48 protein-coding genes and 3 rRNA genes (1 of these 51 only partly in view) are annotated in these 57,501 nt (G+C 67.7%); 19 read left to right on the plus strand and 32 right to left on the minus strand.

Features of this window, described 5'->3' with window-relative positions:
• From rrf to ligA, 4 genes are all read right to left on the minus strand, one after another.
• Positions 1 to 117: ribosomal RNA gene (gene rrf, locus B7K20_RS06630) — 5S ribosomal RNA — on the minus strand.
• Positions 118 to 201: 84 nt separating this feature from the next.
• Positions 202 to 3,307 (minus strand): 23S ribosomal RNA (locus B7K20_RS06635).
• Between the two features lie 372 nt (positions 3,308 to 3,679).
• Positions 3,680 to 5,203 (minus strand): 16S ribosomal RNA (locus B7K20_RS06640).
• The 16S, 23S and 5S rRNA genes sit together here, the layout of an rRNA operon.
• A gap of 624 nt (positions 5,204 to 5,827) precedes the next feature.
• Entirely contained in the window at positions 5,828 to 7,948 is a 2,121-nt protein-coding gene (gene ligA / locus B7K20_RS06645; RefSeq protein ID WP_234985744.1) for an NAD-dependent DNA ligase LigA, read from the minus strand.
• 89 nt (positions 7,949 to 8,037) lie between these two features.
• On the opposite strand from ligA, the gene B7K20_RS06650 reads away from it, so the two are divergent.
• The 3 genes from B7K20_RS06650 (at position 8,038) to B7K20_RS06660 (ending at position 12,689) form a co-directional block, all read left to right on the plus strand.
• Entirely contained in the window at positions 8,038 to 8,937 is a 900-nt protein-coding gene (locus B7K20_RS06650; RefSeq protein WP_084101746.1) for a M15 family metallopeptidase, read from the plus strand.
• Positions 8,938 to 9,165: 228 nt separating this feature from the next.
• Complete coding sequence (locus B7K20_RS06655) at positions 9,166 to 9,969, plus strand: FAD binding domain-containing protein (RefSeq protein WP_084101747.1); 804 nt, start codon at positions 9,166 to 9,168, stop codon at positions 9,967 to 9,969.
• Complete coding sequence (locus B7K20_RS06660; protein WP_084101748.1) at positions 9,966 to 12,689, plus strand: molybdopterin cofactor-binding domain-containing protein; 2,724 nt, start codon at positions 9,966 to 9,968, stop codon at positions 12,687 to 12,689. Before B7K20_RS06655 ends, B7K20_RS06660 begins: the two co-directional genes overlap by 4 nt.
• Here the strand turns inward: B7K20_RS06660 and B7K20_RS06665 are convergent.
• Entirely contained in the window at positions 12,686 to 13,654 is a 969-nt protein-coding gene (locus tag B7K20_RS06665) for an XdhC family protein (protein WP_084101749.1), read from the minus strand. The genes B7K20_RS06660 and B7K20_RS06665 overlap by 4 nt on opposite strands.
• 94 nt (positions 13,655 to 13,748) lie before the next feature.
• On the opposite strand from B7K20_RS06665, the gene allB reads away from it, so the two are divergent.
• Together allB and pucL are read left to right on the plus strand one after the other, a co-directional pair.
• The gene (allB, locus tag B7K20_RS06670) at positions 13,749 to 15,086 is read left to right on the plus strand and encodes an allantoinase AllB (protein WP_084101750.1); all 1,338 of its coding nucleotides are present in this window, start codon (positions 13,749 to 13,751) and stop codon (positions 15,084 to 15,086) included.
• A gap of 124 nt (positions 15,087 to 15,210) precedes the next feature.
• On the plus strand, positions 15,211 to 16,119 hold the full coding sequence (pucL, locus tag B7K20_RS06675; RefSeq protein ID WP_084101751.1) for a factor-independent urate hydroxylase: 909 nt from the start codon (positions 15,211 to 15,213) through the stop codon (positions 16,117 to 16,119).
• Between the two features lie 176 nt (positions 16,120 to 16,295).
• Here pucL and nrdF read toward each other — a convergent pair whose 3' ends face one another.
• The 4 genes from nrdF to nrdH are packed head-to-tail and all read right to left on the minus strand — an operon-like array spanning position 16,296 to position 20,086.
• On the minus strand, positions 16,296 to 17,270 hold the full coding sequence (gene nrdF, locus B7K20_RS06680; protein WP_084101752.1) for a class 1b ribonucleoside-diphosphate reductase subunit beta: 975 nt from the start codon (positions 17,268 to 17,270) through the stop codon (positions 16,296 to 16,298).
• Positions 17,271 to 17,310: 40 nt separating this feature from the next.
• Complete coding sequence (nrdE, locus tag B7K20_RS06685) at positions 17,311 to 19,416, minus strand: class 1b ribonucleoside-diphosphate reductase subunit alpha (RefSeq protein ID WP_084101897.1); 2,106 nt, start codon at positions 19,414 to 19,416, stop codon at positions 17,311 to 17,313.
• 20 nt (positions 19,417 to 19,436) lie between these two features.
• The gene (gene nrdI / locus B7K20_RS06690) at positions 19,437 to 19,838 is read right to left on the minus strand and encodes a class Ib ribonucleoside-diphosphate reductase assembly flavoprotein NrdI (protein ID WP_084101753.1); all 402 of its coding nucleotides are present in this window, start codon (positions 19,836 to 19,838) and stop codon (positions 19,437 to 19,439) included.
• Between the two features lie 11 nt (positions 19,839 to 19,849).
• Entirely contained in the window at positions 19,850 to 20,086 is a 237-nt protein-coding gene (nrdH, locus tag B7K20_RS06695) for a glutaredoxin-like protein NrdH (protein WP_084101754.1), read from the minus strand.
• Positions 20,087 to 20,421: 335 nt separating this feature from the next.
• Between nrdH and B7K20_RS06700 the strand changes: the two genes are divergently transcribed.
• The gene (locus B7K20_RS06700; protein WP_234985745.1) at positions 20,422 to 21,828 is read left to right on the plus strand and encodes an amidohydrolase family protein; all 1,407 of its coding nucleotides are present in this window, start codon (positions 20,422 to 20,424) and stop codon (positions 21,826 to 21,828) included.
• Positions 21,829 to 21,834: 6 nt separating this feature from the next.
• Here B7K20_RS06700 and B7K20_RS06705 read toward each other — a convergent pair whose 3' ends face one another.
• Positions 21,835 to 22,461, minus strand: coding sequence for a cation transporter (locus tag B7K20_RS06705; RefSeq protein ID WP_084101756.1), 627 nt, complete (start codon positions 22,459 to 22,461; stop codon positions 21,835 to 21,837).
• Between the two features lie 52 nt (positions 22,462 to 22,513).
• Here B7K20_RS06705 and B7K20_RS06710 point away from each other — a divergent pair, with 52 nt between their 5' ends.
• On the plus strand, positions 22,514 to 22,792 hold the full coding sequence (locus B7K20_RS06710) for a hypothetical protein (RefSeq protein ID WP_084101757.1): 279 nt from the start codon (positions 22,514 to 22,516) through the stop codon (positions 22,790 to 22,792).
• 70 nt (positions 22,793 to 22,862) lie between these two features.
• A complete protein-coding gene (gene pgi / locus B7K20_RS06715) occupies positions 22,863 to 24,542 on the plus strand; it encodes a glucose-6-phosphate isomerase (RefSeq protein WP_234985746.1) in 1,680 nt (559 codons plus the stop codon).
• A 96-nt stretch (positions 24,543 to 24,638) separates the two neighbouring features.
• On the opposite strand, the gene B7K20_RS06720 is transcribed toward pgi, so the two are convergent.
• Together B7K20_RS06720 and B7K20_RS06725 are read right to left on the minus strand one after the other, a co-directional pair.
• A complete protein-coding gene (locus tag B7K20_RS06720; RefSeq protein WP_084101759.1) occupies positions 24,639 to 25,475 on the minus strand; it encodes an aldo/keto reductase in 837 nt (278 codons plus the stop codon).
• Between the two features lie 54 nt (positions 25,476 to 25,529).
• Positions 25,530 to 26,129, minus strand: coding sequence for a TetR family transcriptional regulator (locus B7K20_RS06725; RefSeq protein WP_084101760.1), 600 nt, complete (start codon positions 26,127 to 26,129; stop codon positions 25,530 to 25,532).
• A gap of 90 nt (positions 26,130 to 26,219) precedes the next feature.
• On the opposite strand from B7K20_RS06725, the gene B7K20_RS06730 reads away from it, so the two are divergent.
• Complete coding sequence (locus tag B7K20_RS06730) at positions 26,220 to 27,116, plus strand: ABC transporter ATP-binding protein (protein ID WP_084101761.1); 897 nt, start codon at positions 26,220 to 26,222, stop codon at positions 27,114 to 27,116.
• Positions 27,113 to 28,735: an ABC transporter permease gene (locus tag B7K20_RS06735; protein WP_084101762.1), complete on the plus strand. Its 1,623-nt coding sequence runs from the start codon at positions 27,113 to 27,115 to the stop codon at positions 28,733 to 28,735. The genes B7K20_RS06730 and B7K20_RS06735 overlap by 4 nt, the downstream gene beginning before the upstream one ends.
• Positions 28,736 to 28,781: 46 nt before the next feature.
• Here B7K20_RS06735 and uraH read toward each other — a convergent pair whose 3' ends face one another.
• Entirely contained in the window at positions 28,782 to 29,114 is a 333-nt protein-coding gene (uraH, locus tag B7K20_RS06740; protein WP_084101763.1) for a hydroxyisourate hydrolase, read from the minus strand.
• Positions 29,111 to 29,578 (minus strand): 2-oxo-4-hydroxy-4-carboxy-5-ureidoimidazoline decarboxylase, encoded by a 468-nt coding sequence (gene uraD / locus B7K20_RS06745; RefSeq protein ID WP_084101764.1) that lies wholly within the window; start codon positions 29,576 to 29,578, stop codon positions 29,111 to 29,113. Before uraD ends, uraH begins: the two co-directional genes overlap by 4 nt.
• A 23-nt stretch (positions 29,579 to 29,601) precedes the next feature.
• Between uraD and B7K20_RS06750 the strand changes: the two genes are divergently transcribed.
• Positions 29,602 to 30,159, plus strand: a complete 558-nt coding sequence (locus B7K20_RS06750; protein WP_084101765.1) for an NTP transferase domain-containing protein — start codon at positions 29,602 to 29,604, stop codon at positions 30,157 to 30,159.
• Here the strand turns inward: B7K20_RS06750 and B7K20_RS06755 are convergent.
• From B7K20_RS06755 to B7K20_RS06765, 3 genes are read right to left on the minus strand one after another with little or no spacing between them, the layout of a single operon-like run.
• On the minus strand, positions 30,156 to 31,577 hold the full coding sequence (locus B7K20_RS06755) for a glycosyltransferase (protein WP_084101766.1): 1,422 nt from the start codon (positions 31,575 to 31,577) through the stop codon (positions 30,156 to 30,158). The genes B7K20_RS06750 and B7K20_RS06755 overlap by 4 nt on opposite strands.
• Complete coding sequence (locus B7K20_RS06760; protein ID WP_084101767.1) at positions 31,574 to 32,461, minus strand: HEAT repeat domain-containing protein; 888 nt, start codon at positions 32,459 to 32,461, stop codon at positions 31,574 to 31,576. Before B7K20_RS06760 ends, B7K20_RS06755 begins: the two co-directional genes overlap by 4 nt.
• Positions 32,454 to 32,819 carry a response regulator transcription factor gene (locus B7K20_RS06765; protein WP_084101768.1) on the minus strand — a complete coding sequence of 122 codons (366 nt, stop codon included), beginning with the start codon at positions 32,817 to 32,819 and terminating at the stop codon, positions 32,454 to 32,456. Before B7K20_RS06765 ends, B7K20_RS06760 begins: the two co-directional genes overlap by 8 nt.
• A gap of 75 nt (positions 32,820 to 32,894) precedes the next feature.
• Between B7K20_RS06765 and B7K20_RS06770 the strand changes: the two genes are divergently transcribed.
• Entirely contained in the window at positions 32,895 to 34,928 is a 2,034-nt protein-coding gene (locus tag B7K20_RS06770; protein WP_084101769.1) for an ATP-binding protein, read from the plus strand.
• Between the two features lie 24 nt (positions 34,929 to 34,952).
• Entirely contained in the window at positions 34,953 to 35,396 is a 444-nt protein-coding gene (locus tag B7K20_RS06775; protein ID WP_084101770.1) for a VOC family protein, read from the plus strand.
• Here B7K20_RS06775 and B7K20_RS06780 read toward each other — a convergent pair.
• Both B7K20_RS06780 and B7K20_RS06785 read right to left on the minus strand, forming a co-directional pair.
• Positions 35,387 to 35,767, minus strand: a complete 381-nt coding sequence (locus B7K20_RS06780; RefSeq protein WP_084101771.1) for an MmcQ/YjbR family DNA-binding protein — start codon at positions 35,765 to 35,767, stop codon at positions 35,387 to 35,389. The genes B7K20_RS06775 and B7K20_RS06780 overlap by 10 nt on opposite strands.
• The gene (locus B7K20_RS06785) at positions 35,764 to 36,039 is read right to left on the minus strand and encodes a helix-turn-helix domain-containing protein (RefSeq protein ID WP_084101772.1); all 276 of its coding nucleotides are present in this window, start codon (positions 36,037 to 36,039) and stop codon (positions 35,764 to 35,766) included. The genes B7K20_RS06780 and B7K20_RS06785 overlap by 4 nt, the downstream gene beginning before the upstream one ends.
• Before the next feature lie 64 nt (positions 36,040 to 36,103).
• On the opposite strand from B7K20_RS06785, the gene map reads away from it, so the two are divergent.
• Positions 36,104 to 36,880, plus strand: a complete 777-nt coding sequence (map, locus tag B7K20_RS06790) for a type I methionyl aminopeptidase (protein ID WP_084101773.1) — start codon at positions 36,104 to 36,106, stop codon at positions 36,878 to 36,880.
• A 15-nt stretch (positions 36,881 to 36,895) separates the two neighbouring features.
• On the opposite strand, the gene B7K20_RS06795 is transcribed toward map, so the two are convergent.
• The 4 genes from B7K20_RS06795 to B7K20_RS06810 form a co-directional block, all read right to left on the minus strand.
• Positions 36,896 to 37,912 carry a diacylglycerol kinase family protein gene (locus B7K20_RS06795; RefSeq protein WP_371327871.1) on the minus strand — a complete coding sequence of 339 codons (1,017 nt, stop codon included), beginning with the start codon at positions 37,910 to 37,912 and terminating at the stop codon, positions 36,896 to 36,898.
• A gap of 12 nt (positions 37,913 to 37,924) precedes the next feature.
• Entirely contained in the window at positions 37,925 to 38,788 is an 864-nt protein-coding gene (locus B7K20_RS06800) for a PhzF family phenazine biosynthesis protein (RefSeq protein ID WP_084101775.1), read from the minus strand.
• A gap of 73 nt (positions 38,789 to 38,861) precedes the next feature.
• The gene (locus B7K20_RS06805) at positions 38,862 to 40,535 is read right to left on the minus strand and encodes an allantoate amidohydrolase (RefSeq protein ID WP_084101776.1); all 1,674 of its coding nucleotides are present in this window, start codon (positions 40,533 to 40,535) and stop codon (positions 38,862 to 38,864) included.
• Positions 40,532 to 41,758, minus strand: coding sequence for an alanine--glyoxylate aminotransferase family protein (locus B7K20_RS06810; protein ID WP_371327869.1), 1,227 nt, complete (start codon positions 41,756 to 41,758; stop codon positions 40,532 to 40,534). Before B7K20_RS06810 ends, B7K20_RS06805 begins: the two co-directional genes overlap by 4 nt.
• An 83-nt stretch (positions 41,759 to 41,841) precedes the next feature.
• Here B7K20_RS06810 and B7K20_RS06815 point away from each other — a divergent pair, with 83 nt between their 5' ends.
• On the plus strand, positions 41,842 to 42,498 hold the full coding sequence (locus B7K20_RS06815; RefSeq protein WP_144018578.1) for a pentapeptide repeat-containing protein: 657 nt from the start codon (positions 41,842 to 41,844) through the stop codon (positions 42,496 to 42,498).
• Here B7K20_RS06815 and B7K20_RS06820 read toward each other — a convergent pair.
• Complete coding sequence (locus B7K20_RS06820) at positions 42,495 to 44,069, minus strand: AtzH-like domain-containing protein (RefSeq protein WP_084101778.1); 1,575 nt, start codon at positions 44,067 to 44,069, stop codon at positions 42,495 to 42,497. The two genes, B7K20_RS06815 and B7K20_RS06820, sit on opposite strands and share 4 nt — an antisense overlap.
• Positions 44,066 to 45,160 (minus strand): acetamidase/formamidase family protein, encoded by a 1,095-nt coding sequence (locus B7K20_RS06825; RefSeq protein WP_084101779.1) that lies wholly within the window; start codon positions 45,158 to 45,160, stop codon positions 44,066 to 44,068. The genes B7K20_RS06820 and B7K20_RS06825 overlap by 4 nt, the downstream gene beginning before the upstream one ends.
• Before the next feature lie 106 nt (positions 45,161 to 45,266).
• On the opposite strand from B7K20_RS06825, the gene B7K20_RS06830 reads away from it, so the two are divergent.
• Complete coding sequence (locus tag B7K20_RS06830; RefSeq protein WP_084101780.1) at positions 45,267 to 45,944, plus strand: YoaK family protein; 678 nt, start codon at positions 45,267 to 45,269, stop codon at positions 45,942 to 45,944.
• 14 nt (positions 45,945 to 45,958) lie between these two features.
• On the opposite strand, the gene B7K20_RS06835 is transcribed toward B7K20_RS06830, so the two are convergent.
• On the minus strand, positions 45,959 to 48,880 hold the full coding sequence (locus B7K20_RS06835) for a BTAD domain-containing putative transcriptional regulator (protein WP_084101781.1): 2,922 nt from the start codon (positions 48,878 to 48,880) through the stop codon (positions 45,959 to 45,961).
• 385 nt (positions 48,881 to 49,265) lie between these two features.
• On the opposite strand from B7K20_RS06835, the gene B7K20_RS13050 reads away from it, so the two are divergent.
• A complete protein-coding gene (locus B7K20_RS13050; protein ID WP_159449352.1) occupies positions 49,266 to 49,439 on the plus strand; it encodes a hypothetical protein in 174 nt (57 codons plus the stop codon).
• The gene (locus tag B7K20_RS06840) at positions 49,436 to 50,497 is read left to right on the plus strand and encodes a class I SAM-dependent methyltransferase (protein WP_084101782.1); all 1,062 of its coding nucleotides are present in this window, start codon (positions 49,436 to 49,438) and stop codon (positions 50,495 to 50,497) included. Before B7K20_RS13050 ends, B7K20_RS06840 begins: the two co-directional genes overlap by 4 nt.
• Positions 50,498 to 50,605: 108 nt before the next feature.
• On the opposite strand, the gene B7K20_RS06845 is transcribed toward B7K20_RS06840, so the two are convergent.
• Together B7K20_RS06845 and B7K20_RS06850 are read right to left on the minus strand one after the other, a co-directional pair.
• A complete protein-coding gene (locus tag B7K20_RS06845; protein ID WP_084101783.1) occupies positions 50,606 to 51,733 on the minus strand; it encodes an SDR family NAD(P)-dependent oxidoreductase in 1,128 nt (375 codons plus the stop codon).
• Positions 51,734 to 51,742: 9 nt separating this feature from the next.
• Positions 51,743 to 53,398 (minus strand): FAD-binding protein, encoded by a 1,656-nt coding sequence (locus tag B7K20_RS06850; protein WP_084101784.1) that lies wholly within the window; start codon positions 53,396 to 53,398, stop codon positions 51,743 to 51,745.
• Positions 53,399 to 53,457: 59 nt separating this feature from the next.
• Between B7K20_RS06850 and B7K20_RS06855 the strand changes: the two genes are divergently transcribed.
• Positions 53,458 to 54,033 carry a TetR/AcrR family transcriptional regulator gene (locus B7K20_RS06855; RefSeq protein WP_084101785.1) on the plus strand — a complete coding sequence of 192 codons (576 nt, stop codon included), beginning with the start codon at positions 53,458 to 53,460 and terminating at the stop codon, positions 54,031 to 54,033.
• Here the strand turns inward: B7K20_RS06855 and B7K20_RS06860 are convergent.
• The 4 genes from B7K20_RS06860 to B7K20_RS06875 all read right to left on the minus strand — a co-directional run.
• Complete coding sequence (locus B7K20_RS06860) at positions 54,030 to 55,130, minus strand: LacI family DNA-binding transcriptional regulator (RefSeq protein ID WP_084101786.1); 1,101 nt, start codon at positions 55,128 to 55,130, stop codon at positions 54,030 to 54,032. The genes B7K20_RS06855 and B7K20_RS06860 overlap by 4 nt on opposite strands.
• 4 nt (positions 55,131 to 55,134) lie before the next feature.
• On the minus strand, positions 55,135 to 55,986 hold the full coding sequence (locus B7K20_RS06865; protein WP_084101787.1) for a carbohydrate ABC transporter permease: 852 nt from the start codon (positions 55,984 to 55,986) through the stop codon (positions 55,135 to 55,137).
• Complete coding sequence (locus B7K20_RS06870; RefSeq protein ID WP_084101788.1) at positions 55,986 to 56,939, minus strand: carbohydrate ABC transporter permease; 954 nt, start codon at positions 56,937 to 56,939, stop codon at positions 55,986 to 55,988. The genes B7K20_RS06865 and B7K20_RS06870 overlap by 1 nt, the downstream gene beginning before the upstream one ends.
• Before the next feature lie 94 nt (positions 56,940 to 57,033).
• Positions 57,034 to 57,501, minus strand: partial view of an extracellular solute-binding protein gene (locus B7K20_RS06875; protein ID WP_234985747.1) — the final stretch only. It continues 885 nt past the right edge of the window; 468 of the gene's 1,353 nt are visible here — the last part of the coding sequence; its start codon lies off the right edge, out of view; the stop codon is at positions 57,034 to 57,036.

The raw sequence follows: 57,501 nt of genomic DNA on the forward strand, positions 1-57,501 counted from the left end.
GTCCCGCAGCGTCCTACTCTCCCACACCCTGGCGGGTGCAGTACCATCGGCGCTGGCAGGCTTAGCTTCCGGGTTCGGGATGGGACCGGGCGTTTCCCTGCCGCTATGGCTGCGGTAACTCTATGGAGATTTTGGTGTGGTTCACCCGTTTCTCGGGAACCGCATAGTGGACGCGTAGTATCTCGCAACATTACATGTGTTGTGGTGAAGTTGTTGGCCTATTAGTACCGGTCAGCTTCGAGGGTCGTTAGTCCCCTCTTCCACATCCGGCCTATCAACCCCATGGTCTGTAGGGGGCCTTCACAGATTAAATCTGATGGAAATCTCATCTTGAGACCGGCTTCCCGCTTAGATGCTTTCAGCGGTTATCCGTTCCGAACGTAGCCAACCAGCCGTGCTCCTGGCGGAACAACTGGCACACCAGAGGTTCGTCCATCCCGGTCCTCTCGTACTAGGGACAGATTCTCTCAAATTTCCTGCGCGCGCAGCGGATAGGGACCGAACTGTCTCACGACGTTCTAAACCCAGCTCGCGTACCGCTTTAATGGGCGAACAGCCCAACCCTTGGGACCAACTCCAGCCCCAGGATGCGACGAGCCGACATCGAGGTGCCAAACCATGCCGTCGATATGGACTCTTGGGCAGGATCAGCCTGTTATCCCCGGGGTACCTTTTATCCGTTGAGCGCTGGCGCTTCCACATGCCACCAGCGGGTCACTAGTCCCGACTTTCGTCCCTGCTCGACCTGTCAGTCTCACAGTCAAGCTCCCTTGTACACTTGCACTCGCCACCTGATTGCCAACCAGGCTGAGGGAACCTTTGGGCGCCTCCGTTACTTTTTGGGAGGCAACCGCCCCAGTTAAACTACCCACCAGGCACTGTCCCTGATCCGGATTACGGACCGAGGTTAGATATCCAGAGTGATCAGAGTGGTATTTCAACAATGACTCCACCATGACTGGCGTCACGGCTTCAAAGTCTCCCACCTATCCTACACAAACCACACCGAATACCAATACCAAGCTATAGTAAAGGTCCCGGGGTCTTTCCGTCCTGCTGCGCGTAACGAGCATCTTTACTCGTAGTGCAATTTCGCCGAGTTCGCGGTTGAGACAGCGGAGAAGTCGTTACGCCATTCGTGCAGGTCGGAACTTACCCGACAAGGAATTTCGCTACCTTAGGATGGTTATAGTTACCACCGCCGTTTACTGGGGCTTAAATTCAGAGCTTCGCCTTGCGGCTAACCCTTCCTCTTAACCTTCCAGCACCGGGCAGGCGTCAGTCCGTATACATCGTCTTGCGACTTCGCACGGACCTGTGTTTTTAGTAAACAGTCGCTTCTCCCTGGTCTCTGCGGCCCTCAAACGCTCACAGCCGCTAGTGCTGATCACGCCTCAGGCCCCCCTTCTCCCGAAGTTACGGGGGCATTTTGCCGAGTTCCTTAACCACGATTCTCTCGATCGCCTTAGTATTCTCTACCTGACCACCTGAGTCGGTTTGGGGTACGGGCGGCTAGAACCTCGCGCCGAGGTTTTTCTTGACAGCATAGGATCACCGGATTCCCACTAATGTGGTCACCATCAGGTCTCAAGCATATGAACGGCGGATTTGCCTACCGTTCGCCCTACACCCTTAGACGTGGACTACCATCGCCACGCTCGGCTACCTTCCTGTGTCACCCCTGTTAATACGCTTGACTACTACAGACTCGGGTCGCGCGCTACGCCACCGATAGATCCCGAAGGATCAGGAGGTGGTTTCGGGCGCTTAGCATCGTCTGATTCGTCAGGGACGGTTCTTCGCCGGTACGGGAATATCAACCCGTTGTCCATCGACTACGCCTGTCGGCCTCGCCTTAGGTCCCGACTTACCCAGGGCGGATTAACCTGGCCCTGGAACCCTTGGTCATTCGGCGGACGGGTTTCTCACCCGTCTTTCGCTACTCATGCCTGCATTCTCACTCGTGTAGCGTCCACAGCTGGGTTCCCCCGCTGCTTCACTCGCCACACGACGCTCCCCTACCCATCCACACGCTTGGACCCGAAGGCCAGGCAATGTGTGAATGACACAACTTCGGCGGTGTACTTGAGCCCCGCTACATTGTCGGCGCGGAATCACTTGACCAGTGAGCTATTACGCACTCTTTCAAGGGTGGCTGCTTCTAAGCCAACCTCCTGGTTGTCTGTGCAACTCCACATCCTTTCCCACTTAGCACACGCTTAGGGGCCTTAGTTGGTGTTCTGGGCTGTTTCCCTCTCGACTATGAAGCTTATCCCCCACAGTCTCACTGCTGCGCTCTGACTTACCGGCATTCGGAGTTTGGTTGACGTCAGTAACCTGGTAGGGCCCATCGGCCATCCAGTAGCTCTACCTCCGGCAAGAAACACGCAACGCTGCACCTAAATGCATTTCGGGGAGAACCAGCTATCACGAAGTTTGATTGGCCTTTCACCCCTATCCACAGCTCATCCCCTCGGTTTTCAACCCAAGTGGGTTCGGTCCTCCACGCGGTCTTACCCGCGCTTCAACCTGGCCATGGATAGATCACTTCGCTTCGGGTCTAGACCCGGCGACTCAATCGCCCTATTCGGACTCGCTTTCGCTACGGCTGCCCCTCACGGGTTAACCTCGCCACCGAGCACTAACTCGCAGGCTCATTCTTCAAAAGGCACGCCGTCACCCCTGCTAGGGAGGCTCCGACGGATTGTAAGCACACGGTTTCAGGTACTATTTCACTCCCCTCTCGGGGTACTTTTCACCATTCCCTCACGGTACTGTTCCGCTATCGGTCAGTAGGGAGTATTTAGGCTTATAGAGTGGTCTCTACGGATTCACACGGGATTTCTCGGGCCCCGTGCTACTTGGGATGACTCTTCAGAGTCTGGAAAATTTCGTCTACGGGGGTCGCACCCTCTATGCCGGGCCTTTCAATGCCCTTCGACTATCAACCAGATTTCTTACTCTGCTCACAAGCGGCAGCTTGTGACAAGAGGTCCCACAACCCCACACACGCAACCCCTGCCGGGTATCACACGTGCATGGTTTGGCCTGATCCGCTTTCGCTCGCCACTACTCACGGAATATCTCTTCCTGTCGGTACTGAGATGTTTCACTTCCCGACGTTCCCTCCACACACCCTATATATTCAGGTGCAGGTCACTGGACATGACTCCAGCGGGGTTTCCCCATTCGGACATCCTCGGATCACAGCTTGTTTGCCAGCTCCCCGAGGCTTATCGCAGGCTACAACGTCCTTCATCGGCTCCTACTGCCAAGGCATCCACCATGTGCTCTTAAAAACTTGACCACAGATTACAAAGATGCTCGCGTCCACTATGCAGTTCTCAAGCAACGGACGATCCATACCCTCCACCCACAGCTCCGTATCGATCACAACGATCAACGAAACTTCCTTGGGGCTTCGGGCAGGTCCACCAGAAAGAATCTGGACCTGTCCTTGCGTGTCGGTCCCGATCTTTCAGGACCCAACAGTGTGCCTCGCTACCCACTCCAACCAACACTGTGCTTTCCAGCAACCCGAAGGTCACGTACTCGCTAGTGCCGGCCACAGTAAGCAGCCATGTCGATGTTCCATCCATGAGCCCCACCCCTACAACGAACGTGTAGAGCGTGGGTCCTGACACCATCCAGACAAGCTGGAGATGTAGGTGCTCCTTAGAAAGGAGGTGATCCAGCCGCACCTTCCGGTACGGCTACCTTGTTACGACTTAGTCCCAATCGCCAATCCCACCTTAGACGTCTCCCTCTCAAAGAGTTAGGCCGACGGCTTCGGGTGTTACCGACTTTCGTGACTTGACGGGCGGTGTGTACAAGGCCCGGGAACGTATTCACCGCAGCGTTGCTGATCTGCGATTACTAGCGACTCCAACTTCATGAGGTCGAGTTGCAGACCTCAATCCGAACTGAGACCGGCTTTTTGGGATTCGCTCCACCTTACGGTATCGCAGCCCTTTGTACCGGCCATTGTAGCATGCGTGAAGCCCAAGACATAAGGGGCATGATGATTTGACGTCATCCCCACCTTCCTCCGAGTTGACCCCGGCAGTCTCCTATGAGTCCCCACCATTACGTGCTGGCAACATAGGACGAGGGTTGCGCTCGTTGCGGGACTTAACCCAACATCTCACGACACGAGCTGACGACAACCATGCACCACCTGTATACGGCGAAAAAATCACTCCCTATCTCTAGGGATAGACCGTATATGTCAAGCCTTGGTAAGGTTCTTCGCGTTGCATCGAATTAATCCGCATGCTCCGCCGCTTGTGCGGGCCCCCGTCAATTCCTTTGAGTTTTAGCCTTGCGGCCGTACTCCCCAGGCGGGGCACTTAATGCGTTAGCTGCGACGCGGAAACCATGGAATAGTCCCCACATCTAGTGCCCACCGTTTACGGCGTGGACTACCAGGGTATCTAATCCTGTTCGCTCCCCACGCTTTCGCTCCTCAGCGTCAGTAGTGGCCCAGAGACCTGCCTTCGCCATCGGTGTTCCTCCTGATATCTGCGCATTCCACCGCTACACCAGGAATTCCAGTCTCCCCTACCACACTCTAGCCTGCCCGTACCCACTGCAGACACGAGGTTGAGCCTCGTGCTTTCACAGCAGACGCGACAAGCCGCCTACGAGCTCTTTACGCCCAATAATTCCGGACAACGCTTGCGCCCTACGTATTACCGCGGCTGCTGGCACGTAGTTAGCCGGCGCTTCTTCTGCAGGTACCGTCACTTTCGCTTCTTCCCTGCTGAAAGGGGTTTACAACCCGAAGGCCTTCATCCCCCACGCGGCGTCGCTGCATCAGGCTTTCGCCCATTGTGCAATATTCCCCACTGCTGCCTCCCGTAGGAGTCTGGACCGTGTCTCAGTTCCAGTGTGGCCGGTCGCCCTCTCAGGCCGGCTACCCGTCGTCGCCTTGGTGAGCCATTACCTCACCAACAAGCTGATAGGCCGCGAGTCCATCCCAGACCAAAAAATCTTTCCCAACACTCACCATGCGGTGGTGCCGCTTATCCGGTATTAGACCTCGTTTCCAAGGCTTATCCCAGAGTCTGGGGCAGGTTACTCACGTGTTACTCACCCGTTCGCCACTGATCCACAAGAGCAAGCTCTCGCTTCACCGTTCGACTTGCATGTGTTAAGCACGCCGCCAGCGTTCGTCCTGAGCCAGGATCAAACTCTCCGTAAATGCTTTATCAGAAACCTGCAAACAGGCTCATCAACAAACGAAGTGGTTCCAAAGAACCGGTTTAATCTCTAGCAAGAGAACAAATGTCACTGACATTCATTTCATTACCAAAGGAATCCTACATCCAACCCCAATTTTAGGGCAGATGCCGGAGATTTTGGCATCGACTATGTGGCACACTGTTGAGTTCTCAAAGATCGGAAGCTCACCTCCCGCGGACCTTCCGGCCGGCGTTTGGGGCAACTCGTAAAAACTTACCCGATGTCTCCGGCCTTGTCAACTCGCCGTTTTTCTTGGCGTGTTGGCTTGCCCGGAACGGGCTCTCCATCCTACATCCTCTTGGGCGCGCTAACGACCGTGGTTCAGAGGTTGGAGTTGCTGTCTCGTGGTGCTCAGTGAGGCCCCTCAGGACCTTTCGAGCGCTTCCCTCGTCGGCAGCGAGAAGAACATTACGGGGATGTGAACCCCATCGTCAAATCGGCGTCAGCCCGGGCGTGTCGCGACTGAACTACCTGGTAAATGATCGGTTTGCGCTCCCATTGTCCGTCATCTGCCCGAAACATAGCCAAAATTCGTGTGAAGTTTTTTCTGATCCGCACCGCGAACGGAGTCTGGAAGCGCCACCTACTCGGACAGCGCCTCCACACCCCCGTCGAGGAGGCGCACAAAGGCGGCTTCGTCGAGGATCGGGACGCCCAACTGTTCGGCCTTGTCCGCCTTCGATCCCGCATTGGCTCCGGCGACCACATAGGACGTGTTCTTCGACACCGACCCGGCCGCCTTGCCTCCACGGGAGATGATCGCCTCCTTCACCGAGTCACGCGTGAACCCGTCAAGCGAGCCCGTGGCGACAATGGTCAGACCCTCGAGGGTGCGCGCGACCGTCTCGTCCCGCTCGTCCTCCATGCGGACGCCGGCGGCGGCCCACCGCTCGACGATGTCCACGTGCCAGTCAACGGCGAACCACTGCACGACGGACTGCGCAATGACCGGGCCCACGCCGTCGATCGCGGCAAGCTGCTCCTCACTGGCGCCCCGGATCGCGTCCATGGACACCAGCTCGGTCGCGATCGCGCGGGACGCGGTGGGTCCCACGTGCCGGATCGAGAGCGATACCACCACGCGCCACAGCGGTTGAGAGCGCGCCTCTTGGAGATTCGCGATGAGTTTGCGCCCGTTTTCCGCGACGTCGCCGGCCTTGCGTCCGGACTGTCCCGCCTCTACCTGCTTGCGGGTCAGTTTCTCGTCCACCTCGTAGACGAACATGGGCACCGCTCGCAGCGACTCCTCGGTCAGGTCGAAGAGCCCCGCCTCATTGGTGAGCACCCCGGACTCCACCAGCGCGGCCGCGGCCTTCTCCCCCAGCACTTCGACGTCGAAGGCGCCGCGCGAACCGATGAAGGCAATACGGTCCACGATCTGTGCCGGGCAGCCCTGGGCGTTGGGACACCGCAGGTCCTTGTCGCCCTCCTTCTGCTCGACGAGGGGCGTGCCACAGGAGGGGCAGTTCTCCGGCATCTCCCACTCGCGCTCCGCCCCCGTGCGTGCCGCCTCGACCGGTCCGACGATCTCGGGGATCACGTCGCCGGCCTTACGCAGCACCACGGTGTCCCCGATGAGCACACCCTTGCGTTTGACCTCATGGCGGTTGTGCAGCGTCGCGTAGGTGACGGTCGAGCCGGCCACGGTCACGGGCGTCATCACGCCGTACGGGGTGACCCGCCCCGTGCGCCCCACGTCCACGCGGATGTCCTCAAGGACGGTGTGGACCTCCTCGGGCGGGAACTTGTATGCGATCGCCCATCGGGGTGCCCGGCTGGTCGAGCCCAACTGGCCCTGCATTGCACGGTCATTGACCTTCAGCACCGCTCCATCGATCTCGTGCACCAGAGAGTGACGCTTGTCCTCGAGCTCGCGCAGGTACTCCTCGATCGCGCCCAGCCCGCGCAGGGTGCGCGCATGCTCCGTGACGGGGAAGCCCCAGTCGGCAAGCACCGCGTAGATGCCGTCCTGTTGCGCCAGCCGCGGGTCGGGTTCGCGGTCCCCCCACTCGAGCGCGCCGAGCGCGTAACAGGTGAGATCGAGCGGACGCTCGGCCGTCACGCGTGCGTCCTTCTGCCGGAGCGAACCCGCGGCCGTATTGCGCGGGTTCGCATAGGTGGGCTTGCCGTCCTCCCGCAGGCGATCATTGAGCTGCTCGAACGCCGCCACGGGCAGGAACACCTCGCCACGCACCTCCACGACAGACGGCACGTGCGCGCCGCTGAGCCGGCGCGGGATCGTCGCGATGGTCAGCACGTTGGCGGTCACGTCCTCGCCCGTGGTGCCGTCGCCGCGGGTGACGCCCCGTACTAGCTCGCCATCCTCATAGGTCAGAGATATCGACAGCCCATCGATCTTGGGCTCGCACACAATCTCTTGGTCGCCTGCCTCTTTGCCCACGCGCGCGAGCCACGCCTCCACATCCTCGAGCGAGAAGGCATTGTCGAGGCTCATCATCCGTTCGCGGTGCTGCACCGACGCGAAGCCCGTGTCACCCCGCGCGGCGCCCACGACCTGTGTCGGCGAGTCGGGCTCGACCAGTTCCGGATGTGCCGCCTCAAGGTCGCGCAACTCACGCTCGAGCGCGTCGTACTCGGCGTCCGAGATCGTGGGTGCGTCGTCACCGTAGTAGCGGGCGCGGTGCTCCTCGACCTGTTGGACAAGGTCCTGGTGACGGGCGCGGGGATCGTTCACATCGCTCACGCCACCTATCCCACCACGAACCACCGACATCGGGCGCCCCCTGCATCGGGCGTCTTCCCGGCAGGGACCACGGTCACTACCCTGGCCGCATGTCGACGCGCGCGATCTCCCTCACCCTCACGGCCGCCGCAGCGGGCGGGCTCCTCACGGGATGCTCGCTCCTCGACCGTGACGAGCCGGCCCCGCTGAGCGTCACGACAACGGCGACGACGACGGCGACCGCGACGCCCGCACCCCTGCCCGCCGTCACCGTCACGGCCGAGCCGGTCGAGGACGACTCCTATGCGCGCCCGCTGTGGCTGGGCCAGGTACCGCTCGAGATGGGCGATAACAACCTGGGCGTGCCAGGCGACACCCCCGACGCGCTCGAGGATCGCCAGTTGGAGCCGCGCGAGTGGCTCGCCGATCCCGACGACGACTCGTGGTTTGTGGACATCTCGATGGACGTGCCCGACGACGTCGCCGCGCGCTCGTCGTGGGAGGAGGGGTGCCCGGTCGACATCGGCGACCTGGCCTACCTGGTCATGCCCTATTGGGGCTTCGACGGCGAGGTGCACACCGGCGAGATGATGGTGCACGACGACGTCGCCGAGGACGTCGCGGGCGCATTCGAGCGCGTCTTCGCCGCCCAGTTCCCCATCGAGGAGATGCGCGTCATCTCCCGCGAGGAGCGCGACTCGCCACCCACCGGCGACCTCAACGTCACCTCGGGCTTCACGTGCCGTCAGATCGTGGGCGCGGTCTCGGTGTGGTCACAGCACGCGTACGGCAAGGCCATCGACATCAACCCGTTCCACAACCCCTTCTACCGGGGCGAGGAACTGTTCCCCGAGCTGTCGGAGGCCTATCTCAACCGCGATGACATGCGCACCGGAATGATCGACGAGGCGACGGAGGTGTACGCGGCCTTCACCAGCATCGGCTGGGGATGGGGAGGCACCTGGACCGGTCGCGAAGACTGGATGCATTTCTCGGTCAATGGTCACTAGGCCGTAGACCCCAGGACGCAAGAATGGCGACGCTCCCCCCTCCGGAGCGCCGCCAAGGATGACGGTAGGCGGAGTCGATTTCCGCCGCGGTGCCCTCCGTGTTACCGCTCCGTAAATTCCGCGCAGAATGGTCATGGCGCCCGCGAACCCCGTGGCAGATTGTCGAGGACGGGGCCCGTGCCGAGGCCGCGTGGGAAGCCCGGGCCACCCGGGAAGAGGGAGGCGACGATGGACCTGGCCGGGGTACGCACCATGCGTACGGCGAGCACGCGCGAGGATCTCGCGCTGGCACCGGGAGAGACGTTCATGGCCGGAGCCACCTGGCTGTACTCGGAGCCTCAGCCGGGCCTCACCGGCCTCGTCGACCTCGCCGGCCTGGGGTGGGACGAGCTGGAACTGACCGCGGCGGGCGACCTGCGCATCGGCGCCATGGCCACCATCGGCGACCTGGCCGCCTGGGCTCGCCTCTCGGAGTTGCCCGCGGCGCCCCTCATGCATCAGTGCGCGGAGTCGCTGCTGGCCTCCTTCAAGGTGCAGGCCGCGGCCACGGTGGGCGGCAACATCGCGAAGTCGTATGCCGCAGGCGCGATGATCGCGCTGGCCGCCACCCTGGACGGCGTCGCGGAGGTGTGGCGCGCGGACGGCTCCATCGCGGACGTTGCGGTCGCAGACATCCCCGCCGACAACGGAGCCTCGCACCTGGGCCATGGCGACGTCATTCACGCCGTGACCGTGCCGGCCGCGGCCCTTGCGGCCCGGACGGCCCACCGCCGCATTGCGCTCGCCCAGAACGGACGCTCGGGTGCGCTGCTGACGGGACGGCGCGACGCGGACGGATCGTGCGTGCTCGTGATCACCGCCGCGACCCGTGTCCCGGTGGTCCTCCGCTACCCGCAGGTTCCGACGGCCGATGCCGTGGTCGCCGACGCTCGTTCCGCGCCTGGGTACTACACGGACCCGCTCGGCACGGCTGACTGGCGGCGAGGAGTCTCGGCGACGCTGCTGGCCGAGGTCGCCGAGGAGCTCGCATGACGTATGCGGTGAACGGCGCACAGGTCGACGCCACTCCCGAGCCGGGGCAGTGCCTGCGCACATTCCTGCGCGACGCGGGCCACGTCGAGGTGAAGAAGGGCTGCGACTCGGGCGACTGCGGCGCGTGCTCGGTGCTGGTCGACGGCAAGGCCGTGCACTCCTGCATCACCCCGGCGCAGCGCGCCGCGGGGCGCGAGGTCACAACCGCGGCCGGGCTGGGCAGCGACGGGCTCACGCAGGTGCAGGAGTCGCTCGCCGACCACGCCGGTTTCCAGTGCGGCTTCTGCACGCCGGGCATGGCCGTCACCGCGTCCGCCCTGACGCCCCAGGACCTGGACGACCCGGAAGCGTTTGCGAAGCGCATGCGCGGCAACCTCTGTCGCTGCACGGGGTATCGGCCCATCCGCGAGGCGCTGACGCACGGCATCTGCGGATCGGGCGAAGGCTGCGGGGGATGCGCACGGACTCTCGAGCGCGGCGCCGCGGCCACCACTGAGGAGGCTGCGGGCGTCGGCGCCTCCGTGGTGCACTCTGCCAAGGACCGCGTCGTGGCCGGGCGCGAACCCTTCACCTTCGACGAGATGCCTGCGGACACCGTGCACCTCTCGGTGGTCGGCTCGCCGCACGCACACGCGCGGATCGTGGCGATCGACGCGTCGGCCGCCCTCGCGATGGACGGCGTGCTCGCCGTACTCACTCATGAAGACGCGCCCGACGTGCTGTATTCGACCGGTCGCCACCAGCACCGCACGGACGATCCCGACGACACCCGGATGCTCGATTCGGTGGTGCGCTTCATCGGCCAGCGCGTCGCGGTGGTCATTGCCGAGACCAAGCGCCTCGCGGATCTTGCCGCGAGCGCGGTGGTCGTGGACTACGAGGTCCTGCCGCACGTGCTGGACCCCGAGGCCGCCCGCGCCCCCGGGTCCCCCCTGCTCCACCCCAAGCGCACCCCCGCGGACCGTGTCGCCGATGCTTCGCGAAACGTGGTCGCCTCGGTACACGAGGCGACGGGCGACGTGGAGGCCGCGCTCGCGGAATCGGCGGCCACGACCGACGGGACGTGGTCCACCTCGCGCGTCTCGCACGCGCAGCTCGAGACCCACGGCGCCATCGCCTGGGTGGCCGACGACGGACGCCTCACCGTGCGCACCAGCTCCCAGGTGCCCTTCCTCGTGCGCGACGAACTGGCCCGCGTGCTGGGCTGGGACGCCGATCGCGTGCGCGTGTTCACCGCGCGAGTCGGTGGCGGGTTCGGCGGCAAACAGGAGATGTTCTGCGAGGACATCGTCGCGCTCGCGGCGCTCGCCGTGGGCCGCCCCGTCGCGTACGAGATGACGCGCGAAGAGGAATTCACCCGCACCTCCGTGCGCCACCCCATGCGCGTGCGCGTGCGTGCGGGAGCGGGCTCCGACGGACGCCTCACCGCGCTGCACGTCGACGTGCTGAGCGACACGGGCGCGTACGGCAACCACGCCGTGGGCGTCATGTTCCACGGCTGTCACGAGTCCATCGCCGTCTACCGCGCCCCGGTCAAGCGCCTCGACGCCGAGGCCGTCTACACCAACAACATCCCTTCCGGAGCGTTCCGCGGCTACGGGCTGGGACAGGTGATCTTCGCGATCGAGTCTGCGATGGACGAGCTCGCGCTGGACCTGGGGATCGACCCGTATGAGATGCGGCGCCTGAACGCGGTGCGCCCTGGCGACCCGTTCATCGTCGCGGGCGCTCCCGACGAGGACCTGAAGTTCGGCTCGTTCGGCCTCGACGAGTGCCTCGACATGGCGCGCGACGAGCTCGCGGGCCCGGACGACGTCCCCGCGCCCGAGGGCTGGGCCGTCGGCGAGGGTATGGCGGCCTCGATGATCGCGACACTCCCACCTCGCGGCCACGTCGCCGTCGCGTCCATCTCGGTCGGTGCTGACGGCATGTTCCACGCGCGCTCGGGCACCGCGGAGTTCGGCAACGGCACCACCACGGTCCACACCCAGATCGTGGCCGAGGTGTTCGGCGTGCCGCGCTCGCGCGTGCGCCTCACCCACGCGGACACGGACGCCGTGAAGCACGATACGGGCGCGTTCGGCTCCACGGGCATTGTGGTCGCAGGTAAGGCGCTGCACGCCGCATGCGTGGAGTTGCGCGAGGCCTTGCTGGCCTCGGCGGGACATGTCGCGACCGACTCCCCCGTCGACTGGGGCGCGCTCATCCCCGGCGTGGATGCGTCGCATCGGCGGGGAGACGAGGCCTGGGCGGAATCGTTCCTGGACCAGCGTGAGCGGTCGGTCGCGTTCAACGTGCAGGCCTTCCGCGTGGCGGTGCGGCCCGACACGGGCGAGGTGCGGATCCTCCGCTCGGTCCAAACAGCGGACGCGGGTGTGGTGATGAACCCGCAGCAGTGCCGCGGCCAGATCGAGGGCGGCGTGGCCCAGGGCATCGGCTCGGCCCTGTACGAGGAGGTCATGATCGACGAGCGAGGCGCGGTCGCGAACCCCGCGTTCCGCCAGTACCGCGTGCCGCAGATGGCGGACGTGCCGCTGACCCACGTGCGCTTCGCGACCACCTCAGACGACCTCGGCCCGTACGGAGCGAAGTCCATGTCCGAGTCGCCCTACAACCCCGTGGCCCCCGCCCTCGCGAACGCCATTCGCCGCGCGGTGGGCGTGCGACCCATGTCGATCCCGATGTCGCGCGACCGCGTGTGGAGGATGCTGCAGGCCTAGCCGCGAGCGTGGATGGCCGCCGTGCGATTGGCGAGGTGGCCGCCCTCGCGTCCGCGCGCGTCGGCGACGATCTGCGCGACGATCGAGATCGCGGTCTCCGCCGCCGTCACGCCTCCCAAGTCGAGGCCGATGGGACTACGCAGGCGCGCGAGGTCGCCGGCGCCCACGCCGGCCTCCGCGAGCAGCTCGCGCCTGCGCACGTCCGTGCGGCGCGAGCCCATCGCGCCGACAAAGCCGGCGTCCGACGCGAGCGCGGTGACGAGCGCGGGGATGTCGAAGCGCTCCTCGTGGGTCAGCACGCAGATGACATCACGGGGGCCGATGCTCGTGGCGGCCAAGTAGTCGCCCGGCCAGGCGCGGATCACCTCGTGCGCGTCCGCGTGACGTGCCGAGGTCGCGAATGCCGGGCGCGCGTCCACCACGGTCACCCGGTATCCCAATGGGCGCGCCGCGGTCGCGAGCGCGGCCGAGAAGTCGACGGCACCCACGATGATGAGCCGGGGCGAGTCCTCCCGCTCGATCCGCAACGTGCCTACGGGGGCGGCCACGGCATCGGCCATCCCCACGGAGCCGGTCGCGAGGTCGATGTCGAGCCGGGCAGACCGCCCGGCGGCGGCGCGGCGCAGCTGCTCGCGCACGGCATGGTCGCCGGGCTCCAGGACGGACGCGACCACACTCAGGTGACCGCCACATGACAGGCCGGCCGCGAGCGCATCGTCGTCTGACAGACCCAGCTCGGTCGAGGCGACTCCCACCTCACCGCTCAGCGCGGCGCGGGCCAGCTCGTACGCCTCGGACTCGACACAGCCGCCCGAGATCGCGCCGATGACCTCACCCGTATCCGTCACGGCCATCGACGATCCGACCGTGCGCGGCGCCGAGCCGTGCACCACGGCCACGGTCACGACGCCCACGCGGCGGCCCGCGGCGAGCGAGCCCTCAAGCTGGTGCGCGATCTCCCACATGAGCCGACTGTACGGCTGCGGCGTTTCGCGCGTGTTGCCCGCGCGGCCACGGCCCGGACACGCGCGCGCAATATTGGTTGCCTAGTGTCGGGGCATGAAGGACTTTGATCTGGTGGTGCGCTCGCGCCGCGTGTTGGTGGGCGACGAATGGCAGCCGGCGTCGGTGGCCGTGAGGCACGGGGTGATCCGGGCGATCGGCGATATCGCCGCCGAGTACGACGCCAGCGAGGACGTGACGCTGCCCGACTCCCAGGTGCTGCTGCCCGGCGTGGTCGATACCCACGTACACGTCAACGAGCCCGGACGGACCGAGTGGGAGGGCTTCACGTCCGCCACCCTCGCCGCGGGCGCCGGCGGCACCACCACGCTGCTCGACATGCCGCTGAACTCCATCCCTCCCACCACCACGCTCGAGGCGCTCGTGCTCAAGCGCACCGCCGCGTCGCCCCAGGTGTCGATGGACGTGGGCTTCTGGGGAGGCGCCGTCCCGTCCTCGCTGGGGCACCTGCGCGAGCTGCACGAGGCGGGCGTGTTCGGCTTCAAGTGCTTCCTGTCGCCGTCGGGCGTGGACGAGTTCCCGCACCTTTCCCGCGCGCAGCTCGTCGAGGCCGCGGCAGAGATCGCCGCGTTCGACGGCCTGCTCATCGTGCACGCCGAGGACCCCGACACGCTTCTCGATCACGCGGGCGGCGCCGACTACTCCGACTTTGTGGGCTCGCGCCCCGAGGCCTCCGAGATGGCGGCCATCGACGCCGTCATCGCCGCCTCGCGCGAGACGGGGTGCCGGGTGCATATCCTGCACCTGTCTGCCGCCCGGGCGCTGCCGGCGATCCGCGCCGCGAAGGATGAGGGTGTGCGGATCACCGTCGAGACGTGCCCGCACTACCTGACCTTCGACTCCGCCTCCATCCCCGACGGCGCAACCCAATACAAGTGCTGCCCTCCCGTGCGCGATGCGGCCAACCGCGAGGCTCTGTGGGAGGCGCTGCTCGACGGCACGCTTGATCTGGTGGCCTCCGACCACTCCCCCGCGACCGCCGAACTCAAGGTGGGAGCCGGCGGCGACTGGGCGCGCGCGTGGGGCGGAATCTCGGGCGTGCAGGTCATGCTGTCCGCCGTCGCCTCGGGCGCCGCCGCGCGTGACATTCCTTTGGCCGATGCGGTGGCATGGGTCACGTCCCGGCCCGCGACCTTCGCCGGGCTCGCCGACAAGGGCTCGATCCGTGTGGGCGCGCGCGGCGACCTGGTGGCGTTCGACCCTGCTGAACGCTGGACCGTGGTCGCATCGGACCTGTCGCACCGCAACCCGGTCTCCGCTTTCGACGGCCACGAACTCACCGGCCGTGTGCAGCGCACGTGGCTCGCTGGCGCGCAGATCTTCCCGGTGCGCGCCAACGCCGAAAACACCGGGCGGCTCCTGGAGCGGCACTGACGCTGCCAAGCCGGCCACGGCATCGGCGCTCCGAAAGCCGTAAGAAACGCCTGCGAAATGCCGGATCGCTAGCGTGAACCCATCCGACGCGCGACGTGCGCGTCCCGGCGAGAAAGGGGCCGCCATGGCCATCACCCTCGGACCTCACCAGTACGGCAAGGCGGAAAACCGCGTGGTGCGCATCGTGCGCGACACCGCACGCCACGAGATCACGGACGTGAACGTCTCGACGTGCCTGCGCGGCGACTTCGACGACGCTCATCTCACCGGCGACCAGGGCACCGTGCTGCCGACGGACACGCAGAAGCAGACCGCCTACGCGTACGCCAAGACGGTGGGGCTGAACCCCGTCGAGGACTACGCCCTCGCGCTCGCGCGGCACTTCGTGGACGACGTGGAGCCCGTGCGCGGCGCCCGGATCGAGGTCGAGGAGTTCGCGTGGCAGCGGGTCACCGTCGACGGCGCCGAGCACGACCACACGTGGGTGCGCTCGGGCCAGGAGGTGCGCACGGCGGCGATCACGGTGGACGGTTCTGGTGACGAGCGTGTCGAGCACGTCATCCAGGGGCTCAAGGACCTCACCATCCTCAAGTCCACCGGCTCCGAGTTCCACGGCTTCCTCAAGGACGAGTTCACGGTGCTGCAGCCCACCGACGACCGCATCATGGCCACGTCGCTCGTGGCGCAGTGGCGGTTCGCGCCGGGCACCTCGGCGGACTGGAATGCGGTCTACGCGACGGTCAAGGGCATCCTGACCTCGGTGTTTGCCACCCACCACTCGCTCGCACTGCAGCAGACGCTGTTCGAGATGGGCAAGGCGGCGCTCGAGGCGGTGCCGGAGCTTGTCGAGATCCGCATGTCCGCCCCCAACAAGCACCACTTCGACTACGACCTGGGCCGGTTCGGCATCGAGAACAAGGGCGAGGTGTTCCACGCGGACGACCGTCCCTACGGCCTCATCCAGGCCTCCGTGGTCCGCGACGAGGAGCCGGCCGCTCCCCTCGCGTGGAAGCAGTACTCGGGGCTGGTGTAGGCCCGCGCCCGCCTGTCGCCCCAGCGGCTCGCTCCTTGCGCCCCAGTGGGCACCCAGTGCGCCCTCGCGCACGTGCGTGGGTTCTAGCGGACAGTGAGTGTGGTGGGACGCCCCCAACGCAGTGAGGGCCCCGCACCGGTGATGGTGCGGGGGCCTCGCTACGTGTGACGCGGGGCTTAGAAGTCCCAGTCGTCGTCCGTGGTTTCCTCGTGCTTGCCGATCACGTAGGACGAGCCGGAGCCGGAGAAGAAGTCGTGGTTCTCGTCGGCGTTGGGCGACAGGGCCGACAGGATCGCCGGGCTGACGTCGGTCACCGTGGACGGGAACAGCGCCTCGTAGCCCAGGTTCATCAGGGCCTTGTTGGCGTTGTAGTGCAGGAACTTCTTGACGTCCTCGGCCAGGCCCACGCCGTCGTACAGGTCGTGCGTGTACTGGACCTCGTTCTCGTACAGGTCGTACAGCAGGTTGAAGGTGTACTCCTTCAGCTCCTCGCGACGCTCAGGGGTCTCCTTCTCGAGGCCCTTCTGGTACTTGTAGCCGATGTAGTAGCCGTGCACGGCCTCGTCACGAATGATGAGGCGAATCATGTCCGCCGTGTTCGTGAGCTTGGCGCGGCTCGACCAGTGCATGGGCAGGTAGAAGCCCGAGTAGAACAGGAAGGACTCGAGCAGGGTCGAGGCCACCTTCCTCTTCAGCGGGTCGTCACCGTGGTAGTAGTCCAGGACGATCTGCGCCTTGCGCTGAAGGTTCTGGTTCTCGGTCGACCAGCGGAACGCCTCGTCGATCTCCTTGGTCGAGCACAGCGTCGAGAAGATCGACGAGTAGCTCTTCGCGTGCACCGACTCCATGAACGCGATGTTCGTGTAGACGGCCTCCTCGTGCGGGGTCAGCGCGTCGGGGATGAGCGACACGGCGCCGACGGTGCCCTGGATCGTGTCAAGCAGCGTCAGGCCCGTGAAGACGCGCATGGTGAGCGTCTGTTCCTCGGGCGTGAGCGTGTTCCACGACTGGATGTCGCCGGAGATCGGGACCTTCTCGGGCAGCCAGAAGTTCGAGGTGAGGCGGTTCCACACCTCGACGTCCTTGTCATCCTGGATGCGGTTCCAGTTGATGGCGTCGACGTGGCTGACGAGGGTCAGCTTCTCGGTCATGTCGGTTCCTTTACGTGACGAAAGAGATCTGGGGCGGACGCTAGAGCATGCAGCTGACGCAGCCGTCGACCTCGGTGCCCTCGAGCGCCAGCTGGCGAATGCGGATGTAGTAGATGGTCTTGATGCCCTTGCGCCATGCGTAGATCTGCGCCTTATTGATGTCGCGCGTAGTGGCGGTGTCCGGGAAGAACAGGGTCAGCGACAGGCCCTGGTCGACGTGCTGCGTCGCCGCGGCGTAGGTGTCGATGACCTTCTCGGGGCCGATCTCGTAGGCATCCTTGAAGTACTCAAGGTTGTCGTTGTCCATGAAGGGCGCGGGGTAGTAGACGCGACCCAGCTTGCCTTCCTTGCGGATCTCGATCTTCGACGCGATCGGGTGGATCGACGACGTCGAGTTGTTGATGTACGAGATCGACCCGGTCGGCGGCACGGCCTGCAGGTTCTGGTTGAAGATGCCGTGCTTCTGCACCTCGGCCTTGAGCTCGCGCCAGTCCTCCTGCGTGGGGATGGTGATGCCCGCATCGGCGAACAGCTGCTCCACACGCGAGGTGGCCGGCACCCACTCCTGATCGGTGTACTTGTCGAAGAACTCGCCGCTCGCGTACTTCGAGTCCTCGAAGCCCTCGAACGCCGTGCCCTGCTCCTTGGCGATGCGGTTGGAGGCCGCGATCGCGTGGAACAGCACCGTGTAGAAGTAGATGTTGGTGAAGTCGATACCCTCCTCGGATCCGTAGTGGATCCGCTCGCGGCCCAGGTAGCCGTGGAGGTTCATCTGACCCAGGCCGATGGCGTGGGCGCGGTCGTTGCCGTACTTGATGGACGGCACCGAGTCGATCGACGACTGGGTGGACACGGCGGTGAGGCCGCGCACGGCGATCTCGACGGTCTTGCTCAGGTCGCCGCCGTCCATCGCCAGCGCGATGTTCATCGAACCCAGGTTGCAGGAGATGTCCTTGCCGGTCTCCTCGTAGGTGAGGTCGTCATTGAACACGGACGGGGTGTTGACCTGGAGGATCTCGGAACACAGGTTGGACATGTTGATGCGGCCCTTGACGGGGTTCGCGCGGTTCACGGTGTCCTCGAACACGATGTACGGGTAGCCCGACTCAAACTGGAGCTCCGCGACCGTCTGGAAGAACGAACGCGCGGAGATCTTCGTCTTGCGGATCCGCGAGTCGTCGACCATCTCGTAGTACTTCTCGGTGATCGAGATGTCACCGAACGGCACGCCGTAGACGCGCTCGACGTCGTAGGGGCTGAAGAGGTACATCTCCTCGTTCTTGCGCGCGAGGTCGAAGGTGATGTCCGGCACCACGATGCCGAGGGACAGCGTCTTGATACGGATCTTCTCGTCCGCGTTCTCACGCTTGGTGTCCATGAACTTCATGATGTCGGGGTGGTGCGCCGAGAGGTACACCGCGCCGGCACCCTGACGCGCGCCCAGCTGGTTCGCGTACGTGAAGGAGTCTTCCAGGAGCTTCATCACGGGGATGATGCCCGAGGACTGGTTCTCGATGTGCTTGATGGGGGCACCCGACTCGCGGATGTTCGACAGCGACAGCGCCACACCGCCGCCGCGCTTGGACAGCTGCAGCGCGGAGTTGATGGAGCGGCCGATGGACTCCATGTTGTCCTCGATGCGCAACAGGAAGCATGAGACGAACTCGCCGCGCTGGGCCTTGCCCGCGTTGAGGAACGTGGGGGTGGCGGGCTGGAAACGGCCCGCGATGATCTCGTCCACCAGGCTGGTGGCGAGTTCCTCATCTCCGGCGGCGAGGGCGAGCGACACCATGACGACGCGGTCCTCGTAGCGCTCGAGGTAGCGCTGGCCGTCGAACGTCTTCAGCGTGTACGAGGTGTAGTACTTGAAGGCGCCCAGGAACGTGGGGAAGCGGAACTTCTTGCCGTAGGCGCGGTCGTGGAGTTGCTGAATGAACGCGAAGTCGTACTGCGCCAGCACCTCGGGCTCGTAGTAGTTCTTCTCGACCAGGTAGTCCAGACGCTCCTTGAGCGAGTGGAAGAACACGGTGTTCTGGTTCACGTGCTGCAGGAAGTACTCGCGGGCCGCCTCGCGGTCCTTGTCGAACTGGATGTTGCCCTCGGTGTCGTAGAGGTTCAGCATCGCGTTCAGCGAGTGGTAGTCCATGCCCGTGCGGGGCTTCTCGATCACTGTTGCTTCCACAACTCATCCAATCCATCGCGGACCGCAGTGACATCGTCCTGCGTTCCGAAGAGTTCAAATCTGTACAGGTGCGGCACGTGGCACTTCTGAGCGACGATGTCGCCAGCGATGCAGTAGGCCGCGCCAAAGTTGGTGTTGCCCGCTGAAATCACCCCCCGGATGTACGAGCGGTTGTGCTCGTCGTTCAGGAACTTGATGACTTGCTTGGGCACTGCACCCTTGCCGTTGCCTCCCCCGTAGGTAGGAAGGACGAGCACGTAGGGCTCGTCAACCTTCAGGGGGGCTTCGGTGGGCAACAGTGGGATTCGCTCGGCGGGCACCCCCAGCTTTTCGACGAACCGGTGGGTATTGCCGGACGACGAGCTGAAGTAGACGAGCGAGGCCATCAGGGGCTCGCTTAGGAGGCGGCCCGCTCGGCGAGCGCGGCGATGCGGTCGGGCTGGAAGCCGGACCAGTGCTCGTCGCCAGCGACCACCACAGGGGCCTGGAGGTAGCCGAGCTTCATCACCGTGTCGTAGGCGTCCTGGTCCTCGGTCACGTCAAACATCGTGAACTCGAGCTCGGCGCGCTCGAGCGCCTTCTTCGTCGCCGTGCACTGCACGCAACTGGGCTTCGAGTAGACCGCGATCGTCATGAGGACTTCCTTTCGAAGGGTGTGGGCCGTGCTGGCTGGCCATCACTATATATGGGGGTGGTGCCCCGATCCACCACTACATGGTGTGTTTCTTCCACAATTTTCTGCACAGGCCCTGTGGGCATCCTGTGCACAGCGGTGGACAGGGTTCGCAACACGCCGGGGCCGTGTGCGGACACGCCGGAGCGACACGCCGACACGCCGTTTTCCACCGAGATTTCACCTGTGAAATGTGGCAGAAACCGGCGGCGACTAGCGTGTCGAGGCAGAGCAGTCAGCGGGCGATACCGACCCGCCCCTCGGGCGCCGCCCGAGTCCTTGAGGAAGGCCCCGACGTGTCCCCCACCGTCTACCGCGCTCACATCTTCCACATCGCCGGTCACCCGGACCAGGCCGATGTCACGCGTCACCTGGTCTCGCTTCCCGACGGCGCGCTCGTGGTCGACGCGGACGGCACGGTCGCGTGGTGCGGCGACTTCGCGTCGCTTCCCACCCAATGGGCCGATGCGCCCGTCACCCGGGCGGACTACCTCCTCCCGGGTTTTGTCGACAGCCACGTCCACTTCCCGCAGGCCTATGCGACGGCGGCCCACGGCGGCGGGCAGCTGCTTGAGTGGCTCGACCACTGCATCTTCCCCACCGAGGCTCGCTACGCCGACCCCGACTTCGCTGCCCAGGGGGCGCGCTACTTCACCCGGCGGCGCATCGCCGCCGGCACCACGGCCGCCATGGTGTTCGGGTCCGCGTTCCCCGTCGCCCAAGATGCGTTGTACCGCGAGACGCTCGCGGCCGGCCTGCGCGTGGTTTCCGGACGCGGCGTGCAGACCGTGGGACCCGACACCGCGGCCGCGCTCGTGACGAGCGAGTCCGCCGCGATCGAGATGGTCGCCGATGAGATCGACCGTTGGCACGCCGTCGACACTGGCGACGCGCGGACCGCGAAGATCCAGGTGGGCATCGTGCCCCGCTTCTCGCTGTCGGTGACCCCCACCACGCTCGCGGCGATGGGTGAGCTGTACGACTCGGTGCGCGGGCGCGGCGTCTACTTCCACTCGCACCTGAACGAGAACAATCGCAAGGGCGACGGCGAGATCGCTGCCGTGCTCGGTTCCTACGGCGTTAACTCCTACCTCGATACCTACGACGGGCACTTCCTGCCCGGGTCCAAGCATGGCGGTTCCACGCTCCTGGGTCGCCGCTCCACCTTGGCGCACGCCGTGCACTCGCAGGCGGGCGAGCTGGCCCGCATGGCAGAGACCGGGACGTCGATCGCTCATTGCCCCACCTCCCAACTCTTTCTCGGCTCTGGGACGATGCCGTGGCGGGCGACGATTGCCGCTGGAGTCAACGTATCTCTGGGGTCTGACATCGGCGCCGGAGACGAATGGCTCATCTCCCGCGTGGCCGGCGACTGCTACAAGGTCCACATCTCCGAGGAGGGCGACGCTGGCACTGCCCTGCACCCCGCGGAACTACTGTTCGCGGCGACGCTCGCCGGCGCACGCGCGCTCGACATGGAGCACGCGTTCGGCAACTTCGACGAGGGCAAGGACGCCGACTTCCTGCTCATCGACAAGAAGCTGTGGGAGCCGCTCGACGGCATGCTGTCCATGGGCATCCGTTCCGACGACGAGGACGAGGCGACGCTGGAGGAGCTGTTCACCCTGCTCGTGGGCCTGCGCCAGCCCGCCATCAGCGGCGTGTACGTCCAAGGAAAGCGGGCCGTCGCCCCGCGGTTATGACCTCCGCTACTCGGCGCCGCCACCCGCACCCAGTTCGCGTGCCGCGGCGTCCACGCGCTCCGCCTCGCTCAGTTCCCACACCTCGAACGCGGCATGGACGGCGAGACCCGTGATGATGACGCCCAGCACGACGTCCGGCCATCCCGACCCGGTCCACGCGGTGAGGAGCGCCATCGCGATAATCGCCGCGTTGACCAGTACGTCATTGCGCGCGGACAGGAACGCGGCGCGCCCGAGCGAGCCCCCGTGGTGGTGCACGCGTGCGAGCAACCAGGAGCTCACTCCATTGACGACGATCGCGCCCGAGGCCGTCAGCAATACGGGAAGCACATGGGGCACGTCGGGTTCCCACAGCCTGCGCACCACCTGGAACGCTGCGACGAGCGCAGGGATGAGGATGATGCCCGCCATCACCTTGGCCGCAAGCGCACGGCGCGCCAGCGTCATGCCCAGCGCCACCAGGAGCAGCGCATTGACCGCAGTGTCCTCTAGGAAGTCGACACTGTCCGCGAGCAGGGCGACCGACCCCGCCGCGAGCGCCACCGAGAACTCGACAAAGAAATAGCCAAAGTTCAGCGCGGCGACAATGGCGACGGCACGCCGCAAGCGAGCCAAGGATGGGTCTGCGCGCATCCCCTCAGCCTAGGGACCCGCCCGGACTCTCGACCGTGAGAGGATTCCCGCCATGGCAGTGGTGAGCGACCGGGTCCGCGAGCGCGTGATGGAGGACTTCGGCGTTTCCTCTCACCGCGCCTTGAGCGCACTGGAGAAGATCGCGCTGCCCGCCAGCATTGACCCCGAGCGAGTCCATGCGGCCGTCGTCCTCGTCTCGCGCCGGAGCGTCACTCTGTTTGATGACGCCGTCGAACACGCCCACGACGATTGGCGCGACCTGCTGGATCGCGCGGGGCTGGCCGATGGGAACTGGGCCGAGGCGGTCACCAACCGGTTCGGTCCCGCCTAACCCAGCCGCGGCATCGGCCGATCCCAAGGTCCCAGAGACGCGCGCGCCGGACGCGACTAGCCTGGGAGCCGTGAACGCACCCATCGATGCCACGACCACGTCCGCCTGGGCCGAGCTCACGTCCGCCAAGGACTGCTTCGCCCCCGATCTGCGCGCCTGGTTCGCGGCCGACGCCGGCCGCGTGGAGCGCTTCTCCTTCCCGCTGGCCGACCTCCACGTCGACCTGTCGAAGAACCTCGTCACCGACGAGATCCTGGCCAGCCTCGTGAAGCTCGCCGAGGAGACCGGCGTGGCCGAGCGCTACGCCGCGATGCTCGCCGGCGAGCACATCAACACCACCGAGGACCGTGCCGTCCTGCACACAGCGCTGCGCCGCCCCGCCGGCGCCGAGCCCGCGCTCGTGGTCGACGGCCAGCACGTCGACGAGGACGTCCAGGAGGTGCTCGGTCGCCTGAGCGAGTTCGCCGACCGCGTCCGCTCGGGTGAGTGGACCGGCGTCACCGGCAAGCGCGTCGAGACGGTCGTCAACATCGGCATCGGCGGCTCCGACCTGGGCCCCGTCATGGTCTACGAGGCACTCGAGCCGTACGCCAACGCCGGCATCACCGCGCGCTTTGTGTCCAACATCGACCCCACCGACATGGGCCAGAAGGTCAAGGGCCTCGACCCCGAGACCACCCTGTTCATCGTGGCGTCCAAGACCTTCACCACGCTCGAGACCCTCACCAACGCCCGCATGGCGCGCGACTGGCTGTGGACCACGCTCGCCGAGGCCGGCGTGGACCTCTCCGATGAGGAGAAGAAGGCCGATGCCGTGGCGCACCACTTCGTCGCCGTCTCCACCGCGCTGGACAAGGTCGCCGACTTTGGCATCGACCCCACCAACGCGTTCGGCTTCTGGGACTGGGTGGGTGGCCGCTACTCGGTGGACTCGGCCATCGGCCTGTCGCTCGCGATCGCGCTCGGGCCGGACGTCTTCGGCGAGTTGCTCGAGGGCTTCCATGCGGTGGACCGCCACGTCGCGGAGACGCCGCTGGCCCAGAACGTGCCCGTCCTCATGGGCCTGCTCAACGTCTGGTACGTCAACTTCCTGGGCGCGCAGTCGCACGCCGTGCTGCCGTACGCGCAGCAGCTGCACCGCTTCCCCGCGTACCTGCAGCAGCTCACCATGGAGTCCAACGGCAAGTCCGTGCGCTGGGACGGCACCCCCGTCACTACCGAGACCGGCGAGATCTTCTGGGGCGAGCCCGGCACCAACGGTCAGCACGCCTTCTACCAGCTGATCCACCAGGGCACCAAGCTGATCCCTGCCGACTTCATCTCGGTCGTGAACCCCGCCTACCCGCTCACCGACGGCGACCAGGACGTGCACAGCCTTTTCCTCGCGAACTTCCTCGCGCAGACCAAGGCTCTCGCCTTCGGCAAGACCGCCGAGGAGGTCGAGGCGGAGGGCACCACGGGCCCGCTCGTCGCGGCGCGCACCTTCGCGGGCAACAAGCCGACCACGTCGATCTTCGCTCCCTCGCTCACCCCCGCGGTGCTGGGTCAGCTGATCGCGCTGTACGAGCACATCACGTTTGTGCAGGGCGTGATCTGGGGCATCAACTCCTTCGACCAGTGGGGCGTGGAGCTGGGCAAGAAGCTTGCGCTCGAGATCGCGCCTGCGATTGAGGGCGACGACGCGGCGCTCGAGGCGCAGGACGCTTCGACGCAGGCGCTCATCGCGTACTACCGGGCCAACCGGAAGTAGCCACACTCGACCAACGCTCAGCGCCCCATAGGACGCACCGATCGCTTCAAAGCGACGGTGGTTGTCCCATGGGGCGCTGTGGCGTGGAAGTGAGGCTCAGACCATGTCGAAGGTGTCAGGGTCGGGGCCCTGACGGCCCGCGGCGCCCTGGTCGAGAACGTCGATGCGCTCCATCTGCTCCGGCGTCAGCGAGAAGTCGAAGATCGCGAAGTTCTCCTCCATGCGCTCGCGCTTCATCGACTTGGGGAAGATGATGTCGCCGCGCTCCAGGTGCCAGCGCAGGATGACCTGTGAGGGCGCGCGACCGGTCTCCGCCGCAATCTGGGCGACCGTCGCGTCGTCGAGCACCGCACCCTGGCCCAGCGGTCCCCAGGCCTCGACCGCGACGGCGTGGTCGTGGGACGCCTGGCGCGCGGCCTCGTTACGGAAGTACGGGTGCACCTCGATCTGGTTGACCACGGGCGCCTCGCCCGTGGCGTCGACGATCTGCTGGAGGTGGTCGGGCTGGAAGTTCGAGACACCGGCCGAGGTGAGTCGACCATCCTCCTTGAGCTCTAGCATCGCCTTCCACGTCGACACGAAGTCGCCGTCATACCTCGTCGGCAGCGGCCAGTGGATGAGGAACAGGTCGAGCCTGTCCACCCGCAGCTTCTCGAGGGTCTCCTCGAAGGAGCGGATCACGTCGTCGCGGCGGTGGAAGCCGTTGTGAAGCTTGGAGGTGAGGTAGATCTCGTCGCGCGAGATGCCGGAGGCGGCGACGGCCTCGCCCACCTCGGCCTCGTTCTTGTAGCCCTGCGCGGTGTCGATGTGGCGATATCCCACCTCGAGCGCGGCGCCCACCGTGGCGGCGGTCTCTTCGGGAGGCACCAGGTAGGTGCCGAATCCCAGTTGGGGAATGGTGGTGCCGTCATTGAGTTTCACTGAATCAACCATGGTGAGGGCAACCTACCGGCGTCCGTGTTCATTCCGGGCGGCCGATGCGTCAGTTCAGACCCGGTCGAGGTATCCGTCGAGCACGGGGCCGAGTTCGTCGAGCAGCACCTCGCGCGGGATCGACACCATGTAGGGCACCCGCACCACAAAGCGCGTGAGCGCCACGCCCAGCATGTGGGAGCCCACGAGGGCCAGCCCCGTGTCGTCCGGCGCCCCGGCGAACTCCCTGTCCATCACTCCCCCGCCCATCACCTGGCGGAGGGCCGCGGGCACGGAAGACCCCGCCACGCTCGAGCGCACCAACGCCATCAGGATGGGGCCGGTCTCGTCGTCCTCCCACAGCCCCAGATACGCGTCGGCAAGGCGGCGACCGCGCCCAGGCGATGCGTCGGCGAGCACCGACGCGAGCCTTCCCACCAGCGGCGTGCGGTCCGCCACCGTCGCCGCGACGAGCCCTTCCTTGTCGCCAAACCAGTGACGGATCATGCCGGGGTCCGTACCCGCCGCCGTGGCAATGGCGCGCATGGACGCGCGCTCGAAGCCCCGCTCGGCGAAGAGACCCGCCGCGGCGTCCAGGATCGCCTCGCGCGTGGTCTCGTCGCCCGGGCGACGGCCGCGCCCGGCGCCACGCGCGGGCCGATCGGGAGCATCCATGCCCGCATCGTAGCCATTCCAGTTGCACAATTCCACACTTGTGGAGTTCACTGGGATCACGACGTCATCCCGACGAGAAGAGGCCACCGCATGTCCGAGTCCACACCCGTCATCGACGTTACGGGGCTGACCAAGTCCTTCGGCAAGTTCCGCGCCCTGAACGGCCTGGACCTCACGGTCACCAGGGGCGAGGTCCACGGCTTCCTGGGACCCAATGGCGCGGGTAAGTCCACGACCATCCGGGTGCTGCTGGGCCTCCTCAAGGCCGACGAGGGCCAGGTCAGCCTGCTGGGCGGCGACCCCTGGAAGGACGTCGTCGCCCTCCACCGACGCCTCGCCTACGTCCCCGGCGACGTGTCCCTGTGGCCGGGCATGACGGGAGGCGAGGCGATCGACCTACTCGGGGCCCTCCGCGGCAGTCTCGACGAGGCGCGCCGTCAGGAGCTCGTGGAACGCTTCGAACTCGACACCACCAAGCGCGGTCGCCAATACTCGAAGGGCAATAAGCAGAAGGTGGCCCTCGTCGCCGCACTCGCGTCCGATGCCGAACTGCTAATCCTCGACGAGCCCACCTCGGGCCTCGACCCCCTCATGGAGCAGGTGTTCCAGGACACCATCCAGGAGGCCAAGGACCGCGGCGTCACCGTGCTGCTCAGCAGCCACATCATGTCCGAGGTCGAGACGCTGACCGACCGGATCAGCATCATCCGCGAGGGCAGCATCGTCCGCACGGGCACGCTGGACGACCTGCGCACCGACACCCGCTCGACCATCACCGCGACGCTCGCGCGGACCCCCGATGCCGCCCTCCTCGCGGCCCTCGACGACGTCACCCTCAGCGGCCACGACCTCACCGCGACCGTCGAGCCCTCCCAGGTGGGCGACGCGATGGCGCTCCTGACCCAATACGGCCTGAGCGATCTCGCTGTCCAACCCGCGAGCCTCGAGAAGCTGTTCCTCGAGCTGTACGACCAGGCGACGCGATGACCGCCCAGCCGGCCACGACATCGGCCGGTCCGAAGGCCACCGGCACCCGGCTGCTGCTGCGTACGTCGCTGCACCATGACGGGCGCCGCATGGCGCCGTGGCTCGCGCTCGTCACGCTGCTGTCCGTGTCCTCGGTGCTGGTCTACCCCTGGGTCTTCCCCGACCAGGAGGACCGTGAGGCACTGCAGCAGGCAATCGACGCCAACCCCGCGGTGGGCCTCATCTTCGGGCCCGCGAACGACCTGCTCACCACCGACGGCTTCAACGCGTGGCGCACCCTCGCGCTCGGCGGGTTCCTCGCCGCGATGGGCGCCATCTTCACCGTGGTGCGCGCCACGCGCGGCCAGGAGGACTCGGGGCAGGCAGAGCTGCTCGCCTCGGGCGTCATGGGACGCTCCACAAGGTTGCTGACGGGCGTCGCCATGGCGCTGATCGGCGCGCTCGCCACCGGAATCATCGCGGGCGCGCTCACCATCGTGTGCGGCGGCGGCACCGAGAACTCCCTGCTGCTGGCCTGCACGTGGACGGTGACGGGCTGGATGTTCACCGGGATCGCTGCCGTGGCCGCGCAGATCGGCGCCGACGCGCGCACCTCGACCGCCATCTCCGTCGGGACGCTCGGCACGCTGTTCATCCTGCGCGGCTTCGTCTACTCGGTCGAGGGCCCGGCGTGGGGGATCTGGATCAATCCCCTGGGCTGGATGCAGGAGACCGCGCCCGCCGGCGACAACCAATGGTGGCCGCTGTCGCTCGGCATCGCGCTGACCGCGGTCCTGCTGGCGGGCGCGTTCGCGCTCGAGGGCGGGCGCGACTTTGGCCAGGGCCTCATCAAGCCGGGACCGGGCCCCGAGCGCGGCCGAGCCCGCGGCCCGTGGGGCTTGGCGTGGCGCCTGGCGAAGGGATCGGCGATCACGTGGACCATCGCGTTCGTGTTGCTCGGCTTCGTGTTCGGCTACTTCGCGACGTCGATCACGGACCTCATCCAGGAGGGCAGCCCGCTGGCGGCGGCGCTCGCCTCGGGTGCCGTCAACCCCGACGATCTGGTGGGCGAGTTCCTCGTCTCCGTGCTCTCGCTCGTATCGATCTTCGCAGCGATCCCGAGCGTCCAGGTGATGCTGCGGGTGCGCAGCGAGGAGATGGAGGACCGCGTCGAACCCATCATGGCCACCGCGACCGCCCGGCCTCGCTATTACGCGGCCAACGTGGTGCTCGCCCTGCTCCTACCCATCCTCTATATGGGGCTCGCGGGCGTGGTGATCGCCGCGCTCGCGTCTGGGGCCGAGTTGGGCGTGGACGTCGGCGAGGTATGGCTGCAGGCCTTCATGATGGTGCCGGCGATCTGGACGATCGTCGCTGTTTCTGTGCTGATCGTGGGCGCGCGGCCCAAGGTGGCGGTCGCGGCGTGGGCCGGCGTCGCCGCCACGTTCGTCATCACCCTTCTGGGACCGTCCTTCAAGTTCCCCGACTGGGCGCTCGGCATCAGCCCGCTGTGGCACGCACCCAATGTCATCGTCGCCGACACCGACTGGACCGGCTTGGGTTGGGTGACGCTGTTCACGCTCGGCTTCGCATTGGTGGGCTTTGCCGGGTTCCGCCGGCGGGACCTGGCGGTGGAGTAGGCCGACAAACCGGGGCCGATGCCGTGGCGGGCCTCCGTAAGGCCGCTCAGCTCCCGCGGTAGGTCGAGTAGGCGAACGGGCTGAGCAACAACGGCACGTGATAGTGATCACCGTCACCCACGGTGAAGGTGATCAACACCTCGGGATAGAACGAGTCGACGTTGAGGCGCGAGAAGTACATGCCGGTGTCGAACCGCACCTGGTAGTCGCCGGGCGCGAGGCGGTCGGGACCCAACTCGCCGATGCGGCCGTCTGCGTTGGTCACGCCCGAGGCGACCGGCTCCCACCCGCCCTCCTCTCGTGCCGAGAGGGTGACGGCGACGCCCGCGGCGGGAGTGCCCGTGACGGCGTCGAGGACGTGCGTGGTCAGGTGGCTCATGCATTCTCCCAGGTGGACTTCAGGCGCAGCGCGGCGATCAGCCGCAACTGCTCGGACGTCTCGTTCAGTTCGGTAAGCGGATCGTTGGCGAGGCGGCGCTCGAGCTCGGCGAGGATCTCCTCGCGCGAGCGCCCGGCGGCGCGGATAAGGAACACCCGCCCAAAGCGCTCCTCGTAGGCGGCGTTGCCAGCCGCGAGACGTGCGGCGAGGGCCGCATCGGGGTCCTGGCTGGCCGCCTGTTCGGAGGCGGAAAATGCCGCCTCGGCGCCCTCACCCGCATGGCGCTCGCCGATGCGAGGGTGGGCCGCGAGCGCCTCGTCGACCTCGGCCTCGGTGAGGTGGGCCGCAGACCTCTCGGAGGCCTCGAGCAGTGCTTCGAGGGTGTCGAACTTCTGTCCGACGATCTCGTCAGCCCACCGGCGAATCCGCAGGCACGACAGCAGTTGGTCACGATTCAAGCTCATCCCGCCATCCTAGGATGGCAAGCATGGATGTCACGGGAGTGGTGCTGGCCGCAGGGGCGGGAACACGGGCCGGAGGGCCCAAGGCTTTGCGCACACGCAAGGACGGCAAGCCCTGGATCGCGATCGCGGTCGAGGCCCTCCGTAGTGCTGGCTGCCGCGAGGTCATCGTGGTGCTCGGGGCTGAGGCCGATGCGGCGGCTGCGCTGGTACCGCGCGGCGCCCTCCCGGTGGTGGCGACCGACTGGGCCCAGGGTCAGTCGGCCTCCCTCAAGGTGGGACTCGCCGCGGCGGCGACCTCGAGCTCCGACGGCGTGCTCCTCACACTCGTGGACTTGCCCGGCCAAAGCGCCGCGGCGGCAGCACGGGTGCTCGCGGCCGTCACCGACGACCCCCGCGGCACCCTCGCCCGCGCGCAGTACGACAGCGCGCCTGGCCACCCGGTCTACCTGGGACGCGACCACTGGGGCGAGATCGGTGAGGCCGTCAGGGGCGACACCGGCGCTCGCGAGTACCTTGACACGCATCTCACGATCGCGGTGGACTGCACCGACGTGGGAGGCGGCGAGGACGTCGACGCTTAGGGCGTCTCGGAGAAGCCTCGCCTGGTCATGACGCCCCATGACGCCTTTTCGCCGCGCAAGGATGCGATGAGGCCGCGCACACGCCACCACAGGTGGAGCGGACGGAACCAGAACGGCTCGAGGACTGCCGCGAGGGCGAGCCCCGCCATATCGGCCAGGCGCCGGTAGCGTCCGAACGCCACGACCTCCACGAGGAGCGCCGCGAGCGACACCGCGATCGACAACAGGAACGACACCGCGACAAACACCACGAAGACCCACGGCGCGATCCATCCGAACGCGATGCCGACGATCGCGGCGGCAAAACCGATCAGTTCGATCACCGGGCCCCACAGCTCGTAGAGCCAGAAGTACGGCATGGTGAGCACGCCCAGACGCCCGTAGCGGGGTCGCCCGATCATGTCGCGGAACTTGCCGAGCAGTTCACCCAAACCGTGGGACCAGCGCCGGCGCTGGCGGGAGATCACTGCGAGGGTAGAGGGGGTTTCTGACCAGCACACGGGCTCGGCGACGAACACCACGCGATAGTCCTGGTGGCGTTCTTGGAGAAGCCGATGCGTCGCGACCACCAGGTCGGCGTCCTCGGCGAGCGAGGCTTCGTCGAGCCCGCCCACCTCCGCCATGACGTCGCGGCGGAACACGCCGAAGGCGCCGGAAATAATCATCAGGCCGTTCGCGGCGGACCATCCAGCGCGCCCCACCAGGAAGGCGCGCATGTATTCGAGCACCTGAGTGCGCTCAAGCATCGTGGACGGGGCCTTCACGTCGACCACGCGTCCGCGCTCCACCGTCGAGCCGTTCGACGGCAGCACCACTCCCCCGGCGGCGACCACCATCGGGTCGTCCACGAAGGGTTGCGCGACGCGCAGCAACGCGTCGGGCTCGAGGATCGAGTCGCCATCGATCATGCACACCAGCGGCTTGGAACAGAGCCGGAACGCGGCGTTGACGGCGTCGGAGCGACGCCCCACCGACTCCTTGCGCAGCAGCACCAGGCCGGGGTGACGACTCGAGCGATAGGTCTCGATGGTGCGACCCACCTGCTCGACCGACTCCTCGACGGTGGGGACGTAGCGTTCCTCGAGGTCGAAGGCGTCGATGAGACGCTGGGCTGTGTTGTCCGTGGAACCGTCGTCGACGACGACGATCTCGAGGCTCGGATACCGCGCCTCGAGAAGCGACTGCACCGACTGAAGAATGCCGGCCTCCTCGTTGTGGGCGGGCACGATGACTGACACCCCCGGCGCGAGGGGATTAGAAAAGGTCAGCGCCTGCGTGTTCTCGTCCTCCCATCGCTGCTCGCGGGCCACGTGTACGGTCGCACCGATGATCACCGAAGCGAAGATGACGTGATGTGTCAGGTAATACAGCGTCAACGCGAGGGTGACGGCTGTGAAGATCCATTCGACCGGACTCATGGTTCAAGCCTCACGTGATGGAGTTCGGCGTAGGCGCCGTGGAGTGACCGTTGGGTCAGCACCGGCAGGTCGTGTTTGCGCAGGCGTTTCTCGATAGGCGTCGCGGAGCGCGGGTCTCCCAGGCGCGCGAGGGACCAGGCGGCTGCATCGGCCACCGCAGGATCGTCGTGGGCGACCGCGTGCTCGAGCGGCACGCGCGCATCCGTCAGGTGCAGAAAGCCCGCAACCTCGGCTGCCATCGCCGCAACCTCGGGGCGATCGGACTGCCACGCGAGCCCCAGGGAGCGGGCCGAGCGAGGCGCGGCATGGACGATCGACATCGCAGCGACTGACACCGGCAGTGGAGCCTCGTCGGACTGCGCGGCGCGCACCAGGAATGGCACGGCGGTGTCAATGCCACACTCGCCGAGGGCACGGGCAGCGGCGGAGCGGACCCGCACGTCCCGGTCACCCAGCAGGTCCAGCAACGGGCGCGTCTCGCGGTCCGCGAGGCACGCGACGAACATCCGGGCCCCGCGGGCGCGTGTGAGGGCCACCTGGCTGTGCATCATCTCCACCGCATGCTGGCGAAAGCCCTCCTGGGTGAGCCACGTCGCGAGCGTCGCGCGGTCAGCGCCGCGCAGCTTTGTCGACAGCCTCGCGGCGGTAGCCGCGAGCGCGTGCCGGCGGGCCCGCCGCCAGGGCGCACGGACGTCGTCCCCCTCCAACACGCGGAAGAGCACCTCGCGGGCCCATGTCGAGCGGCGCTGGTCAGCGGCATCGGCCACCCATCGCAGCACCCGGATCACGAGCACGGCGACGACGAGCACCACCACGAGCACCGCAGAGCCGAGCAGGAGCCAGGCCGCGAGAGATTCTGCGCCAGCGGTGGACAGGTCAGGCATGCAGCAGCCGGGTGACGCGCACCATCAGCTCACGCGTGGAGAAGGGCTTCTGGATGTATTCGTCGACGCCGACCGCGTAGGCGCGCTCAAGGTCCACCTCGAGCGCCTTGGCCGTGAGCATCAGCACGGGGATCGACGCGAGCGTGGGGTCGGTACGCATGGCCTCGCACACCTCGATGCCATTCATACGCGGCATCATCCAATCGAGGATGACCAGATCGGGGGTCGAGGCGACCACGGCGGCAAGTCCCGCCCTGCCATCGGACTCCACCTCGACATCGTGGCCGCCCGCGCGGAGTTTGTGCGCCACCAGCAAGGAGATGTCGGGGTCGTCCTCGATCACGACCACTCGTGCCACGCTCACTCCCTTCGTCACGGCGCGCCGGCCTCTCGCAGGGTCGCCTGGGGTCCACCCTAAACTGTCAGGCACGACATGCTCGGAGGTGAATCGGTGCCCGTCGCTTCGCCCCCGCAGTCGTCACGGCTCGTGCTCATGGTGAGCGGCCTCGTGGCGCTGACCCTTGTGTTGGGTATCGCCGCAGTGGCCCTCGCCACTTACGGAGAATCCACCTCGGCGTGGTGGCCGGCAGCCGGCACCGCCGTGATCGCCGTCCTCCTCGCTCCGCGGCGCACGTGGGCGTGGGTGATCGCCGCGCTGCTGGTTGCCACTGCGGCCTCCAACCTGGTGGCGGGGCGCGACCTGGGCCTGTCCCTGGCATTCGCCGTGACCAACGCCCTCGAGGCGTGGGTCGTCGCGTGGTTGCTCACCCGCCGCGGTGCCGCGCCAAGACTCGCCACCGTGCGCGAGGTCACGACGCTCATCGTGGCCGCCATCGCCGGCGCGGCCGTCGCCGGGGTGGGCGCAGGCAGCGCGGTCGCTCTGATCGAGGGCGAGCCGTGGTGGTCGACGGCGTTCTCCGTGTTTCCGAGCCACCTCTCCGCGGTGCTCACCGTGGTGCCCATCGCGCTTGCGCGCCGCAGCGAGGCGCGCTCCACGGGCTCGGCGCTGCGTTGGATCCAGCCGTGGGCGCTCGGCATCGCGGTCGTGCTGGTGTTCGGCACGCCCGCGCAACTGCCCATCACCTTCGTCCTCTTCCCCATGCTCATGTGGGGCGCGTTTGCCCTGTCGATGCGGGCGCTCGCGATCGAGCTGGTCGTCACCGCCGCTGCGGTCACCACGTTCACGATGCTCGGGACCGGGCCGTTCGCGCTCGAGGACTGGGGCGTCCTTGAGCGCCGCATCGTGGTCCAGGGCTTTCTGTGGACTTTCGTCGCGTCGACGCTGTATGTCTCCGCCGCACGCATCGAACAGCTCACCGCCGTCACGCGCGTGCGCCGGCGAGAAGAGTTGCTGCGCTCGGGAATCCTGGGTGCTCCCATCGGCATGCTGCTGTTGCGAGAGGACGACAACGGCCGCCTGTGGATCATCGAGAGCAATGCGCGAGCCAGGCGGTCGCTGGGCCTCACCGCCGCGACCGGTAGCGGCATGGAGGCCCCGATCGATCTCGCGGCCACCGACGAGGGCACTCAGGCTGTGGTCGAGGCAGTGCACGCGTCGACGGGCTCCGACGACGCCGACGACGGTGACCGCGCTGCGAGCGTCGACGTCAGCGTCGCGGGCCGCATGCTGGAGCTCACGGCCACACGCATGGACCCGGAAGACGAGGACACCCTCGTCATCGTCCAGGTCGGCGATGTCACGGAACAGCGCCAGCACCTCCGGGCCGTGCGCCAGGCGCTGGCTGCAGAAAAGGAGGCCGTGGCGACACTGCGCGCCGCGGACCGCGAGCGCGAGGAGTTCGTCGCGTCGGTCAGCCACGAGCTGCGGACGCCCATCACGAGCATCGTCGGCTTCGTCGAGGTCCTGCTCGACGAGGAAGACGTGAACCCGGTGCAGCGCCGTCATCTCGAAATCGTCGAGCGCAACGCGCGGCGACTGGGCGGGCTCGTGGAAGACATCCTCGCCCTCACGGTTGCTACGACGGCCCGCCGCGCCGCCTGCGACGTGTCACGCCTCGCCGCCGACGCCGTGCAGGACGTGAGCACCGGCGCCGAGCAGCGCCGCGTGTCGATCGTGATGCGCGACAGCCCCGCCACCTTCGTCGTCGGAGTGCGCGCGGACCTCGAGCGCATCCTCATCAACCTCCTCAGCAACGCGGCCAAATTCAGCCCACCCGGCTCGACGGTGCACGTCGCCATCGACCGCCAGGGTGACCCGGTGCGGCTAACGATTACGGACGAGGGGCCAGGCATCCCGGCCGACCAACTTGAGCACGTCTTCGGTCGCTTCCAGCGCGGGACGTTCGCCACCGAGAACCAGGTCCCTGGCGTGGGACTAGGACTCGCCATGGTGCGCGAACTCGCCCACCGCAATGACTTCACCGTCCGGCTCGTCTCCGACGGCGAGCACGGCACCACGGCCGTTGTCGAAATGCCCCGCTCGCCCTCGCCGGACTTCACGACGTAGCCCGCCCCGCAGTAGCGTCCTTTCATGGCGATCTCGCTCAACAACGTCGGCATCGCGGTACGCGACCTCGACGCCGCTGTTGCCTTCTTCACCGACCTGGGGCTCACCCTCGAGGGCACCGACACCATCAGCGGCGAGTGGGCAGACACGGCAGTGGGGCTCGACGGCAATCACGCCCGCATCGCGTTGCTCGCGGCACCGGACGGCCACGGCCGCGTGGAACTCTTCGAATACCTCCACCCCAACGCCTTCGAGACCGCCCCCATCGAGCCGAACACCATCGGCATGCACCGCATCGCGTTTCAGGTAGACGACATCGACGCCTCGCTCGAGGTCGCGGCCCGCCACGGCTTCGCGCCCCTCCGTGGGGTCGCGAACTACCAGGACGTCTACCGCCTCACGTACCTGCGAGGGCCCAGCGGCATCCTGGTCATGCTCGCCCAGGACCTCCGCGCGCCTCAGGACTGACCGAACGTCTCCGGGTTGACGGGGCGCTGCACGCGCGGCAACCCCGCGACGACCAGCAGATATGACTCGGTGACGAGGTCGTCGACAAACTCGGGGTCGAGCGCGCCGTCCGGGTACAGCGAGATCCAGTGCTTCTTATTCATGTGATACCCCGGCCGGATATCCGCGTAGGCCTCGCGAAGCGCGTGCGAGTCCTCGGGGCGGGCCTTGAGCGTGACGTGAGGCTCACCCGACTGGGCGGACTGCAGCATGAACACTTTGCCGCGCACCTTGTAGACGTCCCATTCCTCGCCAAACGGATGGGTAAGGCCCGACCCAGGCAGCTCGAGGGCCCGCGTGGCGGCGCGCCGCTGCAGCTCCTCGCCGTTCATGAAGCCGAGCTGCGCTCGCCGGGCCGCTCCGCCTCGCACACGTCTGCCCATAGCTCGTCGAGCGACAGACCCACGACGGTCGCGACCGCGGCGATGGTGGGAAACGACGGAGTCGCCACCCTGCCCGACTCGATCTTGCGCAGCGTCTCAGGAGAGATGCCTGCCGCAAGCGCCGTCTCAAGCAAGGGACGCTCACCGCGCGCGTGCCGCAACGCCACACCCAAGCGCTGTCCGCGCTGGAGCTCGTCGACGGTCAGGGGAAGGCGCACCATGCGGCCAATAGTAATACCGGGATAGTGTTCTGGGATAGTTATTGGCACACCGAAGGAACACCCGATGATCGAGATCCTCAACCCGGCCGAGATCGCCCGCGCCCGCCGCACCGGCACCCTCGTCGCGGACATCCTCGCCTCCGCGCGCGAGCGCACGGTCGCGGGCACCAACCTGCTCGAGATCGACGCGTGGGCGCGGGACATGATGACCGAGGCGGGCGCCCAGTCCTGCTACGTCGACTACGCACCATCGTTCGGCGACGGACCGTTCGGCCACTACATCTGCACCTCGGTCAACGACGCCGTGCTCCATGGCCGCCCGCGCGACCAGATCGTGAACGACGGCGACCTCGTCACGCTCGACCTGGCGGTCTCTCTCGACGGGATCGTCGCGGACTCGGCCGTGAGTTTCGTGGTGGGGCAGACGGCCGATGCCGCGAGCGCCAAGCTCATCGAGGCCACCGAGCGTGCGCTCGCCGCGGGCATCGCGGCGGCGGGGCCGCGCGCACGGATCGGCGACATCGCCCACGCCATCGGCGAGGTGCTCACCGGCGCGGGCTACGGCGTGAACACCGAGTTCGGCGGTCACGGCGTGGGCTCCACCATGCACCAGGACCCCCACATCCCGAACCTCGGCCGGGCAGGCCGCGGCTACCGCCTGCGCGAGGGGCTGCTGCTCGCGATCGAGCCGTGGGTGATGGAGGACACCGACGAACTCGTCACGGACGCGGACGGATGGACGCTGCGCTCCGCGACCGGCTGCCGCACGGCCCACAGCGAGCACACGGTGGCAATCACCAAGGATGGCGCGGAGATCCTGACGCTTCCAAGCGGGCGCTGACCCCCGCACCGAACGCTAGTCGCGCGGCACCCGCACCTGCAGGGCGGCCGGCTGCACCGAGAACGTGATGCGGGCCGTCTCGCCCACCTCGTCCCCATCGAGTTCGAGCATGCGCGGCTGCTCCAGGTCGACCACGACCTCGGTGAGGCGGCGGTGATCCACCGACTCGGAACTCTCGGCCTTGTCACTCGCCCCCACCAACCGCTTCAGCCCGTTGTCCCAGACCATGGAACGCAGGGTGTCGAGCCAGCCAGAGACCCCGTCGGCACTGAGGACGAGCATGTCGAGTTCGCCGTCGTCGGGCGTCGCGTCGGGCAGCAGCGTCACTCCCCCGGTCAGCAGTCCGCAGTTGCCCACGATGAGCGTGTGCGCCTGGTGCCGCTCGGTCTCACCACCGTCGACGGCCAGCCCCATCGCGATGATGTCGCTCGCGGAGACGGCGCGGCCGAGCGACTCGACGTACGCGAGCCAGCCCACCTTGCCCTTCAGGTCCTCGTCGGTCTCGGTGATCATGTGGGCGTCGATACCGATACCTGCCATGACGGTGAACGCGAGGCGGACGTCGCCGTCGCCGCAGTCGGCCTGAGCCCACGCCAGGTCGACAGTGCGGGTGTCGCCGCCGAGCGCGGCCGCAAAGGCATCCGGCAACGAGTTCAGGGGGACCTCAAGGTTGCGAGAGAGCAGGTTGCCCGTGCCCATGGGGACAATGCCCAGGGCGGACTCGGTCTCCGTGTCCGCGAGGCACTCAGCCACCGCGCGGACGGTGCCGTCCCCGCCCGCGGCCACCACGACATCCGCCCCCGCGTCGAGCGCCTCCTGGGCCTGACCGCGGCCAGGGTCCTCCACGGACGTCTCGTACCAACTGACCCGCGGTGCCTCGCCGTCGCCGATGGCCTCAGCGAGCGCCTCGCCAAGATCCTCCTTGCTGGTCTTCGCGGGGTTCCACACGATACCGACGTGCGTTGCGTTCACGGCGAGTCTCCTCAGTTCGCGGCTACGGTTGCCTGTCGCGCGCCACCCCCGCGCGTCCAGATCAACGCCGCGTCATGCCTGGATAGTCCCGGCGACCGCGACGTGGGTGAGGCCGCCTACCCAGGTCTCGCCGGCATCGGCCGTCACCGCCACGCGCCCATCGCGCCCCATGACGGTGCCCTGGCGGGCGACGTAGGGCGCCTCGATGCGCCCGGTCTCGGTGAGCCACTGCGCGAGCGACGCGTTGAGCGAACCGGTGACGGGGTCCTCCCACACGGGAGCGCCGGCGTCGTACACGAACGCGCGCACCTCGAGCGCCACGTCCTGCGGATGGCCGATGCCGTGGCCGGCTCCGTATGGGCCTACGATCCCGTAGAACCCCCGTTCCGGGCGAGGGCTCGCGTCGGGTTCGCAGTCCAGGACCCGCTGGGCGTCGGCGAGCAGCAGACCCAGCCAGCCCGGGCCGTTGTCGACCCAGGCGGCATCGACCACCTCGTCGCGAGGAATGTTGAGCCTTTCGCAGGCGGCCACGAGGTCGGCCTCGGCGACCGCCCCCTCACGGATGCGCGGCGGCGCGGCGAAGGCGAGCGACTCTCCGTCGATCCGCACGGGCACCAGGCCCGCGCCGCATTCCTGGATGACGACGCCTGACTCGCGTGGCGTGTGGCCCGCATCGAGCCACGCTCGCGCCGTGCCGAGAGTGGGATGTCCCGCGAACGGGAGCTCCTCGGTCACCGTGAAGATCCGCACACGGTAGTCGGCGGCCTGGTCCGTGGGGCTCAGCACGAACGTGGTCTCCGAGAGGTGCGTCCAGGTCGCGATGCGCTGCATCTGGGTGTCACTCAGGCTGTCGGCGTCGAGGATGACGGCAACGGGATTGCCGCGGTAGGGGCCGGAACCGAAGACGTCAACCTGGCGGAACGGGTGCGTGCTCATGCCCGTCAGCGTAGGCCGCGGCGGTGGGGCCACCGCCGCCTACGGTGGCCCCTCGCGCAGTACCCGGGTGGGGTCAGCGCGCCTCGAGGACGTCGACCGTGAACACCAAGGTCGAGCCGCCGGGAATGGGGCCCATGGTCTGGAAGCCGTAGCCGGACTCCGGCGGGACCACCAGCAGCAGCTTGGAGCCCACTGGCTGACCGACGATGCCGTCGACCCAGCCGTCGATGAGTGCGCCGTACGCGATGGGGAACGAGATCGACTCCCCGCGGTCCCAGGACGAATCGAACTTCGCGCCGTCCCACAGCCAGCCGCTGTAGTGCACGGTGATGTGCTGGCCCTCCTTGACGGGGGCGCCGGCGCCAGCCTCGTGAACCTCGACGACGAGCTCGTCGGGCATCTCGGCCCCGGCGAAGTCGATGCTGGGCGCGCCGTTCGCGTCGCGGGTGACGGTGGGCAGGGTCATAGTCGCTCCTTGAGGTGGGGTGTCCTCCACAGTAGCGTCCGCGCCTGGCTCGTCGCCCTTCGCAAGCGCGAGGACAGCGGCCTCGAAGGCGTCGAGCGCGACGGCGACGTCGTCCGCCCTCACCGCCTCGTCCTTGTGGTGCGAGATGCCGTCCTTGCAGCGAATGAACAGCATCGCGTAATCACACAGGTCCGCGATGGCCATGGCGTCGTGGCCCGCCTTCGACAACAGCGTCATGGGCTCGGCGTCCCCGGTGGAGCGAATGCCCTCCTCGATCGCGGCGGCCAGTCGTGCCCCCACCACGGTGGCCTTGGCCTGGTGCTTCTCGTCGATGTGGAAGTCGAGCCGGCGAGCGGCCGCGGACTTCAGCGCCTTCTCCTCGATGTCCAGCCACACTCGGTCGCGGAGGGCATCGGTCTCGGCGCGCAGGTCCAGCGTGAATTCGGCGCGGCCGGGGATGACGTTCTGGGCACCGGGATAGGCCTGCATGCGACCCACGGTGCCCACGGCGCCGGCATCCCGGGCGAGGCCTTCGACGGCGACGGCGACCTCCGCGGCGCCCAGCAACGCGTCGCGGCGGCGCCCGTACGGCACGCCGCCCGCGTGGCCCGCCTCGCCCACCATGGTCAGTTCGAACCGCCTGGCTCCCATGATGCCGGTGACCACCCCGAGTGGCTTGTCCGCGTCCTGCAACAGAGGGCCTTGCTCGATGTGTGCCTCGAGGTAGCCGATCACACGGCGCGGATCCATGGCGGCGTCGCCCACGCGATCGGGGTCGAGGCCGAACGCCACGAAGGCGTCCCTGAGCGTGGTGCCATGCGGATCGGTGAGGTCCCACCAGGACTCGTCCCACGTACCCGCGACGGCGCAGGATCCGAGCAGGGTGCGACCGAACCGCGTGCCCTCCTCGTCCGCGAAGCCCAGCACCTCGATGGCGAACGGCAGCCGCTCGCCACGCGCGGCCAGGCGTCCGACGACGGCGATCGCCATGAGCGTGCCGAGGATCCCGTCGTAGCGGCCGGCGCCGGGCACCGTGTCGAGGTGGGAGCCGAGCAGCAACACCGGGGCGTCCTCGGTCAGTCCTGCATACGTGCCCCGCTGGTTGCCGGCGGCGTCCTGCCAGGGGGTGAGGCCGGCATCGGCCATCCACTCCCCCACCGTCCAGTTGGTGCGGGCGTGCTCGGGGGTGAGGTACGCACGGTCGATGCCGTCGTTGGCCGCCGTGTGGGTGGCGAGGACGTCGCAGCGGGCGAGGACCTCCGTGGCGTCGTGGGCGCTCATGCTGCCGCGCCGTACACGTCGTACGCCGCCGCGACACCGGCGCCGGCCTCCATGCGATGCCCGGCCCTGCGCAGCACCGCCTCGAGCGCCGCGAGGGTGGTGAGCACGGCATCGGTCCTCGCGTTGAAGCCCATGGTGCCGATGCGCCAGATGCGGCCGTGAAGCGGGCCGAAGCTGGTGCCGATCTCGATGCCGAAGTCGCCGAGCATAGCGGCGCGGGCCGCGTCGCCGTCGATACCCTCGGGGATCTCGACGCCGACCACGTTGGTCATCTTGTATGCGAGGTGGCCGAACGGCGTGAGACCCAGTGCCTGAGCGCCGGCGAGCATGGCGCGACCGTGCAGGTCGTGGCGGCGCCACGAGGCATGCAGCCCCTCCTCGAGCAGGATCCTCGCGCACTCGCGGGCGCCGTAGAGCATGGTCGTGGCCTCGGTGTGATGGTTCAGGCGTCGATCGGACCAGTAGTCGAAGATCTGCGCCATGTCGAGATAGTTCGAGCGTATGGGCTCCTCGAGGACCGGGTCGTCGGCGTCGCGGATGCCCTCCTCGACGCTCTTACGCCGCTCGATGACCTCCGCGGCCTTCGCGGAGAACGTCACGGGCGCCGAGCCCGACGGCCCGCCGAGGCACTTCTGGAGCCCGGCGGTCACGACGTCGAGGCCCCATTCGTCGGCACGTAGTTCGTTGCCGCCGATCGTCGCGGTGGCATCGACGTACAGCAGCGCGCCGTGCCGCTCGCACAACTCGCCCAACCCCTCGAGGGGCTGCGCCATGGTGGTCGACGTGTCCCCGTGGACCACGGCGAGCACCTTGGGCTGCACCTCGATGAGCGCCGCCTCGATCGCCTCGTCGGTGAAGACCTCGCCCCATTCGGCCTCGATGGTGTGCACCTCGGCCCCCACCCGGCGGGAGATCTCGGCGAGCAGGTGTCCAAAGCGCCCGAAGATCGGCACGAGCACCCGGTCGCCGGGCTCCAACAGCGACACGAGCGCCGCCTCGATGCCCGCGCGCGACGTGCCGTCGACCAGCATGGTCTGGCGGTTCTCCGTGATGAACACCTGCCGGTAGAGGTCCATCACCTCGTTCATCGCGCCCGTCATCGCGGGGTCGTACTGGCCCACGAGCTGCGCACTCATGGCGCGCAGCACGCGAGGGTCGGCGTTGATGGGGCCGGGGCCCATCAGTAGGCGGGGCGGCATGTTCACGGGACCAGGAATGCTCACGGACCCATTCTGGACCGCGGTGGTTACGCAGGCATTTCGTGCCAGCGGCGTGTGTCGCGGGCGCCGAGGTCTAGCGTGGCCGTATGAGCGAACCGGCCGCCCCTCGGACCGTCGAGGTTGCACTGGGAGTGCTGGTGCGCGCGGATGCCTACGACCTCGACGAGGGACCCCGGTGGGAGGACATGGACCTGTCGGGGCTGTCGTGGGCGGGGCGCGACCTCACCGCCATGGCCTTCAGCGGCTGCGACCTCACCGCGGTCGACCTCGACGGCGTGCAGGCGAGACGCCTCGACGTCACCGACTGCGTGGTCGACAGGTGGTCGCCCTCGGTACTCGACGCCCCCGACTCACGCTGGGCCCGCACCGCGATCGCCCATTCGCGCATCGGCGCCGCCACGGCGCACGGGAGCGTGTGGGACCAGGTCACCGTCACGGGATGCAAGGTCGGCTTCTTTAACCTGCGTTCGGCCCGCCTTACCGACGTGCGCTTTGTGGACTGCGTGTTCGACGATCTCGACCTCATGGACGCCGCCCTCGAGCGCGTCGCGTTCGAGGGCTGCACGGCCCGGTCACTGACGGTCCGCGGCGCCCGTCACACGGACACGGACCTGCGCGGCCTCGACTTCCACGGCATCGACGAGACCGCGGGCCTTGGCGGAGCGACCATCTCGGAACAACAGTTGAGCGACCTCGCTCCCGTGATGGCCGCGGCGGCGGGAATCCGAGTCGAGCCGGCCTAGCCCTTGGGCGCCGCGAGCCACTCCAGCGCCGTCTCGATCAGCGCGAGGTCGGAGCCGCGCGGGCCCACCAGGCACAGCCCGACGGGACCTTCGTCGATGTCGAGCACAGGGACCGACAGCGCCGGGCGCCCGGTGATCCCCGCGACCGCGGTGAGCCCAAGCGTCGCCTCCCGTACCGCTTGAAGCCGCTCCGCACTCGCGTCGCGCATGGGCGCGGTCGAGGATGCCGAGGGCAAGAGCAGGATGTCGTCGCCCAGCGCCAGATCGATCGCGGCGCGTGCCTCCTCCTTGGCCTCGATCGCCGCGGCCTCCTCGTCCGCCGTGACCGACGCGGCCCACGCGAATCGCGCCGTCACGTCGGGGGCGAGAGCGAGGGGATGAGCGGCGATCCACTCCTGCCAGTGACGCGACGCTTCCGCGGACTGCGTGTAGCGGAAGATGCGGAACAGGTCGGCGGGGTCGGGAAGGTTCACGGGCTCGAGGCTCGTGAAGACGCCCGCGTCCGAGAACGCGTCGATGACGGTCCCCAGGTAGAGGGCGACGTCATCGTCGGCCGCGAGGAACATCGGTCCCGACACGACGGCGACGTCGCGCGCGACGTCGCGCTGACTCTCGGAAGGGAGCGAAGCGCGGGCCGCCGCCAACAGCGTCTCTCCGTCCCGGGTCAACCACCCCGCCGTGTCGTACTGCGGCGCGAGCGGCAGTGCGCCGTTGAGGGACACCAGGCCGTGGGTAGGCCTCAGCCCCCACAGCCCCTGGTACGACGCCGGCACCCGGATGGAGCCCGCGGTGTCGGTGCCGAGGCCGATGCTCGCCTGCCCCTGTGCGACGGCGCTCGCGGGCCCCGAGGACGAGCCGCCGGGGATGCCCCCGGGGACCGCGGGGTTCGGTGGCGTGCCGTACGCCTCGTTCATCCCCGCGATCGAGTACGCGAACTGGTCGGTCTGGGCGATGCCCACGACAGAGGCACCGGCGCGCGTGAGAGCGGCCACGGCATCGGCCGACTCCTCTTCAACCTCGGACTCGGCGAGGAAGGCGGGAACGCCCGCACCCAGGTGCTGGCCCACCACGGCGAAGACATCCTTCACGGCGACAGTGTGGCCAGCGAGCGGACCGGTGGGCGCGCCGGGCGCGAGCGGGTTGCCGACGACGCGCCAGACGCGGGTGTCGATCGCGGGCGCGGGCGCGCTGACGTGGGCGGCCTCGATGACCCAGCCGCCGGGAGTGGCGTCCGACTCGGTGCGCCGCCACAGCTGCGTCACCATGCCACGCCCGCCCTTGGCGGGCGCGTTGACCGACGTGAGGTAGGCGTGGGTGTCGCTCAGCACCCGGATGTGCGTGTCCGTCACCTCGCGCGCGGGGGCGCCGCCGCGCGCGCCGCGGAAGCGGTCGATCTGCTCGCGGCCCACCAGCAAGCCGCCGGCGTCGCCGCGCAGGGCGTCCGCGCCGTCGACGAAGTAGTGGCCGAGCGCATCGATGTCGTTCTCCGCGAGCGCGACCTCGTAGCCAATAAACGCCTCCATCAGGCCGGCAGGAACCTCGACCCCGTCGGGCACGTGGACGCGGGTCATGGGCGCGCCACCTGGAAGTCGGACTTGCGGATCATGGCGTGCACTCCTTGAACGAGGTCGACCACCTGCGAGATGCGGAAGTCGGTGGCGGCGGACAGGTAGGCATACGCGAGGTGAGGCTCCATCGCGTGGCGGGCACCCAGGATGGCGACGGCCTGACGCACGCAGGCACGCATCGCCTCGTCGAGGTCGGCGTCCATACCGGTGGGGATCAGAAACTCGGCGGTCTCGCCGAGCGGTCCCGCGAGCTCGCCGAACGCGCGCAGCGCCTGGCGCTCGCCGATGAGTTCGAGGGAAACGGTGGCGCGCAGCGAGGCCTCGAGCGCGGTCAACGCGACCTCGCCGTCGCCCTGCGCGAAGTGCGGGTCGCCCGCGTAGAACAGGGCACCGGCCACCTGCACGGGCAGATACACCGTGGAGCCCACCGTCAGTTCCTTGACGTCAATGTTGCCGCCGTGAGGGCCGGGCGGAACCGAGTGGGCGCGCTCGTGGGTCGCGGTCGCGACCCCCATGATTCCCAGGAAGGGCGCGAGCGGGAAGCCTGCCACGGCGGGCCCGCCATCGCGGTCAGGGAGCCAGCCTCGCCAGGTGCCCGCGGCATCGGCCGCAATGGGCGTGAAGACGGAAACGTTGTCGGGACCGGAGGGCATCTCCCCTGGTAATGCGCCGCGTCCGTGGCGGTTGGAGATGACGCCGTACGGCACGCGGGGCGTGAGGTCCACGACCGTGACGGCCAGGAGGTCGCCGGGGCGGGATCCGGAGACGGCGATGGGACCGGTGACCACGTGCGGCCCGTCGCGCTCGGGGTCGCGCGCGGCCGATGCCGTGATCTCCTTGGCCTCGTCCAGCACCTCGTGCGCGGGGACGCCGTGAGAGGCGAAGAAGGCCGCGGGGTCCGAGCCTTGGTCCGGCAGCAGGCCCTCGTGCGACAGCGTGTCGACGACGACCGTCGCGCCGGGCTCGACCGTCATCACGGGAGCGTCCGCGCGGCACGGAAGCCTGCCCCACAGGGTGGTGGCGGGTGTGACGGGCAGGTAGTTTCCCGTGTCGACGCCCTCGCCACGGCGCAGCACTCCCGTGTAGTCGCCCACGTGTCTCCTCCCCGGTACCCCGGCCGGGGTGCCCTACTCTTGGTCGAGACTACCGGCGGTCATCGACCAGCCTGGTCGAGCGCCACGGCCCTGCGAGAGGATCCCCATGAGCGAGCGTCTGCGCGCCAACCCCGCCGCCACCCACCTGGGTCTGATGCTGGCGCTCACGTTTTCGACGGGCGTCATCGATGCCGTGGGCTACCTGGGACTCGACCGCGTGTTCACGGGCAACATGACCGGCAACGTGGTCATCCTCGGCATGGCACTCACCGGCGTCGACGACCTACCCGTCGTGGGCCCGGTCATCGCTCTCGTCGCCTTCATGTGTGGCGCGGCCGTAGGCGGTCGCACCCTGCGGACCTTCGATGCGGGCTGGTCACACAAAACCACGGTGCTGTTCACCGTGGTCGCGTCGGTGCTGACCGCGGCGGCGATCGTGGTGATCGTCGACGAGGACCCCGTGCACTGGCTCGCACTGACCGTGACGGGCGCGCTCGGTGCCGCGATGGGACTGCAGGCGGCCGTCGCCCGGCACATCGCCGTGAAGGACGTCACCACCGTCGTGGTGACCTCGACGATCACGGGCTTGGCCGCGGATTCCGCCGCGGGCGGCGAGGGGCTGAACTTCTGGAAGCGCCGCATGGGCGCGATCCTGCTCATTGGCGCCGGAGCTTGTGTGGGGGCCCTGCTGCTGCAGTGGCACCTCGGTGCGGGCATGCTGCTGAGCGCGGCGATCACCACTGTCGTGGTGATTGTGGGACACCGGTCGCGGCCGGTGGTGTAGGCGCGCGGGCACTTTCAGCGCCACTGCGCGGCTGCTCGGGCGCCCTCACCGGTGCCGTCGGATCGTGCCGCCACCGACGTGACGAGTGCGACGATCCCGTCGAACGTGAGCGAGACGCCCGCGGCCTCGGCCGCCGCCCAAGCCTCGCGGCCCATGTGCTCAGCGGCACAGGCCGCGATGCGCGCGGTGTCGCACGGCACCCTCCAGCGGTGCGTGGGAGGGGTCGCGCGTGCGGCGGCCAGCAGCATGGAGGTCGACTCGGGGTCGCGTGCGTCGTCGAGAACCGCCACTACCTCCGCCGCCGATCCGAGCGCACCCGACCACCCGATCGCCCCGCACGCGGCCGCGCCCTCCCACGCGTACCGACACGCCGCGTCCAAGTCCTGTGCGAGCAGAGCCACCCGCGACGTCACCACGAGCGCTAGGGCCAGCCGCGCCCCGCGCCCGATGGTCCGCCAGCGCTCCACGGCGGCCACGCAGCTGACAAGCGCCTCATGAGGCTCGCCGGTGAGGGCGCGCACCAATGCGAGGGTCATCTCGGCCCGGGCGCCGGTCTCCTCGAGCCCATGAGTCTCGGCCAACGCGGCGGCCGTGCGCTGGCTGTGTGCGATGGCATCGGCCACCTCGGCCAGCGGGCGTGCGCCGTCGACGTGCCACGCGAGCAGCACCTCTCCCCGCCCCACCTCGAGGTGCGCTTCGAGGGACGGAAGCGACGCGCTATGGGCGAGCCCGTTCACCGCGCGCGATGCCGCCTCCTCGAAGTTCCCCACATCGGCGAGAGTGGTCATACTCCAGTAATCGCACCACAGCATTCCCTCGAGGTCATCAACACTCACGCACAACTCACGCGCCCGCTCGAGGAGGGCGAACCCCTCGTCGGCACGGCCGTCGAGCCCCGCGATCGCGCCTGCCATCCTGAAGGCCGCCCCTCGCACATGCGGAGGAACATCCGTGCTGTCCATGTCCGTCGCGATACGCGACCACGTCACCTGCAATTGGAAGCGTCCGGTGTTGATGAGGGCCCAGCTCGCCCCCGCGGAGAGCCGCATCACGGTCACTGCATCAGCGTTCAAGCGCGCTCGCTCGAATGCTGCTCGAGCGTCGAGCATGACCGAGTCGAGAAGCCGGTACCACCGTGGGGTGTCACCCACCAGTTCGTGTCCGATCTCTTCAACGAACTCGGCAATCCACCGGGTGTGGCGGTGTTCAAGCTCGGAACGTTCACTCCCCCACTGCTCACGGCCGAACTCTCTGACCGTCTCCAAGAGGCGGTAGCGGTCGTCCGACACCCGTTCCACCACGCTCTTGTCCACCAGGTCGGCCACGGTCGCCGGCACCGTTGCCACTGGCACCCGGCTATCGCCGCACACGGCGGACGCGTCCACCATGCGGAAGGGTCCGGCGAAGACAGCGAGCCGCTCGAGCACCACACGCTCATCGGCGCTCAGCAGCGCGTGGCTCCATTCCGTGGCGGCGCGCAGCGTGCGGTGGCGGGGATCGTCGGTGTAGTCGCCCGATGTGAGCAAATCAAACCGAGCGGCCAAACCCGCGTCGATGTCGGCGACTCCCATCGCGCCCGTGCGCGCAGCCGCCAGCTCAAGCGCGAGCGGAATCCCGTCGAGCCTGCGGCAGATGCGCGCGACCGACGGCGCGACGTGAGAGTCGAGGCGAAAGCTGGGGCTGACGAGCGCGGCCCGCTCGGCGAAGAGCGTCCCAGACGCGCTGGCCCGCACCGCGTCCACCGTGGAGGCCTCCGGAATCGTCAGCGCCGGGATGCGCCAGCGCCGCTCGCCGGCCACGCGCAGGGGTACGCGGCTGGTGGCAAGAACGGTGAGATCGGGGCACGCCGCGAGCAAGTGGTGACACAGAGCTGCGACCGGTCCGACGAGGTGCTCGCAGTTGTCGAGCACGAGCAGCACCCGGTCGCCTCGGAGGCGGGCGGTGAGGGCCGCGAGGGGGTCGCGATCAAACGGATCGGCGCCGCCCGTGGCCCGCAGGCACAGCGACACCAGTCCGTCGTCGTCGTGGAAGCCCTGGAGCGCGACCCAGCGCACGGGGCGGTTGTCGCGGCGCGCCTGGGCGAGGGCCAGCGCGAGACGCGTCTTTCCGGCGCCGCCGGCGCCGGTCACCACGACCAAGCGCTCGGCGTCGACCAGTGCGCCGAGTTCCTGGAGCTCCGCCTCGCGGCCGATGAGGCGGGTGCGCGCGACCGGCACCTCGTCGTGTTGAGGGGAGCGCTCGGTCTGCGTCGGCGTAGCGGTGACCGCCGAAGACGACGGGGGCGGTTCTTCACGGAGAATTCTCGCGAAGAGCTCGCCGAGCTCGGTACCGGGATCGACGCCCAGCTCGTCCGCGAGCGCCTCGCGGACCTGGGCGTGGAGCCTGAGCGCCTCTGCTCGGCGACCGAGGCTCCACAGGGCCTCGATCGCGGCCAGGGCGACGCGCTCGTCCGTCGGGTCGCGGTGGACCCTCTCGCATAGTTGCACGACCACCTCGCCCCACCCGCCACCACGCCCGATTCCCATCCACAGGCGCAGTTCGAGATCGTCGCGCAGCCGGGTGAGACGCTCGGCCTCGCGCATCGCGAAGTCACGATCGATGCCGGGATACGGCTCACCACGCCACAGGGCGAGAGCGGCACGGGCGGAGGCGATCTGCTCGGCACTGTCGATCACGCCAACGGCGTGGGCAGCGGCCTCGAAGGCGGCGACGTCCACGGCGTCGGCTCCCAGCGCGAGGCGGTAGCCCGCCCCGTGGGTGGCGAGCAGACCCCACCGGCCGTCCTCACCCATCGCGTCACCGAGGACGTGGCGCAATTGGGAGACGTACGTCTGGATGACCTTGGCGGCAGAAGCCGGTTCACGTTCCGGCCACAGTGCTTCGTGGATTGCGTGCAGCGGGACGACGGTGTCCCGACGGCTCGCGAGTAGCGCCATCAGCGTGCGTCGCCCCGCTCCGTGAACGGGTTCCGTCTGCCCGCCACGCAGCACGGCGATGTCTTGAAAGACCTCGACCCTCGGGCCGTCGGTGCGCGTTGACCGATCGTCTACCACCCGTCGACTCCCCCCGGTGAGACTCGACTCACGCCGTCAAGGAGGCCACGATGTCCCGCTTCGCCGTCCGCCCGTCCCCGCCGTTCGCCGCTGCTGCTGCTGTCACTGTACCGAGGCTGCGCCGGGGGCGTCGGGACAGGGCCTCCCGCGGTGCGGGCACGGCCCGCTTCTTGGCGGCGCGGTACCCACAGCTCACAGCGCCGCCACCGCTCGGGATCGCTACACCACCGGCCCGCCCTGGCGACGGACACGATCGAAGGAGAACGTCATGACCACCCTCGTTACCGTTCGGCTTGCCATCGTTGGTGTCCTCACCGCGATCGCCCTGATGGCAGCCACGAGCCCCGTCATGGGCCTACCTGACGCGGGCGACATCCTGCCAGCCGTTCACGATGACATGTCACCCCTCGGTGGCCATGTGGTCGAGTCTCACGTCCGATGACCGCGACCGAGGCGGTGTCCACGCCCACACCCACCGCACCGCTCGCCACAACCGCCGTCATGCTCACGGAGATGGCGGCCGGCTATGTGGGAACCCGGACACTCCAGATCGGCCTCGAATCCGGACTGATCGAGGCACTCGCCGCGCACCCAGACTCGGCAGCGTGGACGCTCGCGAGCGAGGCCGGAACTGACCCGTTCTACACGCGCGTATGGCTCACCGCAGCGATTGCTCACGGCCTGGTCGAGCGCAGCGGCGACGAAGGCGCTCGCCTCGCCGACAACGTTTCCACCCTCCTTCTCGCCGCCGGACACCCCGCACATATGGGAGCGCTTTTTCGAGTCCTGGAGGAGCCCGAGATCTTCGCTCGATTTCATGACCGCTTGGCCACGGGCACTCGGACGTGGTGGGACGAATGCGGCCCGCGCTTTATCGACAAGGTGGCGGGTACGGGACTCCCCTTCTATGTGCGCCTTGTTCGCGACGGGCTCGCTGCCGCGGGCGAGGCGCATGAGCTTCTCGACAGCGGCGGCGTGGTGCTCGATACCGCATGCGGCGCCGGCGCAGGGCTCGTCGAACTCGCGCAGGCCTTTCCCCGAGCCCGCGTCGTCGGAGTGGACGGGGACGCGCACTCGATCGCGCTCGCGCGTGACAGGATCGTGGACGCCGGATTGGACGGACGGGTGAGCGTCACACAGACGGCGCTCGAGGATCTCGCACTCGATGCCCGTTTTGACGTCGTCATCAACAACATCGCCATGCATGAGTGCCGCGACATCGACGAGGTCACGCGGCGTGTGCGGACGCACCTGAAGCCTGGCGGCTGGTTTGTGATCTCCGATTTCCCGTTCCCGGACAACGACGAGGCTCTTCGGTCGCTGCCCGGCCGGGTCATGAGCGGGATCCAGTTCTTCGAGGCACAGATCGACGATCAACTGCAGCCCGTTGGCGCCTATCTCGAGTTGCTGTCGCGCCACGGTTTCGATCGTGTCGGGACCGTGGCCCTCACACCCATGCACGCCATCACCTTTGGGCGCCGCCCCTTGCCACCGGGCTGAGCCACGTCACGCCTAAGGGGCCTTCGCGGTCGACCGAAATCGACCGCGAAGGCCCCTTAAGCGCCGTTTCTCCGCCGTGTATCGACCGCGCGGAGAAGGGGGGGGTCGCTAGACCGCGGACCAGCCTCCGTCGGAGGGCAGGATCACACCGTTGACATTGTGGCCGTCGTCCGACAGCAGGAACGTGATCGAGGCCGCGAGCGACTCGGGGCCCACGGGCGTGGGCAGCACCGCCATCGCCGTCTGGATCCGCTTGGCCGCCATCGGAGAGTCGAACGATGCCTGGATACCCGTGATGACGGGTCCGGGCGCGACGGCGTTCACGCGAATGCCCTGCGGGCCGTAGATGAACGCACTCGACTTCGTGATGCCCACCACCGCGTGCTTGGACGCCGTGTAGGCCAGACCTGCCGCGGAACCGCGGATGCCGGCCTCCGAGGTGATGTTGACGATGGAGCCCGCGTGACGCTCGAGCATGAACGGGATCACCGCGCGCGAGAGCTTGAACAGGCCGGTGGCGTTGACCGCCATCACCTTGTCCCACATCTCGTCGCTGACCTCGTGCAGCGGGGTCATGTTGTCCATGATTCCCGCGATATTGGCTAGTCCATCGATGACGTCACCTGCGGCCTTGACGATCGCGTCGACGTCCTCTTGCTTGGTGATGTTGCCCACCACCTTCACGATGTCGAGACCGGCGTGCTCGCCCATGAAGTCGTCGAGGCCCGCCTCGTTGAGGTCCACCGCGATCACGCGGCCACCCTCGCGGGCCACGCGGCTTGCGGTCGCACGGCCGATGCCGGAGCCGGCTCCCGTGACGATGATCGTCTTGCCGGTGAAGCGCCCCTCGGTCACCTTTTCTTCGAAGTCGGGCAGCTCGATGGCCTCGTCCTCATCCGCGGGGGAGGCGGGGACGGTCTGCGCCGGCTCAGCACCCTCGGCGGCGGGGTCGTAGGCCTCGGCCATGGCGACCAGCTCGGCGATCTTCTCCTCGGAGAACTGTCCCTTGCTCATGGGGATGAGGCGCTTCATCGCGAAGCCCTGCACGGGCTTCAGCTGCGAGGCGTCCTGGCCCGCCTCGGCGAGCATCTTGCGCAGGATGGGGCCACCCTGGGGGTGCGCCAGCCAGTCCTTGATCTTCGTGTCGCCGCTGAGGCCCGTGGACCCCACGCCCGAGGTGCCTGCCGCCTCCGGGGCGACCGAAGCATCGGCCGCCTTGTCCTTCTTGCCGAACATGTCTCTCCCCTACTTGGTGATGCTGGTGAGTCGCCCCGCCGCGTGCTTCGCGCCGAGGTAGCCGAAGACCGTCGCCGGTCCGATGGTGGAGCCTGCACCCGGGTAGGTGCGGCCCATGACCGATGCGGTGGTGTTGCCCGCCGCGTAGAGCCCCTCGATGGGGGCGCCGTCGGTGTCGAGCACCCGGGCGTGCTCGTCGGTGAGCAGGCCGCCCTTGGTGCCCAGGTCGCCCGGCACGATCGTGAAGGCCCTGAACGGCCCCTTCTCGATGGGGCCCAGGTTGGGATTCTTGAGGCTCGGATCGCCGTAATAGTTGTCGTAGGCGGTGCGCCCGCGGTCGAAGTCCTCGTCCACGCCGGTGGCGCAGAAGCCGTTGAAGCGGGTCACCGTCGCCTGGAGCACATCCCAGTCCATGCCCAGCTTGGCCGCGAGCTCCTCGAGGGTGTCGGCCTCGACCACCGAGCCGGCCTTCTTGAGCTTGCCCAGGCCCTGGAGCGCAGCGTTGTTGAGGAAGCGCCTGGCGTGGCGGCGCTCGGTGATCATCCACGAGTGGATCGCCGGCACCGTCTTGTGGCGCTCGAGGATGGCGTGTCCCACGTCGATGTAGCTCGCCGACTCGTTGCAGAAGCGCTGGCCGGACTGGTCGACGATGATCGAGTACGGGTCGGAGCGCTCGTTCACGCTGAATTGCGCCTCGCCGTTGGGCATGAGGATCGAGGCTCCCCACCAGGCATCATCCATGAGCGCCACGTCCGCGCCCGCGTCGATACCTACCTGGATGCCGGTTCCGAGGTCGCCTTCGGGAGCAGACGAGTACCCGTCGATGCCGTGGTGCTCGCGGCGCCACTCGGCGTTGCGCGCAAAGCCACCTGTGCCGAGCATCACCCCCGCGCGGGTCGCGATGCGCTTGATGCCGCCGGGGGTGGCGACCTCGGCGCCGATGACGGCTCCGGCGTCGTCCTTCACCACCGCGGTGATGGGGGTGCGCAGCCGCACCTCCACGCCCAGCTCCTTCGCGGTCGCCATCAAGTGCCCTGTGTAGGCGCCGCCAAGGCCGTAGTACTTCTTGCCCGTCGCGACGCCCTTCAGGGTGCGGCCCACGAACTGGGCGCCGCGGGCGAACCCGTCCCGGCTGGACCACGCGCGGGTGAGCAGCCACACGTCGTCGGTTTTCAGGGGCGCGGGCATCATCGCGCGCGACGACTCGAACCAACTGCCCAGGCGCTTGGCGTCAAACGGCTCGGTCTCGATGGCGCGCCCGCCGTCCATGCCGCCGGGCTTGTCGGGGTAGTAGTCCGGGTAGTCGGCGCTCAGCGCCCATCGGATACCCAGGCGCTTCCAGTCGTTGAAGACTTTCGGCACGGTCGCGATGTAGGCGTCGCGGCGCTCGTCCGAGCTCGCGGGACCCACGTCGCCGATGGTGACGTCCATGTACTCGCGCACCTTTGCGGGCGAGTCCTGCTTGCCGAGTTTTGCCATTTCGGGGTGGTTGGGCATCCACAATCCGCCGCCGGAGATGGCGGTGGTCCCACCCCACTTGTCGGTGCTTTCTACGACGAGGACGGTCAGCCCCTCGTCCGCCGCGGCGATCGCCGCGCTGAGCGCGGCGGCGCCGCTACCCGCGACCAGCAGGTCGACCTCTTCGTCCCACGTCTGCCGTGCCATCTGTGCCTCTCTCTCGCACGCACTACCGGACAACTTTGTCCGGTCTCTAGTCTAGGCACATGACCAAGGTCCCACGCACCAATCGCGGAGGTGTCGCCGCGGGGCGCGAGAACCGCGCCGCGCTGATCGCCGCCGCGCGCGTGGAATTCGAGGCCAACGGCATCGACGCTCCCCTGTCGGCCATCGCGCGCCGCGCTGGCGTGGGCCAGGGAAGCCTCTATCGCCACTTCCCCGACAGGGTGTCGCTCGCCGTCGCCGTGTTCGAGGAGAACATCGAGGAGATCGAGGCCCTCGCCGCGGACGGCACGCCGTCGCTGCGCGCGGTCACCGACCTCGTCACTCACCAGGTCGAGGGCGCGACGGCGCTCATTCAACTCATCGCGACGGAGCGGGCCGACGCCCGGGTCGAGCACATTGCCGAGCGCCTTCGCGCGGTGGTTGCCGCCGCGTGGGAAGAGCACGCCGCGGATGCCCCCGCAGGCATCACCGACGACGACATCATGCTGGCCATCAGCATGGTGGCGACGACCGTGAGCCTAGCGCCGACGGCGGAGCGTCACCGCCTCGCGCGGCGCGCGTGGCGCCTGCTGGGACCGGGCATTGGGCGAGGCTCGGCGCCTGCCGACGACTCCTAGGCCGACTCGCGCTCGACCAGCCGCGTCGACAACACGGTAGTGCGCTGGCGGCCCGTCTGCCCCGCAAGCACGTCGAGCAGGATGTCCGCCATCTCGCGGCCCATCTCCACCGACGGCTGACGGACGGTGGTCAGGGGCACCTCGCACGACTGTGCCGCCGGGCTGTCGTCGTAGCCGACCACCTTGAGGTCATCGGGGATGCGGCGCCCACGGTCGATGAAGACCGGCATGGCGCCGCTGGCCATGAGGTCGGAGGCGACGAAGACGCCGTCGACCTCGGGGTACTCATCGAGCAGCGCACGGGCGGCCCGTGCGCCGCCGACGACGGAGTAGTCACCGTCGATCACGGGACCGGGCGTGAGTCCGGCGGACTCGAGCGTCGAGCGCCAGCCCTCCACCCGGTCGAGGGCGCTTTGCATCGAGAGAGGTCCGGAGATGGTCGCGATGTTCTGGCACCCGCGATCCACCAGGCGCTGTGTGGCGGTGACGGCCCCGTCGACGTTGTCGACGTCCACCACCCAGCAATCCACGCCCGCGAGCCCAGAACGGCCGCCGAAGACCACCGGCAGCATTTGGCCCACTTGCGTCAGCGACGTGTCCGAGGTGTGGTGGGAGACGACCACCACCCCATCGACGGCACCACCTGCCAGGTAACGCAGCATCTTTCCCTGCGGGGCGTGGTCGGCGATCATGAGCGTCAGCACGTAATCCGACTGCTCAAGCCGGTCGTTGATGCCCGCGATGATCGAGGCGAAGTAGACGTCGCCAAAGAAGCGGGTGGTGTCCTCAGGAACCACGAGAGCGATGGCGTGACTCTGCTGGCTGACCAGCGATCTCGCGGCCCTATTGGGCACATAGCCGAGCGTGGTGATTGCCTTACGCACGGCATCGGCCGACTCGGGATGCACCTTGGGTGAGCCGTTGACCACCCGCGACACGGTCGCGCGCGAGACGCCCGCGAGTGCCGCGACGGCCTCGAGGGTGGGCGCATGCTGACGCGTGAAGGCGCGCTCGCGACTCCCGGTGGAGGCGGGGGCGGCATTGCTGCCGTCCCCGCGCTCCCCGGTGAGCTGCGAGACCTTCGAATCCGTCGCCATCGGGTCAGCCCTTGACGGCTCCCGCCATGATGCCGGAAACGAGCTGGCGACCCGTGAAGATGAACAGGATCAGCAGCGGCACCGTCGCGAGCAGCACACCCGCGAGCACCAGCGAGTAGTCGACAAAGTAGCTGGCCTGCAGGATCGACAGCGCGACCGGCAGCGTGGGGTTGGACTGGTCGAGCACGATGAACGGCCAGAAGAAGTTGTTCCACGACTGCACGAACGTGAACAGGAACAGCATGGCCGCGGCCGGGCGCACGGCCGGGACGGCCACGTGCCAGAACGTGAGGATCATGTTGCAGCCGTCCACACGGGCCGCCTCGATGAGTTCCGTCGGCAACGACTGCTGCATGTACTGGGTCATCCAGAACACACCGAACGCCGTCACGAGCGCGGGGATGATGACCGCCCACAGGGATCCGGTCCAGCCGTAGCGCGACATGATGATGTACAGGGGCACCACGCCCAGCTGGACGGGGACCGCCATGGTCGCGACGACCGCGACGAACAAGCCGTTGCTGCCCTTGAAGCGCAGCTTCGCGAACGCGTATCCGGCGAGCGTGGACAGCAGCACGGTGGTGATCGACACGGTGGTCGAGACGATGAGCGAGTTGCCCAGTGCCTTCCAGAAGTTGACCGCGTCCGCGTTCATGACGGTCGCGGCGTTCGAGAAGAAGTTGCCGCCAGGCAGCCACGACATGTTGGGGTCGCGGATGGTGGTGGCGTCGCCCGATCCGATCAGGAAGGACCAGTAGAACGGGAACAGCGATGCGATCATCACTGCCGCGAGGGAGCCGTAGACGAAGAACCCCGGGCGGCTGAGGTTCACCATGGCCTTGCGCTTGGTCGCCATCACTTGCTCCCGGACTGGTCAGACGAGATGAGTTTGCGTGTGAGCCAGAAATTGAGCAGGCCGAACGCGAGGATGATCAGGAACAGCAGCCATGCGATGGCTGCGGCGCGGCCGAAGTTCAACTGACCCCATCCCGTGTTGTACATGTACATGGTGATCGTGAGCCACTGCTTGTCCGCGCCACCGGTGCCGGTGGTGTCGAACATGCGCGGCTCGTCGAAGATCTGAAGGCCACCGATGGTCGACGTGATGATCACGAAGATCGCGGTGGGGCGGATCTGCGGCAGCGTCACCGAGAAGAAGCGGCGGGCCTTGCCCGCGCCGTCGATCGCGGCGGCCTCGTACAGCTCGCGCGGGATGGCCTGCATGGCGGCGAGCAGGATCAGTGCGTTGTAGCCGATCCAGCGGAAGTTCACCATCGAGGCGATGGCCACGTGACTCGACAGCACGTCGACGTGCCAGCCGATGGGGCCGATGCCGATGTAGCCCAGCCAGTGGTTGATGAGCCCGTAGGTGTCGGCGAACAGCTGGGAGAAGATCAGCGCGACGGCGACCGGCATCATGACGTAGGGCACGAGGACGCCCATACGCCAGAAGGTGCGCGCGCGGAGGTTGTGGTCCAGCATCGCCGCGATGAAGGTCGCGATGATGACCTGCGGAACAGACGACAACAGGAAGATCGAGAAGGTGTTGCGCAGCGCGATCCAGAACTGGCGGTCATTGAGGACGAACTGGAAGTTGTCCCACCCGAGGTACTCACCCGTGTTGCGGATGGTGTCCCAGTCCATGAAGGAGATCACGGCGGTATAGATGATCGGGAACAGCCCGGTAAGGCCGAACACGATGAAGAACGGTGCGATGTAAAGGTACGGAGACGCCTTGACGTCCCAGTGCCCGAGCCTGTCTCGCCACGTGTACTTCACGCGGCGGGGCTCAACTTCTGTGGTGGCCATGAGGATCCTTCAGACGGTCGCGGCGAATGCTGAGGTGAGCGGGCCCGGGGCGCCTCCGTGAGGAGACGCCCCGGTCCGTAAGGTATCGGCTAGATCAGCCGAGTGCCTCGATGTCGCTCACGGCCTGGTCCCAAGACGCGGCCGCGTCGTTGACGTCCGTGTCCACACGGGTCAGGGCGTCGGTGATGGCGGTGTTCACCTGGAAGTAGAACTCGCCCTTGAACGGAGCGGCGGGAACTGCCTCGGCACGGTCGGCGAACAGCGTGCCGATCGGGGCGTCGTTGAAGAACGCGTTGGTCGCATCCGCGACGGCCGGGTCCTCATAGGCGGCCGGCTGGCTGGGGTAGGTGCCCGCGTTCGCGAACGCCTTGGCCTGCTGCTCGGGAGCCGTCAGCCACAGGGCCAACTTCTTGGCCTCGTCGACGTTGGCGCCGTTCGACGGAACGGTCAGCCAGGATCCACCCCAGTTGCCTCCACCGTTGGGGAAGACGTTGGCGATGTTCCAGTCGTCAGCAGCGTCACCGACGTTGCCCTCGATGACACCGAGCATCCACGGCGGGCA

The organism is Demequina sp. NBRC 110051 (assembly GCF_002090055.1).
Taxonomy (GTDB): Bacteria; Actinomycetota; Actinomycetes; order Actinomycetales; family Demequinaceae; genus Demequina.

Coding starts and splice junctions, on each gene's coding strand:
- B7K20_RS06650 (WP_084101746.1), top strand. CDS start 8,038: ATGTCGACGCGCGCGATCTCCCTCACCCTCACGGCCGCCGCAGCGGGC.
- B7K20_RS06655 (WP_084101747.1), top strand. CDS start 9,166: ATGGACCTGGCCGGGGTACGCACCATGCGTACGGCGAGCACGCGCGAG.
- B7K20_RS06660 (WP_084101748.1), top strand. CDS start 9,966: ATGACGTATGCGGTGAACGGCGCACAGGTCGACGCCACTCCCGAGCCG.
- B7K20_RS06665 (WP_084101749.1), bottom strand. CDS start 13,654: ATGTGGGAGATCGCGCACCAGCTTGAGGGCTCGCTCGCCGCGGGCCGC.
- allB (WP_084101750.1), top strand. CDS start 13,749: ATGAAGGACTTTGATCTGGTGGTGCGCTCGCGCCGCGTGTTGGTGGGC.
- pucL (WP_084101751.1), top strand. CDS start 15,211: ATGGCCATCACCCTCGGACCTCACCAGTACGGCAAGGCGGAAAACCGC.
- nrdF (WP_084101752.1), bottom strand. CDS start 17,270: ATGACCGAGAAGCTGACCCTCGTCAGCCACGTCGACGCCATCAACTGG.
- nrdE (WP_084101897.1), bottom strand. CDS start 19,416: ATGGACTACCACTCGCTGAACGCGATGCTGAACCTCTACGACACCGAG.
- nrdI (WP_084101753.1), bottom strand. CDS start 19,838: ATGGCCTCGCTCGTCTACTTCAGCTCGTCGTCCGGCAATACCCACCGG.
- nrdH (WP_084101754.1), bottom strand. CDS start 20,086: ATGACGATCGCGGTCTACTCGAAGCCCAGTTGCGTGCAGTGCACGGCG.
- B7K20_RS06705 (WP_084101756.1), bottom strand. CDS start 22,461: ATGCGCGCAGACCCATCCTTGGCTCGCTTGCGGCGTGCCGTCGCCATT.
- B7K20_RS06710 (WP_084101757.1), top strand. CDS start 22,514: ATGGCAGTGGTGAGCGACCGGGTCCGCGAGCGCGTGATGGAGGACTTC.
- B7K20_RS06720 (WP_084101759.1), bottom strand. CDS start 25,475: ATGGTTGATTCAGTGAAACTCAATGACGGCACCACCATTCCCCAACTG.
- B7K20_RS06725 (WP_084101760.1), bottom strand. CDS start 26,129: ATGGATGCTCCCGATCGGCCCGCGCGTGGCGCCGGGCGCGGCCGTCGC.
- B7K20_RS06730 (WP_084101761.1), top strand. CDS start 26,220: ATGTCCGAGTCCACACCCGTCATCGACGTTACGGGGCTGACCAAGTCC.
- B7K20_RS06735 (WP_084101762.1), top strand. CDS start 27,113: ATGACCGCCCAGCCGGCCACGACATCGGCCGGTCCGAAGGCCACCGGC.
- uraH (WP_084101763.1), bottom strand. CDS start 29,114: ATGAGCCACCTGACCACGCACGTCCTCGACGCCGTCACGGGCACTCCC.
- uraD (WP_084101764.1), bottom strand. CDS start 29,578: ATGAGCTTGAATCGTGACCAACTGCTGTCGTGCCTGCGGATTCGCCGG.
- B7K20_RS06750 (WP_084101765.1), top strand. CDS start 29,602: ATGGATGTCACGGGAGTGGTGCTGGCCGCAGGGGCGGGAACACGGGCC.
- B7K20_RS06755 (WP_084101766.1), bottom strand. CDS start 31,577: ATGAGTCCGGTCGAATGGATCTTCACAGCCGTCACCCTCGCGTTGACG.
- B7K20_RS06760 (WP_084101767.1), bottom strand. CDS start 32,461: ATGCCTGACCTGTCCACCGCTGGCGCAGAATCTCTCGCGGCCTGGCTC.
- B7K20_RS06770 (WP_084101769.1), top strand. CDS start 32,895: ATGCTCGGAGGTGAATCGGTGCCCGTCGCTTCGCCCCCGCAGTCGTCA.
- B7K20_RS06775 (WP_084101770.1), top strand. CDS start 34,953: ATGGCGATCTCGCTCAACAACGTCGGCATCGCGGTACGCGACCTCGAC.
- B7K20_RS06780 (WP_084101771.1), bottom strand. CDS start 35,767: ATGAACGGCGAGGAGCTGCAGCGGCGCGCCGCCACGCGGGCCCTCGAG.
- B7K20_RS06785 (WP_084101772.1), bottom strand. CDS start 36,039: ATGGTGCGCCTTCCCCTGACCGTCGACGAGCTCCAGCGCGGACAGCGC.
- map (WP_084101773.1), top strand. CDS start 36,104: ATGATCGAGATCCTCAACCCGGCCGAGATCGCCCGCGCCCGCCGCACC.
- B7K20_RS06800 (WP_084101775.1), bottom strand. CDS start 38,788: ATGAGCACGCACCCGTTCCGCCAGGTTGACGTCTTCGGTTCCGGCCCC.
- B7K20_RS06805 (WP_084101776.1), bottom strand. CDS start 40,535: ATGAGCGCCCACGACGCCACGGAGGTCCTCGCCCGCTGCGACGTCCTC.
- B7K20_RS06815 (WP_144018578.1), top strand. CDS start 41,842: ATGAGCGAACCGGCCGCCCCTCGGACCGTCGAGGTTGCACTGGGAGTG.
- B7K20_RS06820 (WP_084101778.1), bottom strand. CDS start 44,069: ATGACCCGCGTCCACGTGCCCGACGGGGTCGAGGTTCCTGCCGGCCTG.
- B7K20_RS06830 (WP_084101780.1), top strand. CDS start 45,267: ATGAGCGAGCGTCTGCGCGCCAACCCCGCCGCCACCCACCTGGGTCTG.
- B7K20_RS06835 (WP_084101781.1), bottom strand. CDS start 48,880: ATGGCGCTACTCGCGAGCCGTCGGGACACCGTCGTCCCGCTGCACGCA.
- B7K20_RS13050 (WP_159449352.1), top strand. CDS start 49,266: ATGACCACCCTCGTTACCGTTCGGCTTGCCATCGTTGGTGTCCTCACC.
- B7K20_RS06840 (WP_084101782.1), top strand. CDS start 49,436: ATGACCGCGACCGAGGCGGTGTCCACGCCCACACCCACCGCACCGCTC.
- B7K20_RS06845 (WP_084101783.1), bottom strand. CDS start 51,733: ATGTTCGGCAAGAAGGACAAGGCGGCCGATGCTTCGGTCGCCCCGGAG.
- B7K20_RS06850 (WP_084101784.1), bottom strand. CDS start 53,398: ATGGCACGGCAGACGTGGGACGAAGAGGTCGACCTGCTGGTCGCGGGT.
- B7K20_RS06855 (WP_084101785.1), top strand. CDS start 53,458: ATGACCAAGGTCCCACGCACCAATCGCGGAGGTGTCGCCGCGGGGCGC.
- B7K20_RS06860 (WP_084101786.1), bottom strand. CDS start 55,130: ATGGCGACGGATTCGAAGGTCTCGCAGCTCACCGGGGAGCGCGGGGAC.
- B7K20_RS06865 (WP_084101787.1), bottom strand. CDS start 55,986: ATGGCGACCAAGCGCAAGGCCATGGTGAACCTCAGCCGCCCGGGGTTC.
- B7K20_RS06870 (WP_084101788.1), bottom strand. CDS start 56,939: ATGGCCACCACAGAAGTTGAGCCCCGCCGCGTGAAGTACACGTGGCGA.